Below are 57,521 nucleotides of genomic sequence, written 5' to 3' on the forward strand. Positions count from 1 at the left end.
CCCCTTTGTACCTGCAGAGTTCCTTTATGATTTCCTTAAGGTCTTTTCGATATTGACCATATATTTCTTTTCGTCTATACTTTGGTGTGAATACGATATGGTATGTGCAATACCATTTTGTATGCGATAGCGAATTGGCTTTATGAGCCATGAGACATCACCGTTCCTTTCTTTTTTAGCGGTAACTTGAACACTTACCATTATAGAAGGAACGGTGATGTTTTTGTATAACTGTCTTGCCATCCACCTGCATAGCAGGTGGTTTATTGTTTCACGTCCTACGTACGCTCAACTGTCTAAAGACTAGATACAAGCTTCGCTTGTACTACAATCAAAAAAAGAACAAGCTACTGCCTGTTCTTCAGTTCCTCTATTTTTTTAACTATCTCTTCACGACTTGTCAGGCCAATGAATTGATAAAGCGCATTACCATGATGAAAGAGAATGATGGCTGGTAAGCTCATCACCCCATAGGCCATTGCCAGTCTTCTTTCTTTGTCGACATCTATCTTGATCAGGCTAAGATCATCAAATTGTGAGATCACTTCATCAAGTACATTATCCATCGTCTTGCAAGGCCCACACCATGAAGCATAGAAATCAACAAGCACATAACCTTGATTTGCTAGACTTTTCTTGAATGCTTCTTTGTTCATGAAATATCCACCTTCGTATCTTTGATATGGACATCAAGTTGTGGATAGGGAATTTCAATCCCTTTTTCATCCAAGGCTTTCTTGATTGCCTCAAGCATCGAGAATTTACACTTCTCCCAGTTTTCCGGTGTGGCCCAAGCTCTTAAGAGAAAAGTCACTGAGCTTTCCTTATATTCCTTCACCACAACCATTGGCTTAATATCCAGGGTTAATGGGTGATTCTTTGCCACCATATAAATAATACTTTTCACTTCATCAATATCACTCTCATAAGCTACATCAAAATCTAAATCAATACGACGAGCATCGGATGAAGAGTAGTTGATGATGATATTGCGGGCAACTGTTGAGTTAGGAATAATGATTTTCTCATTCTCCACTGTCAGCATGTATGTATAGAATAATGATATTTCCTGTACTTTTCCAACCGTCCCACTGACTTCAATTAGATCACCTTTACTAAAAGGTTTCGCAAATAAAATCATAATTCCATCAATCAGTTCACTTAATGTCTCTTTAACAGCTAAAGCAATAGCAGCAGCTGCAGCTGTAAACATGGCAACGAGTGATGTCATATCGACGCCAAGGGTTGATAGGGCTGTTAAGATAATAATAATTGTAAAGACAACTTTAATAATGGTATGAAAGAAATTTAAGACGATTTCATCGTGATTGCTTCTTTCAATATAAGCCATGATGATTTTACGGATGGCTTTAGAGACCCAGTATCCAATTAATAATATCAAAAGGGCTGAGACTAAACGCTCTAAATTATCGCCATAACGATCCAAGAATTTTTCTAATATTTCCATAACTCCTCCTTGTGCGACATATTATATAGGAAAGATGAGGAGACTTAAAGAGTTAGTCACGTAGAAAAAAGGTTGAATTATTCGCTAATTACGATAAAATGAAATCAGCGACAAAGGAGGCAACACTATGAAAGTAGCAGTCATGACCGACAGCAATTCTGGTATTACACAAAGAGAAGCCAAGGATTTAGGTGTCTATGTCATTCCTATGCCCTTCACAATTAATGGTGAAGAATTTGAAGAAGACATAAATCTTTCTCAGGAAGATTTCTATAAAAAACTTATTCATGAACAGGCTGATATTTTTACCAGCCAGCCTGCTGTAGGCGACATTACAAAATATTGGAATCAGGCCTTAGAAGACCATGATCAAATCGTCCATATTCCTATGTCATCAGGTCTTTCAGGAAGCTGTCAGACAGCCTTGATGCTTGCCGAAGATGAGAAATATGCCGGGAAGGTCTTTGTAGTAGATTCACAACGTATCTCTGTCACTCAGAAATGGGATGTCTTTGATGCCCTCTATTTAGCTAAGGAAGGTAAGAGCGGTCAAGAGATTCGTGATTTATTACTTGAAAATAAGCTGAATGCGACAATCTATATTACTGTACCTACCCTTGATTATTTAAAGAAAGGTGGACGTGTAACACCAGCAGCGGCAGCACTTGGTGGTTTACTCAAGATTAAGCCGATTCTTTCTATTCAAGGAGAAAAGCTTGATAAGTTTGCGACAGCTCGAACAATGAAAAAAGCCCGCAAAATGATGATTGATCAGGTGAAGGCTGATATTGTCAATCGTCATTTTGGTGATTATCGTATCGCTGGGGCATATACATATGATAAAGAAGATGCCCTTGACTTTAAAGCACAGGTTGAGGAAGCTTTCCCAGGACATAAGATGATGATGGATCCACTCTCATTATCCGTTGCCTGTCATATCGGTCCTGGTTCACTTGCCTTGGCTGCTTGTAAAAAGCTAACAGATAGTATTGGAGAAGGTGAATACTAATTCACCTTTTTATTTGTATAAAGACGTAAAATATTATAGAATGCATATAGAAAAAACATTTTCCAAAATTAAATATGAAAGGTTGTGAAATAATGGCTGAAGATAATAAGAAAGCCACAAGAAGTCACTCCCATAAGAGAAGAACTTCAAAGAAAAGACCACCTAGAAAACAAATAGATACACGTATTTTTGCCTTAGGTGGGTTAAATGAAATCGGAAAAAACATGTATGTAGTAGAACATGGTGATGAATTAATAATTATAGATGCAGGGGTAAAGTTCGCTTCAGAAGGTTTACCCGGTGTAGATTATGTCATTCCAGACTACACATATCTCAAACAGAACAGTAAAAAAATCAAGGGTTTATTTATTACCCATGGGCATGAAGACCATATCGGGGGGATTCCCTTCTTGCTTCAATTAGTCCCTATCCCATTTATTTATGCTACGCCACTAGCCTGTGCAATGCTTCGCAGAAAGCTTGAAGAGCATCGTCTTTTAAATGCGACTAAGCTTATTCAGATTGATATCGCTGATCCAGGCTGGTCATTACGTACAAAATATTTTAATGTTGGTTATTTCAATACAAACCACTCTATTCCTGAATCCATTGGGATTGTCGTGAATACACCAAATGGACGTATTATTGAATCTGGTGACTTCAAATTTGATTTAACACCAGTTGGAAGAGCTGCTGATTTCCAGAAGATGAGCTTCTTAGGGGAAACAGGTGTTGATTTATTAATGGCTGATAGCACGAATGCCGAAGTACCTGCCTTCTCTATTTCTGAAAAGAAAGTATCAGCAACCATCCAACAAGAGTTCCGTAAAGCTGATGGTCGTATTATCGTTGCGACATTCGCTTCAAACGTGCATCGTGTTGCTCAGATTGTAGATGCGGCTGTACGTTTTAACAGAAAGATTCTTGTTTATGGTCGTTCAATGGAAAACAACATCATGATTTCAAGAAAGCTTGGTTATATTAAATGTCCAGATCGTTTCTTTATTTCCAATGAAGAAGCCAAGCATTTACCTGATAACGAAATCATGATTATCTGTACTGGTTCACAGGGTGAAGCTTTAGCTGCTTTAAGTAGAATTGCGAATGGCACACATCGTCAAGTGAAGATCAAACCAGGCGATACAGTCATCTTCTCATCCAATCCTATTCCAGGCAACCAGGCTTCTGTTAGCCGTGTCATCAACAAGCTTTATCGTGCCGGTGCCCGCGTGCTTGAAAATTCTGCCATCAGTGACTTGCATACATCCGGACATGCATCACAAGAAGAAATGAAACTGATGTTCTTACTCACAAAACCACGTTATTTCTTCCCAATTCATGGGGAATATCGTATGCTTGTGATCCATAAAAATCTTTATGAACAAGTTGGTGGGGAAAAAGATCATGCCTTCATTCTTTCTAATGGTGATAGCTTGATTTTACGTAATCATGAAGTCTTCCCAGGTCCACGTGTCCATGCCGATGATATCTATGTTGATGGCAATGACTTAACTGGTCTTTCAACAGCTGTTCTTCATGATCGTCAGATTCTTTCTGAAGATGGTATGGTAGCAGTCTTAATTGCCATGGATAGTCATGAAGGCAAACTCCTCAATCGCCCTATTATTATGAGTCGTGGCTTTGTCTATATGAAAGATTCCACAGAGATGATCCGTGAAGCAGAACGTATTGTACAAGGCAAACTCAATGCAGAGCTCAAAGGCAAGACAACCTTTGCTTCTATCAAGAATATCGTTCGTGATAGTCTTACATCCTACTTCCATCAAAAGACAAGAAGACATCCAATGATTATTCCTGTCATCATGAATAAGAAAGTCTAATGAAAACTCGTCGTCATATTGGTATTGCTCTGCTTACTTTACTTGTTCTAGCCATCACAATCACTATCGTACATACTATCGTCATCTCACCAAAAACCTATCGTATTCAAGATGTTCAAGTGACAAATAAGACTATTCCACAGCAATTCCAGAACTTCAAAATCGCCTATCTTTCCGATATACATTTAAGAAGCAAAAAAGATATCACCCGTCTAGAAAGTATCGTCAAAGATCTTAATGAACAAAGTTATCAAATGGTGCTATTTGGTGGTGATCTCTATGAAGGAAAAGTCTTCGAAGATAAAAAAGTGACTCAGATTCTCAACAGTATTCATTCAAGTCATGGCAAATTTGCAGTGCTTGGTGAAGAAGATAATAGTAATAGCAGTCAGGTTGTTCAGATTCTTAATGAAGCTGGCTTTGAAACACTTAATAATGAAGCCCGCACAATTTACTATAATGAAGCAAGAATCAGGCTTATTGGCTATAACATTGAGGCAGCAGCAGCGCTTGAAAAAAGCGATCTCTATACACTCAGCTTCTCCCACTATCCTGATCAGTTTGCCTTCATCAGCGATACATCACAATATCATTTAGCTGGTCATTCAGGAGGGGGATTCATCTATCTTCCACTTCTTGGCGCAACCACAAAGCTTACTCATGCCAAGACTTATAACCACGGGCGTTATACAAAAAAGAATGCAATACTCTATGTCAGCAATGGTCTTTCGACAATGGCAGATCACCCTTATAAGTTTCTAGCAAAGAATGAAATCGTGATGCTTACCCTCACCAAATCATAGGAGCAAAATGGCTCCTATTCGCATCAACGAAAGGAGATGTTTGGTTTGAAAGGTAAAAAATCTTACATTATCGATATAGCTGTCATGTTGGTGATTGGTTATATCTCATTACGCCTATCCGTTGGTGGCGAAGTGAAGAGCGTTCTCCATACCTTAACAAGTGCAAGTCCTATCTGGCTCGTTGTATTAATAGGCATTATGGTCGGATACTATCTTGTGGATGGACTAGCATTATGGCTATTAGCTCACAACTACAAGAAAGACTTCACTTTTAAACAAGCTTTTATTAATGCCTTAACTGGTACCCTCTTTAATGGACTTACCCCAAGTTCCTCAGGAGGTCAGTTCGCCCAGGTCTTTGTCTTCAATAACCAAGGCATTCCCCCGACGATTGCTTCTGGCATTCTCATGATGTGTTTTATTAGCTATCAGATAGCTCTCATGGCCATCTCAGCCATCCTCATGCTTGGCAACCTCCCCTATTATATTAGCGAAGGTGCAGCCGTAACTGGCATGGCGACAACTGGCTTTCTCATTAATGTCAGTGTAACAGCTGCCTTTATTCTCGGTGGGCTCTCAAAAAGTTTTCAGAACTTCATCATTCATACCATCATCAACTTTCTCGCAAAAATTCATATTGTAAAGAACTATGAAGCAACAAGTGCTAAAATCGAAAACTACTTTTCAGAATTCAGACATGAAATGGTTGTATTATTAAAAAATCAAAAAGTCTTCTGGCAAGTCAATGCCTGTAACTTTTTAAAGCTCTTCTTAATCTACGCAACACCCTTCTATGCATGTCTCGCCCTGCATATTCATGTCGCACCTAGCCAGTTCTTCACCTTCCTTGGCCTTGCCTCAATTATCAATCTGATCAACACCTTCTTGCCTATCCCTGGCGCAAGTGGTGGCAGTGAAGGATGTTATATGATCTTATTTGGCTTCTTAGGCCAGGTCAATGCCTCAAGCTCCATGTTTATCTGGCGTTTCTTCTCATTCTATTTTGGCATGATTATTGGTATGGCAAACTTTATGATTGCGAAGGACACAAAACGGAAATAATCAAAAAAAGCAAGACGTCGCTCTTGCTTTTTTATACACACTAGGTATGTGTTAAGTCTTATTTGACACCTTTTATTGTATAATTAATGTATGAATATTATTTGAAAATATGTAGAAGAAGAACACAAGAAAAGTGATGAATAATGGATATCTTTTTCATTAATGGAAATGAAGTATATCTTTTAAGAATATAGCTATTGCTTTATCGCGAAAAGCTTCAATTTCTTCATTCGTCTGACCAAGCTCACGAGGACGATGGACTTTCTCTAAAGCAATCCCTTCTACAAGGTCATCAAGAAGAGATGGATCAATGCCCATTGCACTCTTGAGCGAATCACCATATTTTTGTGCCATAGCACCATAACCACCTTTTGCCCCTAAATCAAGAGCGAGAAGCTGTCCAAGAATAGCTGCACGCATGCCTGGACCATATGCAAAGGCTGTGTCAATATCTTCAACCGAAGCAACACCATCTTCAACAGCTGAAAGCAAGCTTTTAAACATCGCCCAGTTAGCACGCTGAACAATATAGCCATTGACTTCTTTCTGACAGACAATGGGCTTTTTACCCATCGCTGTATAGATTGCTTTCGCTTTATCAATTGTTTCCTCACTTACAGCCTCCCCGCCTACTATTTCGATCAAAGGAATCATGTATGATGGGTGGAATGGATGACCAACTAAGATATGTTCTGGATGGGGCATATCTTTTTGTAGCTTTGAAGGAAACAAGGCTGATGTTGATGAGAAAATGAGAATATCCGGTTCTATGCTTTGGGCACGTTTGTAGAATTCTTGTTTGATATCAAGTCTTTCTGGCAAGCATTCCAAAACAGCATCCTTACCTTCTAGCACTGCTTCCAGGTTGTGCGTAATGTGTGCTTTCTCTAATAAAACATGACTTTCTTCTTCCTCAATCACACCTGCTACAACAAGCTTATTGATAACATCTTTCAGGTTGTCTTTAACTTCATCAGCATCCCTTATATCATAAAGTGTGACGTCCTGATGATGACTCAGGGCATTAGCTGCTAACCCACAGCCTATAAGACCACTGCCCGCAAATAATAAATGATACATAATATACACCTCCATATCCTTATTATAGAACGAATGAATGGGTTGTTAAGGAAGATGGAAAAGAAGGAAAACTTTTAGCACTCTTATTGACATTGTGCCAAAGATAGTTATAATGATACTTGGCATTTGAAATAAGAGAGTGCTAAGAAGGAGTGAGAATATGCTTAAACCATTATCAAAAAATATAGTACTCAAGAAAGAGGAAGCTGAGCAGAAAACTGCTAGCGGTATTATTCTAACAACTGAATCAAAAGAAGTTCCAAGTCAGGCAACTGTTGTAGCCGTTGGTCCTAAATGTGAAAGTGGTCTTAAAGAAGGCGACAAAGTCGTTTATAAGAACTATTCAGGCACTAAAGTAACAATTAATGATGAAGATTTCATTGTAATTGATGAAGAAGATATTCTTGCATCAATTCAGTAGGAGGCATAATTATGGCAAAAGAAGTACGTTATGGCAATGATGCTAGAAAAGCAATGTTGAAAGGTGTAAATACATTGGCTGATGCAGTCAGTGTCACTTTAGGTCCTAAAGGACGTAATGTAGTATTGGAAAAATCATATGGTTCTCCATTGATCACTAATGATGGTGTTTCCATTGCGAAAGAAATTGAACTTGAAGATAAGTTTGAAAATATGGGTGCTAAGCTTGTTTATGAAGCTGCCAATAAGACAAACGATGTAGCTGGTGATGGTACAACAACTGCTACTATTCTTACAAGAGATATGATTAATAATGGCTTGAAGGCTGTTGATAAAGGCAGCAACCCAGTATTGCTTAGAGAAGGTATTGAAAAAGCTGGTAAAGCTGTTGCAAAAGTCTTAGTTGACAATAGTCATAAGGTTGAAACAAGTGATGATATCGCTGCTGTTGCATCTATTTCTAGTGGTGATGAACATATTGGTCAGCTTATCAGCAATGCCATGGAAAAAGTTGGCAGAGATGGTGTTATTAATGTTGATAACTCTAACTCATTTGATGATGAATTAGAAGTCAATGAAGGTATGCAGTATGACAAGGGTTATGTATCACCTTATATGGTCAGTGATACAGACAAGATGGAAGTAGAAATGGATAATCCATTAATCTTAGTCACAAACCAGAAAATCACTAACCTTCAGGAAATCCTGCCTGTATTGGAACAAGTTGTTCAGGCTAACAAACCATTATTATTGATTGCTGAAGACTATGAAAATGAAGTCATTTCAACATTAGTATTGAATAAATTAAGAGGTACTTTCAATGTTGTTGCGACTAAGGCTCCAGGATTTGGTGATAGCCAGAAGGATAATCTTGAAGATATCGCTGTCTTGACTGGTGCTAAGTTCTATAATAAGGACTTAAATATGAAATTATCTGACTTAACTCTTGAAGATCTCGGTACAATCAAGAAAGTCATTGTGAAGAAAGATAATACAACATTAGTTGGTCATTCTACAAGCGATGCTGTTAAGGCTAGAATTACTGAAATCAAGAATCAGCTTGCTTCAGCTAAGAGTGATTATGATAAGAAGAAATTATCTGAAAGAATTGGTAAATTATCTAACGGTGTTGCTACAATTAAAGTTGGTGCAATGACTGAAAGTGAATTAAAAGAAAAGAAATTAAGAATTGAAGATGCCTTGAATGCCACAAAGGCTGCCGTAGAAGAAGGTATCGTCATTGGTGGTGGTGCTGCCTTAGTTGAAGCCTACAAGCAGTTGAAGGGTGAATTAAAGGATGAAAATGTTGATGTACAGAAAGGTATCAACATTGTCTTAGATGCATTATTTGCTCCATTAGCACAGATTGCAGAAAATGCTGGTTACAATGAGGAAGATATCATTGATGAACAGAAGAAAGCTGATAAGAATGTTGGCTTTGATGCAAAGCATGGTACGTGGGTTAATATGTTTGAAGCAGGTATCATCGATCCAACTAAGGTTACAAGAAGTGCCTTATTGAACGCTTCATCTATCTCTGCCCTCTTCATCACAACTGAAGCTGGTGTAGCTGAACTTCCTAAGAAGGATGAACCAGTACCTGCAATGCCTGCACCAGGTGGCATGTACTAAAAAATAACACATAACTAAAGAGAGAATCTCAATAGAGATTCTCCTTTTTATTTTCTATAAATATGTAAACGCTCTTCTTCCTCTTGAACACGTTTTTCAATAGCTTCCTGCTGGCCTTCACGATAAGGAATGACAATTTCCTCCCCTGTTGTCAGGCAAAGACAATTGAGCTGTCCTTTATCGGCTACAGCGAGTCCTCCATCAATGCCAATCTTATTGCCATAATCCGGATCATGCCAGATATTAAAGGAACCATCCATATTGATAAAACATAATGGTGTATGACCAAAAATATAAGTATAATCAGGATTACATGGGGACATATAGAAATATTCCCTAATCCAGGCTAATAATTCTGGATCCGTATCTTTGACCAAGGGTTTGTCTGGATCGACTCCGGCATGTACAAGGACATAGTGTTTGCCCTGATAGTCCATCTCAATATAATCCGGTAAGCTATCAATAAATCCTATCAATTCTTTAATGAATTGTTTACGATGATCATAATATTCTGAATAGGTAATACAGTCTTTTTGCAGATATTCACGAATACTATCAACAGTACGATATCCCCCATTTTGTTTCCATAGACGGTAAGCATTATTACGCTCATCATCTAAGTCATTATATTTAAGTGACTGCATGAGGGATGTACGCATCATGATTTCATGATTTCCCTTAATCATATGTATATTATCCATACTCTTAATAAAATAATAAATATCGATACTATTAGGACCACGATCCATGATATCCCCTAATACATATAATTCATCACTATCATCAAAATTTATTTTTTCTAAAAGAAGCTGCAGTAACACAAACTGACCATGTAAATCTGAAATGACATATTTCTTGTTCATGCCTACTTCGCCTCCATTCCTTTTCATTCTAACATATTCCCTCTCTCTATCGAAAATGAAATAACACTTTTCCTAAAATTCGTTTGATGCCTATGCAATGTAAGCTCTTTCACAAAATAACCAAATTATGTTACAATGAATATAAGGCGGGTGAGGTTATGGATGAATTTTATCGAAATCTTTATCTTGATTTTATCTTTATCTATCTGCAATCGCAGTTTAGTCATGAACAAGTCAAGATCTCTACGTCTTGTAAGACATATTGTCGAAGAGTCATTTATGAAATTGATGATTTAAAAGGATGTATTACATTATGGCATAATCATATTATTGAAGAACAGATTACAAGAAATGACAAGACACTCTTCTACCTTCATTACCGTTTTAATAACCTCGCTCAGTTTACATCACTCTTTCGTGACTTTCGTTATGCCTTCATGAATATGTTCACTTCACAGAATATTCATATTGGCATAGTCTCTCAAGATGGTCTTTCTGCCGCACCTTTTGTCCAGATCTTGCAAGAAGTCTTAAAATATGAAGAGAGTCCCATTGTCATCGAAGCTCTCGATCTTGAACAGGCGCGTCAGAATACCAAGCGCTATACAGCTCTCTATCTCGCTCCTCAGCTCAAAGAGGACTATCCAGCCTTCCTGAATACTTCAACACCTACTTATATGATATCACCTCTCATTTATGCCACCCATGATTCTCTTTCCATGTTAACACAAATCAAAGAAAAAATAAGACACCAGAGCTAATTTTCTGGCATCTTAATATACTTGGCATATTTATTCTTATAATAGCTTGTCACTTCAACAATCAAGTGAATACCATCTTCAGGAAAGCTTTCTTCAATAATATGAACACGTTGTTTAAGGGTGTTGTAGACTTCTCCTTCATTATAAGGAATGACCATGGCGACACGTTCTTCATCTTGGGCAAGTAAGCGTAAGATTTCTTCTTCCATCTCTTCAATATGCGTTTCATTTTTTACAGAAATAAAGACATGGGGATCACGTGTTACCAGCAAATCATCATGGGGTAAATCTTCTTTATTATAGACATAGAGAATAGGTGTACGATCGACACCAAGCTGTTGTAATGTATCAAGAGTAACATCAATTTGTTTTTGGACATATTTTGCACTACAGTCAATAACCATCAAGATAAGATCCGCTTCTTTCACTTCTTCAAGCGTAGAAAGAAAGGCTTCAATTAGATGATGAGGCAAATGAGAACTAAAGCCAACTGTATCCGACAAGAGAATATATTTCTTATCAGCTAAACGTATTCTTCTTGTCGAAGTTTCAAGAGTCGCAAAAAGCATATCCTGAGCACTGACTTTCTTTTGCGTATAGAGATTCATCAAAGATGATTTCCCAGAGTTTGTATAACCAACAAGACATACAACCTCTTCCTGATTACGCATACGTCTTTGTCTTTGAATTTGTCTTTCTTTCTTGAGTCGAGCAAGTTCCTTTTTTGCAGTGGCAATCTGGTGATGAATACGGCGGCGGTCAATTTCGAGCTGTGTTTCCCCTGCTCCTCTAAAGCCACTACCACCCTGCTGGCTATAAATGCCTTCATGCATGCCTGCTAGGCGAGGAAGCTCATAATTCAAACGCGCAATCTCGACCTGTAATTTGGCTTCTTTTGTCTTCGCTCTTGAAGCGAAGATACGAAGAATAAGATCAGTTCGATCTGTCACTTCAAGACCGAATTCTTCAGTAAGATTACGTACTTGTAGCGGGGTCAGTTCTTCGCCGACAATAACCATTTCTTCGTCATCAATCATGCGCTTCACTTCATTGACTTTCCCCTTTCCCATATAATAGGGCTTAGTCGGTGTAATGCTTTGGACAATGACTTTCGTATATTCAATATCACAAGCTTTACATAAGCCTTTCAGTTCACTAAGGCTCATTGCAAAGTCATCTTCATCTTTATAATCTAAGGCAACCAATATCGCTTTTTTCATAAAATCCTCATTTCTCTTTCACTCCTATTATTTTACTTGATTTTGAAGAAGATGAAAAGATTATGATATTTATTAGGAATAATTCTCAATAGTATTGACTTTTCAGGAAATAAGAGCTATACTTTATTCGTAATCATTACTAATAAGGAGAAAGAACATGAGCTTAGTAAGAAGACGTATGACGAAACAGCGTACTGTCATCTATGACATACTGTGTGCTGATCATACACATCCAACTGCTGAAGTGATTTATGGCAAAACCCAAGAAGTTTTACCTAATATTTCACTAGGAACTGTTTATCGTAACTTAAATCTTCTTGCGGAAGATGGCATGATCAAGAAGCTTGATTTAGGTGACGATAAAGTTCATTTTGATGGTGATATCACCCCTCATTCGCACTTTATCTGTGAAAGCTGTGGCAAGATTATTGATATCAACGTAGATACAAATGACCTTAAACAACTCGAAAATGATCTTGCGACAAAAAACAAGCTTATTGTTCATTCTGCAGAGCTTGTCTTTCGAGGTATTTGTGATGAGTGTGTGTGTAAATCATAAGAGGAGGAAAACATTATGGATTTAAAAGGAACAAAAACAGCTGGTAATTTAATGCATGCATTTGCAGGTGAGTCTCAGGCAAGAATGAGATATACTTACTTTGCATCTCAGGCTAAGAAGGATGGTTTCGTAGAAGTACAGAAAATCTTCGAAGAAACTGCTAACCAGGAAAAAGAACATGCTAAAAGATTAATGAAGTTATTAGTTGCTGGTGGTTTCAAAGGCGAAACAATCGCTGTTGAAGGTAGCTTCCCTGTTATGCTTGGTACAACAACTGAAAACTTAAAATCAGCAGCAGCTGGTGAAAATGAAGAATGGTCTGATATGTATCCTAGCTATGCTAAGATTGCTGAAGAAGAAGGATTCCCTGAAATTGCAGCTATCTTACGTGCAATCGCTCGTGCTGAAAAGATGCATGAAGATCGTTATTTAAAGTTATTAGCTAGAATTGAAGACGGTACTGTATTCAAGAAAGATCATAAAGTATTATGGAAATGTAATAACTGCGGTTATGTTGTTGAAGCTGAAGAAGCTCCAAAGGCATGTCCTGCATGTGCACATCCACAGGCTTACTTCGAAGAATACAAGTTCTTTGACTAATCCAACAGACGGGAATTTCCCGTCTTTTTTATTGCAATTTTTGAACACATGCATTATTATCTAGAAAAGACAAATGCAGAGTAGACAAAGAGGCGTTAAGTGCTCGATGAACGGGGAGTTGTCATCGGGACGAAAAGTTGTTCTTGCGGTTTCTTTGTCGCATCCCGCTGCTACACACGTGAGATGACCTCCGATGTAGTAAAAAGGAAGATACTGCAAAGGAGGTATATTTATGTCTAAATTAAAGAACACTAGAATTTTAGCCATAACAGCAATGTTGGCAGCCGTATCCATTATTCTATCTTATTTTAAGATTCCACTCTCTCCACTTATTGAAATCAGATTTACAACATTACCATTAGCCATTGCTGGTTATCTTTTTGGTCCTGCTATCGGTGGGATGGTTGGCTTGTTGGCTGATGTAGGTGGTTATATCATTGCTCCAACAGGACCTTTCTTCCCAGGCTTTACGATTTCAGCTATTATTAGCGGTGTGATTTATGGTTTGATCTTACATCATCATGAATTCAGCATTAAACGTGTCTTTATTGCACAGTTAATTATTGTACTTGTTGTCAACTTGTTGTTGAACTCATTATGGTTATCAATGCTTTATGGCAAAGCCTTCATGGTTGCTGTGAGCGCAAGACTTTTCAAAGAAATCATCATGTTACCAATCAATACAGCTTTAGTGAGCTTAGTTCTTAAAGCAATTGGTGAACGTTCACTGATCAAGAAAGTCAGAGCCTAAAATGTATTTTGTATTCGATATTGGCAATGTACTCTTTTCATGGAATCCAGATTGCTTTCTAGCCAAATACTTTCCTGACGATGTCATGAGATTGAAGCATATGATTTTCTTGGGTGAAGAATGGAAACGTCTAGATTTAGGGGAATTAAGTTTACAAGAAGTGGAAATATTACTGAGTGAACGATATGTTCAAGATCAAGAAGCTATCCACTTTATCTTTGATCATTTTCAAGAAGAAATGATGCAACCCATCGATGATTCCATCAAAACTGTCAAAGCTCTAAAAAAGAAAGGCTATAAGCTCTATCTCCTTTCCAATCTCAATCAAGAGCGTTATCACAAAAGATATCAACAACATCCTGATATCTTTTCACTCTTTGATGGTGTCACTTTATCAGGTGGTGTTCATGAACTTAAGCCAGATCAATCAATCTATTTGAAGTTCTTTCATCAGTTTCACCTAGAACCATCAAATGGTCTTCTTATTGATGATAACTTAGCCAATATCCAAACTGCACAAAGACTTGGTATGCAGACTTTACTGAGTCTTCCCCAACAAAATTTAACACAAATATTAAAGGCTATGGGCATTGACCTATAGCCATTTGTGTTATACTTATAAAAAGGAGTTTAGACTATGAAAGAAATCATATTTGATATTGGTGGTGTCCTCTTAAATTGGAATCCAGATGTCTTTTTAAAGAAATATTTTGCAGGAAATGAAGAGAGATTAAAGAAGATTGTCTTTTTAAGTGATGAATGGAAAATGTTGGATTTGGGAAATGCAAATGTCAATGAAGTACGAGCTCTCATACTTAAGCATCACCCCAATGACATCAAAGCCATTAATTTCATCTTTGATCACTTTGAAGAAGAAATGCTTCAACCTATAGATGATACAGTTAAGGCAATTAAAGCCTTAAAAAAAGCAGGCTATAAATTCTATATTCTTTCCAATATTCACCAGGACCTCTTCCACAAAAGAACTCATGATTACCACGAGATATTTTCCCTCTTTTCAGGAGCTGTTCTCTCTGGAGAAGAACACTGCCTCAAGCCCGATCCTGCCATCTATCATATTCTTTTCAAGCGCTATAACCTCACCCCTTCCAATTGTCTCTTTATCGATGACAGTCCTGCTAATATTGAAACTGCAAGAAAACTTGGGATGGAAGGTATTGTAAGAAAAGAGCAGCAAAACTTAATTGCCGTACTTAAGACTATGGGTATTTTCCTATAGTCTTTTTATTGACAAATATCATTTGCATATTGACAAAGATAGTTGTCAATGATATGATCATTTTGACAAAGATAGTTGTCAAAATGCAATAGAAAGTTGTCAGGAGGTGGAATAGTGGTACTCAGGAATCGTCTCAAAGAATATCGTGCCATCCTTTCCTGTAATCAGCAGGAAATGGGAAAAAAGTGCGGTGTATCAAGACAAACAATCAGTCTTATTGAACGTGGGGATTATTCTCCATCCGTAACTCTTGCCCTTACAATTGCCAAAATTTGTGACGCTAAGGTCGAGGATATCTTTTATTTGGAGGAAGAAGGAAATGAAAAGAAGTGAAAACAGAAAAGCTTTACCAAAATTCTTATTAACATTACTTATTGCTGGTGTCATTGGTGGTTTTATTGGTGCCCTAATTGGGCAGCTTGATAGACAAATATTTATGAAAGCATCGGCAAATGCAGCTTATGTATTTGGTTATTATATTGTTCCTTGGTTAATGATCATTGATGCTATTGTCATTCTTGTTTTTTGTCTTACATTATATAAACAAGCGAAAGCCCTTTATGATTCCTGGGATCAAGAAGATGATGAAATCATAAATCGTGCTGAAGCAAAAATAAACAGTATTCTCTTATGCACACAAATCGGTATCATCCTCAGCGTTGTATTTCTCGCATGTCTTTATGCATATCATTTTCAACTAGATCGCATTCTTACTATTGTGGCAGAAGTATTCTTCTTTTTCATCTTATTTGAAACAATTCTTTTCCAACAAAAAGCTATTGATCTTTCAAAGATTGGCGCAAGCGAGAAAACAGTATCTGTCTTTGATTTAAACTTCCAGAAGAAATGGCTAGAAGAAAGTGATGAGGCGGAGAAGATTCTTATAGGCAAATGTGCCTACAAAGCTTATATTTCTACTAACTTCGCATGTGTTATTCTCTTAATTGCTTCTACTCTGCTTTGTCTTCTCACATCAGCAGGTTTATTGCCTACTCTCTTTATTGCCATAATCATCCTTGTAAACATGAGTACCTACGCTCTTGAAGGAAGAAAGTATAATCAGACAGGGAGAAAACTAGATTAAACTTATCCCATCAAAGCAAAAAGGAATGTCCTCAGACATTCCCTTTTTTATCCTAGTTTCCACTTGATTTATCCGGTAAAAATGGGCTTAAAGCTTCCGCAAGGCTATGAAGATTACGGGTTTGAATCAATACTTTTCCATTGCCATGGAATGTATTCACCAAGCCTTCTCCCGTTGTAAAGCCAAAAGTACCAGACGCAATTTCAATATTGTAATCTAGATTTGCATCCCAGGCAACAACATGTTCATTATCAACAGTAAGCGGTGTATCAGGCGTTACTGCGAGTTCAACCAAAGCACCAAAGGCATTGACTAAGATATCGCCATATCCTTCTGTTTCCATGACATAAAGACCACCGGTTCCACCAAAGAAAGCCTTGCCCAAATTCTGGCTCTTCATGACATAATTCACACTGTCATCGGATGCTAGAAAGGCACCGGTATTCAAGCGATACTGCTTCGTTCCAACTTCCAGCTTACAGATTGCACCTGGTATTGCTGGAGCAATACCAATACTGCTGCCATCAGTTAAGCCCTGTGCCTGAGTGATAAACATACTTTCGCCACTTGTCAGGCTGCGACCAATGGCACTGAGAACGCCACCAAGACCTTTTCTGTTCGCATTCATTTTCCCAACGATTTCGACATTGGACATATAGGCCATTGCCCCACGTTCGATTTTTATCTTTTCCCCTTTTGCGAGTGTCACTTCTGCCAAGGGGCAATCTGAATCGCCATTTATTCTATATTTCATATCTGCCTCCTATAAGCCAATGGCTTTACGTGCAACTTCAATAGGCATTTCTTTGCCTGTCCAGAGCTTAAAGCTTTCTGCTCCCTGATAAAGAAGCATATAGACACCACTAACTGGAATAGCACCTACCTTCTTAGCACGTTGTAATAATAATGTATCTTTAGGATTATAGACACAATCAAAGACATAAAGTCCTTCATGTAAGTCTGATTCTTCAACAAGACAGCTATCTTGATGTGGAACCATGCCCACACTTGTTGCATTCGCAAGAACATCAGCACTATCAATTTCTTGTTTTAATAATGCTTTGTCATCAATATCATAGAGATGCATTTCTACACCCGTCTTTTCTTCGATCAGTTTTAAGCGTTCCTGTGCTTTCGCATAGAAACTGTCTTTCTTGTTGAAAACGACAATTTCTTTTGCCCCATCAATAGCACACTGAGCCATGATGGCAGCAGCAGCACCTCCTGCACCAAGCAAGACAAGCTTCTTACCTTTGATATCTAAGCCGTTTTCGCTTAAAGCACAAACGAATCCTGTGCCATCTGTTGATGTTCCTGTGAGGACACCATTATCATTGACAACCGTATTAATAGCTCCACATAATTCTGAAACAAGGGAGACATGATCTAAGTACTGACCAATATCACCTTTATTAGGCATGGAAACATTCCAGCCTCTTACTTTCATAGCTCTTAAGCCAGCTACAGTATCTTTCAATTCTTCTTTGCCGACTTCAAAGACCAAATAAACATAATCCAATCCCAATGCATCAAAAGCCGCATTATGCATTTGTGGTGACATGGAATGTCTAATTGGGGTAGCCACTAAACCAATAAGTTCAGTATGCCCCGTAATTGCTAGTTCTCTACCCATAGTTTTTCTCCTTTTTATTCAGTATAGCTTATTTTTCTTTTTCAAGATAATATTTCTTCAAATATTTATCCAACACGATCATCAAAACAATCATTAATGCAATCAACCCTAATAGAATAATACCAAGTTCTAAAAAGAATGTTTCAGGAAATATAGAAATAATAGGATCAATACGTGGATCAATCAGCCAGTAGTTATTACGAAATATCAGCTGATGCATAAGTGTAAATGCCCCATCAAAGTTAATCGCCATAAAACTTCCCACAATACCAATAATCACAATCAAGACAATCGGTGTTGTTTTTAGAAACATATGCCTTTTCTCTTTAAGAGTTGTATGAATAAGAGGAATTAATAGAAGTGTGGAGAGAAGAAAATAGATCTGAATGACTCCTAGAACTTTCTTTACATCCGCAAAATGAATACGCGTTGCCTCGCTTGTAATGAGTTTGCTGGAAACTTGCATTGATGTATGGGTCAATAGTGATAAATAGTGAATGATATTGGTATAATTCTCTTTAATCTGTGTTGATGACATATTGACAAGCTCTGGTAAATGAAAGGAATTGACTTGTTGGTTATAGAGGATGGGGGATAGGAAGGTGGTAAGAATGATTGCTAAGGCAATTATCCAGAATGCTAAGAGAAGGGTGATGAGTTTTTCTTTTTTGGTACTAAGTTGAAAAAACATATAAGTCTCCAAAAAAAGCATGGAAAATCCATGCTTAATAACGCTTTGTATCACTTTCTTCAGTTAAGAAATGTTCACCCTTCTGGACTTCATGACGTACTAAGTCAGGGAAATCCTGCTGTCTTAAGCATTCATAAATACCAATAGCGACGGTATTTGAGAGATTGAGTGAACGGCTATCTGCATACATTGGAATACGTACACATTCCTCTAAGTGCGCACGAAGAATATCATGAGGAATGCCATCATGTTCATGACCAAACAAGAGATAATGATCTCCTTCTTCTGTATAGTTAGCTTCTGAATAGGTTTGATTGGAATAACGTGTATAGAAATGATAATGTCCTGGATTCTTAAATTCAAAGTCTTCCCAATCTTCATAAATTGTAAGTTTTAAGTCCTTGATATAATCTAGGCCAGCTCTTTTCATATGTTTATCATCCAATGAGAATCCCATTGGCTTAATAATATGTAGATGTGTGTTGGTTGCCACACAAGTACGCATGATATTACCAGTATTCTGAGGAATAGCTGGATGGATTAATACGATATGATTCATTACTTATTCTCCTCCAAATAACGATAAAGATCTCTTAGTGCTTTGGCACGATGAGAATACTGATTCTTCTCTTCCATTGTCATTTCAGCACTTGTTTTCTTTAATGGTGGGAAATAGAAGATAGGATCATAGCCAAAACCATTCTCTCCGGCAATATGATCATTGACAAGACCTTCAAATGTTTCTTTAAAGACTTTTGTCTCTTGATCAGGTATAGCTAATGCCATGGCACAAACGAAACGACAGCTACGTTTTTCCCCTTCAACTCCCGCTAGCTTATCAATAATTGCCTGATTCTTTATATCATAGCTTGTATCATGCCCCATCCATCTTGCACTATAGATGCCTGGTTCTTTATTTAAATAATCAACTTCTAAACCTGAGTCATCGGCTAAAACAGGACGTTGCACTTGTTTCATAATGCTTTCAGCTTTAATAATGGCATTCTCTTCAAATGTTGTACCATTTTCTTCAATATCTACATCATCCCCTAAGACATCCTTCATGCTTAAGACATGGATATCTAAAGGTTCAAGCATGGCTTTAATTTCTTTGATTTTTCCTTGATTACCACTTGCGACAATAATCTCTTTCATATCTTTTTTTCCTCAACTTTGCATCTATTATACAATAATATTCACGAAAAGAAAGAATCTTTAGTATAATGGTGGTGGTGATAAAATGAAAAAGTTAATTATTAATGCGGATGATTTTGGTTTAACACATGGATGTAATCAAGGCATCCTGGAAGGTCATAAAAAAGGCCTTATTTCTTCAACAACAGTCATGATGACATGTCCTGATATCGAGAAAAGCTTAGCTCTACTTGAAGGCGTAGATGATTTAGGGATTGGTGTTCATCTTTGTATCACATCCGGTCATCCATTAACTGCTGGACAAAGCTTTAGAGACAGGGATGGGAGTTTTAGAAAACGTAACACCTATCTTCATGGCATTGATTGTGATATTGACGAAGTCTATCAGGAATGGAAAGCACAGATTGATACTTTTATCAAACTCACAGGTCGCAAGCCCGATCATTTCGATAGCCATCATCATATTCATCTCATGCCTCGTTTCCTTGATGTCACAAGAAAGCTATCTCAAGAATACAACTTACCAATAAGGCAGGACAAAAGAACCTTGACAGATCAGCCCTTTGTGCAATGTTTTACTGACTTCCATGCTTCCAATGCCAACATCGAGACATTAAAAAAGATTATCACTATGCCTGAAGAAAACATTGAAATCATGACCCATCCTGCTTTTGTAGATGAAGAACTTTGTAGGATTTCTTCTTATAGTGTGGAAAGAAAAGTGGAACTTGATTTCTGGATGGATTCAGAAACAAAAGCCTTTCTCAATGAACATCATATAGCCATTACAAACTATACAAAAATAGCGAAGCACTAAGCTTCGCATTTTTATTCAAATAAACCAGAATAATAAACCTTTTGACACCAGCGATGATCCAAATGACTCATCACATAATGCTTGAGTAAGATTGTGAGTGAATAACCAACTATTGCTGAGAAAAAGCCAACAAGCATACCACCAATAACATCACTAGGATAATGAACCATAAGATAATTACGAGACATACCCATAACAATGACAAAGATAAATCCTAGCCAGCTATATTTTTTATTACAAGTCAAAAAGATAGCTGTCATTGCAGCCATGGTAGCTGTTGCATGTCCACTAGGGAACGAATACTCGCCAACATGTACACTTCCAACATACTTCCACCAGCTTATATATTCAGGATGACCTGATTGAAATGGTCTATATCTACCAATATAGTTCTTTAAAAATACATTTCCAACAATAAAACCAATAGCCATCGAAACAACCATCACAAGCCCCACTTTTCTTGTCTTCTTAAAGAATAATAATATGATTGCGATAGCGAGAAGTGGCAAGCCTTTCTCAACATCAAAGAAATAACTCACTAATCTAAAGAATGGTGTTACGGCATTATTTGTAGAAACAGCTAAGTTGTGATAAAACTGCAACAAAGAATAATCAAATGCATGTATAAAATTCATCATTTTTCATTTCTCCTGACATCTTTTGCTTCAATAGCCCTGATGATCTTACAAGGATTTCCTCCGGCAATAACATAGGGAGGAATATCATTAGTGACAACTGATCCTGGAATAATGTAAGCACCTTGATTTATTCTGACATTAGGACAGATGACACTGCCACCACCAATATACACATGATCATGAATAAAGACTGGCATGCTTCTTTCATAACCAAGACTACGATCTTGTTCATTATAAGGGGTTATACTTGTGAGAATCGTGACATTGGCACCAATAGTCACCTGATTACCAATAATAACTTTATTTGTATCTTCAATAGAAAGATTCTTTTTCGCATAGAAGTTATAACCCACTTCAATATTATAGCCATAAACACATTGAAAAGGCTGCTCGATCATCAACTCCCCTGAGGCATGAATAAGACTCTTGATTTTTTCATCAAGATAAGCACGATCACGGGGACTTGTACTATTATACGCAATAAGTGCTGTTGTGCAATCATCTCTTTCATCTATGAGTTCTTCATTCCAGGGTTGATAGACTTCCCCCTTCAACATTTTTTCTTTTTCCGTCATATTATTTGTCCTTATTATAGAGATCTTGAATACGATTATAGAGCTTAGCACAGTCATATGTCGCAAAGATATCCGTTGGAATGGTATCAATAGGTACATCCTTTATTGTTTCTCTAAGCTTGTCTGTGGCATAGCGTATTTGTGGGGCAACAAGAATAAGATCATAATTATGGGCAATGGCCGGTACATCACATAGTGCTGCAGCATCAATGGAATAAGGTGCATGGGATAAAGCCAGATAGTTATTCATCTTCATCTTGAAATAACTCGTTGTCATGCCGCCACTGCAACAAAGCAAAACTCTCTCTTTATGTACAGTCCCCTTTCTTGTCAATTCCTTCATCATGGCACGATAAAAGGAGACGGCAAGAGGATAGTGCTTAAATTCATAATGAAGATAGAAATGCATATCCCCATAACGATCATTCACCCATTCTTCATGCATGCCATTTTCCCGCATAATAAGTGTCGCTGACTTATCTTCATACATGAAGATCAATGTTTCATGATCCTTTTGTTTTACTGTTACACCTTCATAATCACTTGCATGCATACTCGCCCACAAGTGAAATACCGCCCTATTTTCCTTAAATAAATCCATATTCTTACCCTCTTATCTCTATCTTAAGATGATTTTAACATTTTTTCAACACACAGATCATAAGAGGAAATTGCTTTAAAGCCTTAATCCTTTTATATCCTTAATGCGTGTTAGAATGACATTTGTCGTCATATGTTTAATGCCAGGAAGTTGATCCATCACATTATGTAAGAAGCTATCCATTTCATCCTGACTGCTTAATAAGGCATGAACATGAAGATGATAGTCTCCCGTTGTACGATAAAGCTGTGTGATATGATCCTGACTATTCAATATCTCAACAACCTCCCTAAAAGACTCGGGTCTTGTCTCAATATCAAAATAAAGCGAAATCGCATCACTCATCTTTTGAGGATTAAGTATAGTTGTATAACCTTCAATAACTCCTTTTTTCTCTAATTCATCAATATGATTCTTAATTGCGACTCTTGAAAGACCTAGCTTTTCTGCAATTTGTGAATAAGTATAGCGCGCATTCTCAATTAATAATGCGATAATCTTTTGATCAATGTCATTTAAGCCTTCTAAAAACATCATTTCATCACCCCATATAATGTATCATCACTCACTTGACATGACAATATGAAACTACTAGATTATAATTTGTAACATTATTAAGTTATATATTTCATATATTAATCATGATATAACAAGGTGAATGATTATGTATTATAAACTGACTGAAGGATCCATCCCAAAGAATCTCATTTTATTTGCCCTGCCAATGATTGCCGGCAACCTCCTCCAACAAATCTATAACATCACCGATACACTTATTGTTGGACAGTTTATTGGTGTTCATGCCCTTGGTGCAGTTGGTTCGGCTTATGCCCTGATGGTCTTCTTGACTTCTATTTTTATTGGTTTATCAATGGGCATTGGATCATTGTTTTCCATCTATTATGGAGCCAAAAATGATCATGCTCTTAAAACAGCAATTGTGCATGCCTTCTTCTTAGTGATTGGTGTGGCTTTGACTTTGACAGTCCTCTCATATCTATTGATCCATCCCATTCTCACTTTCCTCAATGTCCCTACAGTCATCGTGCCGGATTTGAAAACATACTTAATGTGGATTTTAAGTGGAATGGTTGCTGTGGCCTTTTATAATTTCTTTGCCTCTCTTTTACGTGCTGTTGGCAATTCAACCATCCCGCTCTACTTCTTAGCTTTTTCCGCCATCACCAACATCCTTCTTGATAGCCTATTTGTGATTGTCTTTCAAATGGGTATTGCAGGAGCAGCGATTGCGACAGTCATTGCCCAATATCTCAGTGCGATAGGCATTACATTTTATGTACTGACAAAATGCAAGTCACTCTTGCCGACAAGAGAACATTTTTATTATGACAAGGCCATCCTAAAAAGCATCACCAAATTCTCTCTTCTTACCTGCCTCCAACAATCTTGTATGAATTTTGGCATTCTTCTCATTCAACGTCTTGTCAATAGCTTTGGGGCTGTGACGATGGCTGGATTTGGGGCCGGTGTTAAGATTGATACTTTTGCCTATTTACCCGTCCAGGATTTTGGCAATGCCTTTTCAACCTTCGTTGCCCAAAACTATGGAGCAGGAAAGAAAGAGCGCTTAAGAGACGGCATAAAAATAGCTTGTCTTTTAAGTACCGCCTTTTCTCTTGTGGCTTCTCTTTTTGTTTGCCTTTTTGCGAAGCATCTGATGATGGTATTTGTCAAGAGTGAGGAGATAGAAGTCATCCTCTCAGGCGTCCATTATTTACGTATTGAAGGTGCTTTTTATGTTAGCATTGGGATTCTCTTCTTACTTTATGGGCTATATCGTTCCATGAATCAGCCCCTCATGTCCCTAGTTTTAACTATTATTTCCCTAGGCTTACGTGTTGTCCTTGCTTACAGCCTTGCACCTTTCTTTCATGAAACAGGTGTTTGGATTTCTATTCCAATTGGCTGGTTTATCGCTGATGCATTTGGATTCTACTATTACTTTAAGCATCGCTCAGTTCTCATGAAAGAATAGCCTGCTTTTTTAGCGTTTTTAAAGATACCTTATGTCATTTGTGCTATACTTAGCGCTAGGTGATGAATATGAAAGAATTACAGAAATTATTAAAAGAAAACAACATTGATTATTACATTGTTCCTACTGATGATGATCATCAGTCAGAATATGTAGGAAATTACTATCGTGTAAGAGAATTTCTCTCTGGTTTTACTGGTTCTGCTGGTACTTTGGTTATCGGACAGGATGATGCCTATTTATGGACTGATGGCCGTTATTTCATTCAGGCCGCTAAACAGCTTAAAGACGGTATTCAGCTCATGAAAATGGCTGAGCCTGGTGTTCCTACAATTGAAGAATTCCTTGTTGAACACTTAAATGAAAATAGTGTTCTTGCCTTTGATCCAAAGGTCATGACAGCCCGTTTTGTGATTGATCTAGAAAATGCCATGGATGATAGCTTAGAACTTGATCCTATTGATTTCACTGATCAAGTATGGCATGATCGCCCAGAAAAATCTCATGAAAAAGCTTTTATCTATGATACAAAGTATCATGGTGTGGATGCATCTATTAAGCTTGAAGATATTCGTTCCTATATGGATATGAATGGCTGTGATGCCCATCTTGTCTCTTCCTTAGATGATATTGCTTGGATCTTTAATATTCGTGGTAATGATATTGAATATTCTCCAACAGTATTAGCTTTTGCCCTTATTGAAAAAGACAAAGCTGCTCTCTATCTACAAAATGGTGTCTATGATGATGAAATGAAGGATTATTATGCTTCTATTGGTGTGACGATTAAGGACTATGATGCCATTTATGAAGATGTAAGCAAGCTTGAAGGCACATTGCTTGTAGACTTAAATGCGATTAACTATGCACTTTATGAATCCATCAATTGTGAGATTGCCGATGGCATCAATCCATCACAATACTTCAAGAGCACAAAGAACGAAGTGGAAATTGCCAATACAAAAAATGCCCATCTCAAAGATGGTGTGGCCGTAACACGTTTTATGTACTGGCTCAAGCACAATGTTGGTCATGTACCAATGAGTGAAATAAGCGTTGCTGATAAGCTTGAAGATTATCGTCGTGAACAGGACCTCTTCTTAGAACCTTCATTTGCGACAATCTGTGCCTATGGTTCCAATGGTGCCATCATTCACTACCAGGCTACAAAAGAAAGCAATGCCACAATCAGCAATAAGGGCATGTTGATGATTGATAGTGGTGGACAGTACTTAGATGGTACAACAGATATTACACGTACATTTGTCCTAGGTGATCTTTCAAACGAAGAACGTCATGACTTTACACTTGTCGCAAAGAGCTGGCTCCATCTCATGTATGCACGTTTCCCTCATGGCATGACAGGTATTAACCTAGATACCTATGCTCGTGCACCAATGTGGGCAGAAGGCAAGGATTTCAAACATGGCACTGGTCATGGTGTTGGTCATTTACTCAATGTCCATGAAGGTCCACAAGGCATTCGTCCAAAACAACGTACTGGTGAAAATGCTGTCTTTGAAGCTGGCATGATTACAAGTGATGAACCAGGTTACTATCGTGAAGGCCATTATGGTATTCGCCACGAAAACGAACTTCTCTGTGTAGAAGATGGTGAAACAGAATATGGCACATTCTTAAGATTTGAACCACTTACATATGTCCCACTAGACTTAGATGGTATTGATACAAACATGTTGACGGATGAAGAAAAGGCTATGTTGAATGATTACCATCAATTCGTTTACGAAAAGATTGCCCCATTACTCAACGATGAAGAAAGAGAATGGTTAAGCATTTATACAAGAGAGATTTAAAATGAATACACTTTATGACCGTTATCCCAATCTCGAACAACATCCAACCGCAGGATTAATCGTTTTGATTCTGACAGTTATTGCCATGTGGAAGATTTTCAACAAAGCTGGTCGTTCTGGCATTCTGTCACTCATTCCTGTTGTCAATACATGGGTACTCTTTGAAATTGCTGGTTTTCCTGGCATCGTTTCCTTATTTGGCTGGATTGGCTTGTTGTGCTTAGGCTTAGTAGCTATTCCTGCTCTTGGGGCTTTATTGATGTTTGTAGGACTAGCACTTATCCTGATTTTCTTAGTAGCTTGCCTGATCTTCAATTTCCGTCTTTCAAGTGCCTTTGGTCATGGTTTTCTCTTTGGCCTAGGCTTATGCTTCTTTAATACGATTTTCTTGTTGATTCTTGGATTTGGTTCTTCAGAATATCAAGGTTAATCCTAGAACTTGAGGTCTCTTAGCAGACCTCTTTTTCTTCAATGACATATTATGTTTTACAATATTTTTTATTACAGTTTCATAAATAAAAAAAGCGGCATCAAGTGTCGCTTTTGGTTTATGCTTCTAATAAGTTTTCTACTTGTTTATTCTTCTCTAATATCCCAAATACAAATGCACCAATAACTAAAATGACAAGTTCACCAATAAAGACATAACCTGCATTTAAGCCATAGTTCACAAACATGTTTTTCCCTAATGGGAAGTTAATCGCAAGTTCCAATCCAACAATTAAGCCATTCGCAATAGCACCAGCCAATGCACCTAAATAGCGGTTTGGTAACTTATTAATTGCAATGACGGCAACGAGTGTCGCAAAAGTTCCAAAACAAATATCCCATAAACCTAATGGACTAGGAATATTCGCAATCAAACAACCTAAGACAAGACCAGGAATATATTTCTTATTGTAGAATGCGAGAAATACCATGATTTCTGAAATTCTCATCTGAATGCTTCCATAAGAAATAGGTGCAAGCAAGATTGTGAGTGCGGCATAGACTGCGGCAATGATTGCATTGAATGCAATCGTCTTTGTGTCAATTTTCATAAAACATCTCCTTCTTCTAAATAACAGTTAGAAGCCAAACAATGAAAAAAACGACAAAGCATGAGCCTTGTCGCGTAAAAAACTTTTCATGTTCTTAGTTTTTTATACTGGGTTTGGCTCTCGAACCAGTGCGTGTACACTATACCATAGTTACACAAACTATGCAATATATTCACTTAAGAATTCTGGTAAGACTTTCGCATAAGGATCATCAAGATTCATATCATAGAAATGATCTTCTCTGACGACAAAGAGTTCTTTTGGTGAAGTGTTATTGTTGTAAAGGGCATAGACATTTTTGACATCTACATCCTGATTATGACGTGAATGAATGAAAATTGTTGGAATGCTGTTCTTAGCGACATACTTGATTGTATCCATGTCCTTAAGATCACGGCCTGTTTCATTCATAACAATTGTACGCATGATTGGTTTTGTAATAAATGAAGGTAATTTGATGGCTTTTTGGGCTTTGGCCGCAAGATAGCTTAAGACATCGCTATAAGCACCATCACTAATAATACAATCCACATTCTTTAGCTTATTAAGACCTGCTGTATTTAAAATTGTATTGGCACCCATACCCTTACCATACATGATAATATGATGCTTTTCTCCATATCTCTTCAATAAATACTTATTCCAAAGCATTAAGTCAAAGACATCATCATAACCAAACTGACGGATATAGCCATCACTCATCCCGTGTGCACTTGCATCCAACAACAACATATTACAATTCAACATGCTCTCAAAATAATGCATTGCTTCAATAAGATCACTCGCATCTTCCTCTAAGCCATGTAACATCACTAAGGTTGCTTTGGTATTTTCCTTTTCAAAGAAATGCCCACATAATTCTAAGCCCTTATGATTCTTTAAGCGAATCGTCTTGGCACCCACATCACTTAAGTCATCTCTCACGACAACATTACGATAAAGCATTTTGTGCGTAAAGTCAGCTGTCAATTTATAAGCTGAAGCTGTTGATAAAAGACTAATTGAAGTTGCTGTTAATAGTTTTTTCATTCGTACCACTCCCTAAAATTATCTAATAATAATCGATTAATATTTAATACCTGCTCTAATGATGACATACGATATTGATCATTGTCCATTCTACCTGCAAAGAAACGTATTGCCCTCGCTAATTCATCACGGATGGTATTCTTGAGTTCATCAGGAAAGCTTTCAATTGGGAAGACTGTGAAGATCATTGTATTGTAGTCTGTATGGAAGATTTCTACGATTGTCTCATAGCCCTCACTCTTAATAAAGGCATTACCTAGAGCTAAATCTAAATCATGATTGACATATGTCAAATAATAATTAACGACAATACGAATAACATCTTCGACAATTTTATGATAATTCTCATGATCATCATGATAGAGATAATAGAGATAGGAATAAACAATATTATAATCTTTAAAATGCTTTGTCTCTTCACTAAAGAGAATATAATCCTGATCTAAACGTTCAAAAAGCTTATCCTGGGTGCTTGATGGTGCAATAATACGCTTCATATAATCAACCATAATCATCATCGCAAATCGATAATGATCACACAACAATTTAATAATACGATAGGTTTTATCTGGTTGCATGTTATAGAATTCATCAAAATTCTCATAAAGTGATTTGAGTATTTCTCTTAAATAGAAGAGGTGGTATTGGTATTCTGTATCGAGATAGATGGAATTCCCACTTCCCCATTCATATTGATAATCTACATTTTCAAAAAAGGCATAGATGGCATCAAGATATTCTTCATAATGCTTACTTTCTCTTAGATTAGCCATTGCTGGTCTAAAGAGACGATTGAAACGATCACTTGTTTCCTGGTTGACGCCATAATGATATTTCATGAAGTTTAGGACATCAATCCAGTCTCTTGGTGATATTGTTGTAATTTCTGTTGGCTGTTTCTCATCGATAAAGCGTTCATAAAGACTATAGTGAAGATAGTTTTTGTCTTGTAGGCGATTAATGATTTTTTCGATCAGGTCATTGGTAATGTATTGTTTTTCTTGTTCATTGAGCTTCTCGGAAAATGTCACATTAACTTCTTCATCAATAACTGTCAGTTCGACAAAGATCTCAATCGTACGAAAAGAGTTATCCATGATATAGTAAATGCCTTTAACGACAAAATCACCACTACGGTAGGCTGCACGGAAACGATATTTGCCAATATGCTTACTCTCATGGGCTTTGAGGTATTCTTTGAGTACTTCTGTTACGCTCTTTGCCATAATGACCTCCTGCTAGTAATTTGTATCATGCATGCGTTTAAAACGTGATAAGAAATTATGTTTTTTATATTCATCACAATAGAAACGGATATTGCCTTCAGAGAAGTCTCCCCCAGCACTTTGTGCTGTCAGCATGATTTCTCTTGTCAGGATAGGATATTCATCTTCATCAAGATAATAATCCTGCATTTCTTCTTTCACAATTTCCATACATTCTTCTAAATGTTCTTCAATTAAAGCATTTGTTAAAAAATCCATAGTCATAACCTCACGTTTTCATTATACCATGTTTAAAGAAAAATCCCTAACGTAAGAAAGATATTTCATCCGTTAGTATGAACCCTTCTTTCTTTAAACGTTCAATCACAGTCCTCATCTTATTGGCATCAATCGCACTTGCCTCATGAGCATCACAGCCGACAATCATTTTATTGCCAATATCCCTAACCATTTTAAGATAAGGTGCACTTGGATAATGACGATTATGCAAGTATCCAAGCATATTGAATTCAAGAGGGATGTCAAGCTCTTTGGCTTTAAGGCATAGTCTTTCTAGTTCGTTAAGATGTCTTTGATCATGCTGATCATAATAGATGACATCAGGATGAGCAACATAGCTAAAAAGTCCTGTTTCCATGCCCTTAATCACCTGATCACAATAGCGTGTGACAGACTCGAGAGTTTGTGGTGGCATGCCATAATAGCTCCCATCTTCATCACTGCCATCATAATGATTACCTAGAATCAGATAATCAATATCATAGCGTTTAATCGTTTCTTTCATCCAAGCCATCTTATCTTCAAAATACTCAGCTTCAAACCCAATCTTAATATCTATACGATTCTGATATTCTTCACGCAGTTTTCTAAGGGTTAAAACATAATCTTCAATTTCGGTCTCTTGCATGCGCATAAAAGGTTTAAAGGATGAATCATAATGCCATGGGGCATGATCAGAAAATCCCAGTGTTGTAAAGCCTTGATCAATAGCTTGTTCAATATAGTCTCTTTCAAAGCCGATGGCATGATGGCATCGGTATGTATGTGTATGATAATTCTTCATATTAATATAATGGCAATCCTCCTGTTAATTCATCGGCAACTTCTTTTTCAAGGGGTTCAAAGGCAAGACATGTATAGGTGGGCTGGTTGTGGAATTCCGTATGACCAGCATCTTGAATCAGGCAGGAAATGATGCCCTTTTCTTTTGCCTTTTTGTCGAGAGCTAAAAGTTCCTCTTCACTATCGACATAGACACATATCTTCGCTACTCCATTATTGAACCAGTCTGTTAAGGGGGTATGAACATTGGTATCTAAATAGACATAATTGTTGTGTTCTTTTATTTCATTAAAGCGCTGTTCTTTCTTTAATGCCAACAAAACAGCTTCAACACAGGCATGTCCAGCCTGGGCAGCTATTTTACCTTTTCGCATTTTCAAGTCGCGGCGCATGACAATCATTTGTTTTGATGTATACATAAAGCCTCCCAATAATAAAAAAAGTAGAACTTCTTCAGTCCTACTTATTATACGTTGATTAGAGGAAATCGCAAACATAACCACGGGTATCTAATTCAAGTTTTTCAACTTTCCAGCCCTCAATCAGTTCACCAAGTTCTTCCTTTATTCTTACAACACCCTTATCATCTTCTGCTTTAATCATAGCCATGATTGTTGGTCCAGCACCTGATAAATAAACGCCAAGAATCTTATCATCTTTTTCTAATATATCCATAATTGGGAAATAATTCTTTATCAGTTTCCCACGATAGGGCTGATGTAAACGGTCTTTAAAGCCGAGCTTTAAGCCCTGATCATAACCATTGATCAGTGATGCAACCATCAAGGCAAGATGTGAGACATTCTTGATGGCATCAGCACGTTCTAATGTATTTGGTAATACGGCACGTGCTTTAGCTGTTGAAAGTGTAAAAGGTGGAATAAGAGCGACAAAGCGATAATCATTCTTTATTGGTAAAGAGAGTGTTGTGACTTTGTGATCTTCCATAACTGAGACCGTCATGCCACCAAAGATGGCTGGGGCAACATTGTCAGGGTGTCCTTCAATCTTTGTCGCAAGTTCCAAGATATCCTGACGGTCTTCATAGCGATCTTTAAAGGCATAGGCTGCAACAATTCCGGCAACAATACATGTTGAAGAAGAGCCAAGTCCTCTTGTATAAGGCACATCCCCACTTGTGACAATCCGCACACCTTTATAGTCAAGTCCAACTTCCTTAGCTGCTTCATCAAAGGCCTGATAAGTCATGTTGTCTTTATTCGCAAACTGCTCAGGACAGCCAAGTATCTGTAAGCCTTCATCCAGTAATTCAAAAGTGAAAGTATTATAGAGAGTAACGGCTAGACCAGCAACGTCAAAGCCTGGTCCCAGGTTGGCACTTGTCGCAGGCACTCTTACACGTACATACATCTTAGAGTTCCTCGATTCTCTTAGCGACAAAATCTAAGATTTCTTCTTTATCAATAACCCCTTTATGAAGCACCTTGCGATCCTTAATACCCTTTAATGGATATGGGATTTCAACGGCTGTTAACTTATGTAAGTCATCAATAGCCTGATAAACATCTTCCTTTTTACCAGTTAATGCTTCATAAACAGATTCTGGGAATTTATATGGTGAAGCTGTGGAGAGAAGAACTGTAGGTGTTGTATCCCCTGTATTTCTAAAGTATTCTTCATAGACACCATATCCTACTGCTGTATGTGTATCGAGAAGATAGCCATGATCGACATAGACGGTCTTAATTGTTTCAAGAACTTCTTCTTCAGATAAGAAACCAGCGCTGAACTGATCCTGAATAGTCTTGAGTGTTTCTTCATCAATACGGTAAATACCATCTTTATTGAGCTCATCCATAAAGCTCTTCACCTTAGCTGTATCACCATTAACCATGAAATATACAAGTCTTTCCAGGTTGCTTGAGACAAGGATATCCATGGCTGGCGCATTTGTCTTATAGAACTCTCTGCGGGCATCATATTCCCCTGTCTTAAAGAAGTCAGTTAAGATATTATTTTTATTAGAAGCAACAATGAAACGATGAACTGGTAAACCCATCTGCTTCGCAATCCAGCCTGCTAGACAGTTTCCGAAGTTACCTGAAGGCACGGTGAAATTCACTTGATGACCTAATTCAATTGTTCCATCTCTTACTAATGTCAGATAGCTATGAAAATAATAAACAATCTGTGGAATAAGACGGCCAATATTAATAGAATTGGCTGAAGAAAGGAAGACATTATGTTCTTCACATAAAGCCTTAAGCTTGGCGGACGCAAAAGCTTCCTTGACAGCTCTTTGGGCATCATCAAAATTACCATGAATACCAACAACTTCTACATTGTTACCTGTTGTAGTTACCATTTGCTGTTTCTGGATATTCGAAACACCATCAATTGGATAGAAGACTTTAATTGTTGTGCCAGGAACATCCTTGAAGCCTTCAAGAGCTGCTTTACCTGTATCTCCTGAAGTTGCTGCTAAAATCATGACTTCACGGTTTTCACCCTTTTTCTTTAATGAATATGTCATGAAATGTGGCAAGAGTGATAAAGCCATATCTTTAAAGGCTGCTGTCTGACCATGGAATAGCTCTGCCACATAGAGACCGCCGGCCTTCTTGAGAGGTACAACGCCTTCATCAAATAAGCCACTCGCATAAGCCTCTTTTGCTAAAGCACGAATTTCTTCCTTTGTCCCATCCGGTGTAAATGCAGAAATCACTTCTGTCGCTAAATCAACATAATCAAGCTTTAATAATGCATGTAAATCTTTCTTTTCAAACGCAAAATCAGGCACCAATAGGCCTCCATCACTGGCAATTCCCTGCAAGATTGCATTATAGAAATCTATTGGTGTCTGCCCACCACGTGTGCTTTTGTAGAGTTTATCCATAACCATCCTCCTGTAACGTTTAAAACATTGTATATAATTGTCTATCTCAAGTCAATTCTAACTCTAATATTTCTATTTTTTATAAATTCATACATTCAAATTTTGATTCTCAATACATACCTCATTATTTTATTGCATATTCCTTTTAATCATTATATTATGGAGGCATTAAAAGACAGGAGATTATTTATGAGTAAGATTAGAATTCCTGAGGATTATAAGCCTCAGTTAAACCTCATCGAAACAGAAGTTGCTGTTAAGATGATCAAAGATACTTTTGAAAGAAGACTTGCTGAACAGTTAAGATTAACACGTGTATCAGCCCCATTATTCCTTTTAAAGAATACTGGTCTCAACGATAACTTAAATGGTGTAGAACAGCCAGTACACTTCCAAAGCATTGAACTTCATGATGAAGATATTGAAATCATTCATTCCCTTGCGAAATGGAAAAGAGATGCTTTACATCGTTATGGCTTTAAGCCTCATACAGGTTTATATACAGATATGAATGCGATTAGAAAAGACGAGGAATTGGATAATCTGCATTCTATGTATGTTGACCAGTGGGACTGGGAAGCTGTTATTAACCCTGAAGATCGCACAAGAAAATTCTTTGAACGTACAGTCAAACGTATTTATTATGCTTTGCTTGATGTTGAATTCACTATGGTCCAGCATTATCCACAGTTAGGAGAACCTCTTCTTCCTGAAGAAATCACTTTTATCACAACCCAGGAACTTGAAGACCTCTATCCAGATTTAACACCAAAGGAAAGAGAAAATGCGATTGTCAAAGAAAAGAAAGCAGTTTGTCTTGAACAGATTGGTGATGTCCTGAAATCTGGCAAGAAGCATGATGGTCGTGCACCTGACTATGATGACTGGAAACTCAATGGTGACATTCTTGTCTACAACCCTGTTCTTGATGAAGCCTTAGAATTATCATCAATGGGTATTCGTGTAGACGAAAAAGCACTTCGTGAACAGCTTGCCAAGACACATGAAGAAGCAAGACTCTCATTACCTTATCATCAGAATATTCTTAACCATGTTCTCCCACTTTCCATTGGTGGTGGTATTGGCCAAAGCCGCATCTGTATGTACTTCTTGAGAAAATGCCATATTGGTGAAGTTCAGGCTTCATTATGGGATGATGATACATACAAGACATGCAGCGAACACAACATTCCACTTCTATAATCTAAAAGAAGACCCAATAGAACATTCTATTGGGTTTTTTTGTTCATGTTGATAGGTTCTTCTACTTTCGCATGCTTATAGATACGCTGAAGCTTAGCTTGGCTATTACCAGCCAAAGATCCACCACTTGTATAGAAGGGAATAATTGTTCCCGTATAAAGATCACTAAGCTTCGCAAAGCTAATAATAATTTGAGGACAACGCCCACACCAGATAGGAAAGCCAAGATAGACTTTGTCATAATCCTTAATATGCGGTATTTCACTTAAGGCTGGCAAGCTACCTGAAAGACGATCCAGAATAGCTCTTATAACCATCATTCTCTGACTTGATCGATAAGGTCGACGTTTTCTTATTTCTATCAAGTCTCCGCCTACTTCTCTTTGTAATTTCTTAGCAGCCTGCTTTGTATTTCCAGTATGGGAAAAATACGCAATCGCAATCTTCTCATTCATCTTTTTCACCTTCTTTCATAGTTTTATGGATTTCTAATCACATTCTACCAATATCTGATAGTGAGTTCTACCCTGTTAACGTCTCAGTTCATTGTGAAATAAAAATTTTTGAACTTTTTAAATATAATCCCTATATTGGGATTATATCGACCCTTTTTTATGCGAACACTTTTAAAAACTGCTAGAATAGAGGTTAGGAGGAATAGCTATGCAGATTATTGAAGGCTTTGATCTCTATCACAAGCTTGACACACTTGCTAAAGAGATTGCCAATACATCAACACCTACAGTTATCATCACAGAACATCCTGAATATGTCGAAGACATATTCTTACATCATACTGATGTTCTTTTCAATATTGAAATCAAGTCACTCATTAATTATGAAAGAGACTTACTCGTCAGAAAACATATCTTTAATACAAAGATATACAATACCCCAACACTTGTCTACAACATCAGACACATCTTACTCACAAATACATTTCAGTTTTTCAAGCTCTCAACCAATCCATATAATTTAATTGATGAAATTATTAAGGCTTTAAAACTCTTACACGAAAACAAAATACCATATGAAGATGTTGATAACGATCTTACTGCTGAAAAGCTTGCTGAACTTCAAGCTATTGATCGTTTACTTGATCTTGATGATACGTATTATTCTTTAGATGAGATTGCTCTTGATCTTATTGATGAAAGTATCAGCGAAGATATCTATGTCATTGGGGATGACTATGTTAGCTTAAGTCAACGCGCTCTCTTTACAAAGCTTGATCAATATACGCATGTCACAATGCTTTTAAGCTGTGATAAAGAAGAGCGTCTAGAGTGTGTTCTTCATCACTTCTATGAAGGGACTTACATCAACTATCATACCGATCAAGATATCATTGCCAAGCATCTCTTTGATATTGTCCCTGTTAATAAGATTGGTGAAGCTCATGTGATTAGAGGTGGGAATTATCGCCAGGAAGTATTAAAAGTTACAGCTGATATTAAAGAAAAGATTGTGAAAGAGAAAGCCCATTTTTCTGATTTCATGGTTATTACCAAGGATGATTTGTATCAGGATTATTTAAAGACGATCTTTGATCAATGGCATTATAGCCATACGATTGAAGATACCACACTCTTCTATTATGATCCTTCATTCATCAAAATCAAAAACGCCCTCCCTACTATGCAGGCACAGACATTCCATGATATCAGTCATGAACTCCTTCAGCTTGATCTCAATAATGACTATAAAGATTTACTTATGCAATTTGATAGTGATGATCCTATTACCCCCTATGAATTCTTCTACTTCCTTGTACATATCTTAAGCAGTCATCAAGCGAGTGAGCCTATTCATGATGCCATTATCGTAACTGACTTCAAACACGCCTTAAGTGCATCACCTAAGCATCTCTATATTCTTGGCTTAAATGAAGGCAGTGTTCCTGAAATCATTAGTGATGAAGGTATTCTTCTTGAAGAAGATTTCAATCATATGACAGTTCGCCCTCTTTCTTTAATTGAACGTCAGGGGCTGATCTATATGCAGATTATTCGTACACTTCACAATCCTTTACGCTCTCTTACCCTTTCTTACAGCAATGCTGATATGGATGGCAAGGAGGTTATGAAGTCTACCCTTATGACTCGTTTTGAAGATCTTTATGAACTCACTGAACCTTCTATTAATATGATGATACATCATGAACAGCTCTATTTAAGGGGTTCAAGACTGCCTGATCATCCTATTAATGAAGCTATTGATGACTATATTGCTTCTAAGAATAACGCTAAAATCATTGATGAAGTTTATCGTGATCGTCTTGGTAAGGGTATGAGTGTAAGTCGCATGGAAACTTACAACAAGTGCCCATTCCAGTATTATCTTAAATATGGCTTACGTATTTATCCACGTATTGATGATAGTCTTAAGCCTACTGAATTAGGTTCACTTGCCCATTATATTATGGAAAAATGTCTGGATGATCCTGAACATGTTCATGAACATGCCTTTGATTATATTCATGATCATCTTGAAAAGAAATATCAAGCGAATATGATCAATAAATTCTTTATTGATCACTTAGTTGAAGATATGAAGGTGAATGTTAGGGTTGTAAGAAATCAGTTGGATCATGATGCCTTTACTGTGACAGGATACGAACAGCCTATTCAGGGATTGTTTGGCGATATTCCTGTTGGTGGGATTATTGATCGTGTTGATTGTTTTGAGCACTATATGCGTATTATTGATTATAAGAGCGGGGATAAGGATCTTAATCTTGACTTTGCGGCTCAGGGCTTCAATATCCAGATGCTTGTCTATCTCGACTTGTTGAAGAAAGAGACAAAACTAGATCCTGGAGCTATTCTTTATTATTCAATGAAACGCCGTATTCTAACGCATGCGATTGATAAGAAATATACCCTTCACTCGGCCTTTGACCTGAATAAATATCATGCCCAGTTTACAATGAAAGGCTATGTCATTGATGATGAGAAGTATACAGTCACAAATGCTTGTGATATAGCTTCCATTCCTGTTAATTTAAAAAAAGATGGTACACCTGATAAACACAGTCATATTATTTCCCAGGAGAAATTGGATTTTATCATGAAACTCATTACAGACTATATTACTGAACTCTATGAAAAACTAAGAGCGGGCAATATTCCTATTCTTCCAACTCAGTCTGACAACAATAATCCATCCATCTATCCATGTACATTCTGTGATTATAAGAGCGTTTGTCTTTTTGATGTCTTCTACAATGAAAACAGGCTCATCAAAAGCAAATATCTCAGCACTTTAAAGGAGGAGGAAGCAAATGAGCAGCTTTAATAAAGAACAAGAACAAGCGATTATGACAAGGGGCAAGACGATTCTTGTCAGTGCGCCAGCTGGTTCAGGTAAGACAAGAATTCTTGTTGAAAGAATGCGTCGTTTAATTGAAGAAGACCGTTATGAAATAGATAACTTTCTTGTCTTAACTTTCACTGATGCCGCTGGTAAGGAAATGAAGCAACGCTTAAGCTTGCAGCTTCATGAAGACTTAGCTGATTCATCTATTGACGATGATACAAAAACTCATATTGAACGCCAGCTTCTCAAGCTTCCCCAGTCCTATATGACAACCTTCGACTCTTTCTGTAAGGCATTACTTGAGAAATATGGCTATCTTGTTGGAGTTATGCCTGGCTTTGAAGTCAATGCTTCACCTGAGCTTATTCAAAGTACTGTTCTTGATCAATGTTTTGATAAATGGATAGTTAATCCCAAGTTTCAGGATTATATCCGCCGTCATAACTTAAAAAATAACTTTGATGACTTAAAAAAAACGCTCATTAACTACAATGCTTCCACAGGTTCCTATGTCAACTTTCAGGAAACTTTACAAGAATTCTATAATACTTACTATCACATCGATGATTTCTCATCTTCACCCATCTTTGACTTACTTGTAAGAAGCTATAAGGATGCTTTTGAAGATGCCCTTTCTAACTACAATACGCTAGAGAACTATTGTTCTAAAGAGAATTTTGAATGCTTCTTTACTGGCAATGAAAAGAAAGTATCGATTGCCGAATCGCTTAGTACATATCTTATGAGTCATGTTGATGCCTTTAAGCACAGATTAACTTATGATACGTTCTTATCCTTACTCAAAGACAAGCCTGCACCTTCTGCCAATATGGCCTGGAAGGATATGGGTCTAGAAAGTGGTGATGAAAAACGTAAACGTTATGATGATTTGAAGAAGAGAGTTATGGCTCCAATCAATGACCTGAAGGATATCATCTGGATTAAGGATCTTAATGAATTTGAAGAGCTTTTAAACTTAAGCTTTCAAGATATTCAGTTCTTGCTTGGAAAAGATGGCTTGCTGGAATCCTTCCAGGCTGCCTATCTTGAGGAAAAGAAGCGCCTCAATCAGCTTGACTTCCATGATTTAGAAGAATATGCCACAAGACTGCTTTCAGATAATCTTCCTGTACTTAAAACAATCAATGCCTCACTTAAGGAAATCATGCTTGATGAATATCAGGATACAAACCAGATACAGGAAAACCTTGTCTTGAAGCTGGCTGGACAAGCTCATGATTGTCAAGGTTTACAGGTTGTACCAATGTTTATGGTTGGTGATATGAAACAATCCATCTATCGTTTCCGTCAGGCAGATCCAAGAATCTTTAAAGAAAAGTTTGATACCTATGTGCCTTATGAAAATGCAACTGAGCAAGATAAGTTTATTCGTATTGATTTAAAACATAACTATCGTAGTGAGAAGGCTGTTCTTGATAGTATTAATTATATTTTTGATTGTATTATGGATAATGAAATTGGTGGACTTGAATATTTCAATGATCCTAATGCCCTTTTAAGATATGATTATGTCGTTAAAAAGAAGAGCTTAGAAGAATTAAGCCAGATTCATGACTATGATAGCGAAGTGATGATTGGATTTAGCGAGAAAACAAAAGAGTATACAAAATCTGAACTTGAAGCCCACATGATTGCTTCTAAGATCATCAAGATGCACGAAGAAGAAGGCTATGAATTCAAAGACTTTGCCATCTTAATGCGTAATACAACAGATTTTATTACCTACAAGAAAATCTTTGAAAGCTATGGCATTCCTGCCAACATTACACTTTCCAAAGGTCTCTTTGATTCCAATGAAGCCATTTCTCTTATCGCCTTAATGAAGGCACTTATTAATCCCAATGATGATATTGCCATGGCTAGTGTACTGCACAATAACTTTGTCTTTTCACACTTTGATGAAAATGAACTTCTTGCCATGCGTGATCAAAGCGAACAGCCAGAAAGCCTCTATGAAGATGTGAAGAAGGCAGGTACATACAAAAGTGAATGTTTTATCGATACCTTTGAAAACTTACGTAAAATAGCCTTAACATCATCGCCATATGAAACCCTCATTGCGATTCTAGAAGCAAGTCGCTATCAGGACTTTGTTGCTTCACTCATCAATGGTGAACAGCGTTCTAGTAATATCGATACTTTGGTTGAGCTTGCCCGTTCAAGTGATGAATATCGTTATCTCGAAGATTTTGTGGACTTTGTAGACTCAGGTGTTCAGAAGTCACCAGGTAAGATTGCCAGTGATGAAAGTAATGCTGTTGAATTTATGACGATACATAAATCAAAAGGTCTACAGTTTAAGGTTGTCTTCCTCTCAAATATGCAACATAAATTTAATACAGCTGATGAAACTTCCTATATCTTAATGGATCAGGCTAATGGTATTGCTTCCAAGTATCGTCAATTCAGAGAGACGGATGAGTTTGGAAATGTTCTTGTTGAATATGAAAACCCTTATCGTAATCTCATTGGCATGGCAATTCATAAAGAAGCTATTGATGAAGAAATGCGTATTCTCTATGTTGCTTTAACCCGTGCTGAAAAGAAACTAGTAATGACTGCTGTGATCGATGATGAAACACGTCTTATCGATCTTGCAGCTAAAGTACAAGCTAACGAGAGTGACCCTAATCGTGCTTCCAACAATACCGTCATTTTCAACAATCATTTAAGAAAAGTGAATTGTTTCTTTGACTGGATCATGATGGCTTTAATGCGTCATCCTGATATAGAAAATGACCTAAAGTCCTACATTCCTGCAATTACTCCAAATCTTGATTTAAGACGTACTGGCTTTAAAAAGCTCAATAATGAAGAAACAGCCTTGGCACGTTTCCATCTTGAGATTAAAAGCTTAACTGAGATTACAAGCACAATATCGCAAAAACAAACACTTGATGCCATTGACCAATACCACCAGGTTCAAGATTATTACAACTATGTCTACCCCTATCAAGACAAAGAACGCTCTATCGCCGTTACAAAACTACAGGCGCTAGCTGATGAAGCAGGCTTTGAACATCTCGAGAGTCAGTCATCAAGACGTGAAGATGCTTTAAGTCTTGGTACACTTGTTCATAATGTCCTTTATTATTGTCCATTTGATGAAACAGACTTTACAACACTTATTACACGTCTCAAAGATGAAGGGATGTTTACTGATGATGAATATCAGCTTATTCATCAATACCAGCATCATCTTGATGACTTTAGAGAAAGCGATGTCTATAAGATTATTGCGAAGAGTACATTCTATAAGGAAAAGCCGTTTCGATATTTTAATGGAGAACAAGTCATCAATGGTATCTTTGATATTGTCTTTATTCATGGAGATGATGTCTATGTCCTAGACTACAAGACTGACCACATCACATCTTCAAATTCCTATAAGACACTACAAGATAAGCATCGCATTCAGCTAGAAACATATAAAGAAATACTGACTAAGCAATTTCATAAACCTGTAAAAGGTTATGTATACTATTTAGAAACAAATCAAATGATTGAAGTATAGGGGAAATTATTGCTTATTTCCCTTACTTTTTGTAGAATTAAAGAGACAGGATAGTTAGGAAAAGGAAGAGGTTAGAATATGAGATTTGTAGAATATGGCAATCCAAAATTACCAACGATTATGTTGGTGCATGATATTGGATTATCTTATTGGGCTTATGCGGATATCAAGGAAGAGCTTGCGAAAGAATACCATGTTGTCTTACCGATACTTGATGGCATTGATGAAGAGTTTCAGTCAATTGAAGATGAAGCAAATAAGATCATGATGTTTATTCATAATAAATGTGATGGTCATGTCTATGCATTAGGTGGTTTGGCTTTTGGCGCCAAGATTGTCCTTGAAGTCCTCAGCAAGAATTCTAATATCGCAAGTTATGCGATTATTGAGAGTGTTGACCTCTATCCTACAAAAGGCCTTTCTTCCCTTGCCCCTAAGGTAGCTTTATCGATTTCCAATCTCACAAAATATCGCTGGTTTACATCTCGTCAGGCTGCTGCTACTGGTCTTCCAAAGGAACTTAATACACGTTATCATGAAACGCTTAAGAGTATTTCAAGTGTTTCTTTTGAACACTATATTGAAGAAGAGTATAAATTTACTTTACCTCCTACATTAAAGAATACTTCGGCAAGAACATTGATTATCTTTGGTGAAAAGGAGCCACATAATACACGTCTATCAGCACGTCTGATTAATGAGACGATTCCATATAGTCAAATGTATCAGATTCTTGGTATGACACATGGGCAGTTCTCTTTGCAGCATCCTCATCACTATGTCCGTTTATTAAAACGTTTATTTAGAAACTAAGGCTGGTTATCCAGTCTTTTCTTTTCGCAAAAAAACAGCTAGCATGACGCTAACTGTTTGTAGAAGTATCGAATTGTGAATAATAAAGCTTATGATAGAAGCCATGCTGGGCAAGCAATTCCTGATGTGTGCCCTGTTCAAGAATATGGCCATCATTCATGACAATAATCTTATCTGCCTTTTCAATTGTCGAAAGACGATGGGCAACAATGAAAGTTGTTCTGCCCTTCATCATTTCATCAAAGGCTGACTGAATCTGACGTTCTGTTCTTGTATCAATCGATGATGTTGCTTCATCCAATATCAACATTGGTGGATCAGCCAACATGATACGGGCAATACATAATAACTGACGCTGGCCCTGGGAGAGGTTGCTGCCTTCTTCTTGAAGCAAAGCATCGTAACCATCTTTAAGCTGCATAATGAATTTATGGGCATGGGCATTCTTGGCTGCCTGAATGATTTGTTCATCCGTTGGATTTGTAGAACCATAGGCAATATTGTCCTTAATTGAGCCCTTGAAAAGCCATGTATCCTGTAAAACCATGCCATAGAGGGAACGCATATAATGGCGGTCCATATCTTGGATATTGACGCCATCAATAGTAATGGTTCCCTTTAATGGCTCATAGAAACGCATCAACAAGTTAATCAATGTTGTTTTACCACATCCTGTTGGACCAACAATTGCGATTGTCTGACCTGCCTTAACATCAAGATGAAAGTCTTCAATAAGTGGTTTTTCAGGTACATAGGAGAATTGAAGTGAATCAATCTTAATATCACCTTGTGGATGTTCTATTGTACTAGCATTTCTTGGTTCAACAATTTCATCCTCATCAATAATCTTAAAGACACGATCAGCACAGGCTAAGGCTGTCTCTAGTTCAGTAAAGACATTGGAGATATCATTGAATGGCTTTGTATACTGGTTGGCATAAGTTAAGAATGAAGAAAGTGCACCAACTGTAATACCACCATTTAGTACTGTGAAAGCACCAAAGATTGTCACAGCTGCATAGACAATGGCATTCACGAAACGTGTTGAAGGGTTGACAAGTGCACCTAAGAACTGACTCTTGACACCACTGACAAATAGACGCTGATTGATTTCATCAAAAGCTGCTTTATTGACTTCCTCATGTGAGAAAGCCTTAACAACCTTCTGATTACCAATCATCTCTTCTACATAACCAGAAAGCTCACCACGTATAGCTAACTGTTCCTGGAAATATTTATAGACTCTTGTGGCTATCTGGCTTGAGACGATTAAGGAAATAGGTGTTAATATGATTACAATTAATGCAATCTTGATATTAATGGCCAGCATGAAGCCTATTGTCCCAATGATGGTTGCTACTCCGGCAAAGAGATTTGTAAAGCCCTGCAGCAAGCCATCAGAAATTAAATCAATATCTGCAATCATACGGCTCATAAGATCACCATGAGAATGAGAATCGATATATTTAAGGGGTAAAGCATGATATTTCGCAAATAACTGATCACGTAAATCTTTCGTAATTTCGAATGTCATCTTTGAAGAAAAACGACCAACAAGATAATTAGTGATAGCAGCTAGAATAACAGTAATAATAATCTGTACAATACGAATAGAAAGATAAGAGAAATTGACTTTTCCTTTACCAATCATTGTATCAATAGCACGACCAATGAGCACTGGTGTCATCAAAGTAAAAACGATATTGATAGCAGAGAAGATTAAGGCAAAGATAAGATAGGATTTATAAGGAGAGATAAAACGCATTAGGCGTATGAGTGTATTTTTATTTTTCATTGTTCTCTCCTTCCATCTGTGATTTCACAATTTCTTGATAGAGCGTACATGTCTGTAAGAGTTCATCATGTGTACCCATTGCCGCAAGCTTACCATGATCTAGGACAAGAATCTTGTCCGAATTCATAATGGCAGAGACACGCTGGGAAACGATGATGGATGTTGCATGCATTTTCTTGATATCTCGACGAAGTTTTGCATCGGTCGCAAAATCAAGGGCACTTGCTGAATCATCAAGAATGAGAATTTCTGGCTTTCTGACAAGAGCTCTCGCAATTGTCAGGCGCTGACGCTGTCCACCAGAGACATTCTTTCCGCCTGCTTCTATCTTTGTTTTTAAGCCATCAGGTAACTTGTCGATAAATTCCTTTGCCTGGGATATCTTGATGGCATTATTGAGATCTTCATCACTTGCACTGCTATTGCCCCAAAGCAAGTTCTCTTTAATTGTGCCACTAAAGAGTGTTGCTGACTGGGGAACAATACCAATCATATGTCGCAATGTATCGTAATGGTAATCTTCGATAGGTTGATCCTTAATGAGAATACGACCTTCTGTGGCATCATAGAAACGAGGAATCAAATTAACGAGCGTACTCTTGCCTGAACCAGTACCGCCAATAATACCCACTGTTTCTCCTTCATTAATAGTAAATGAAAGATGCTCAAGAGCCTGACCTTCTTTATAGCTGAAGCTTACATCGTCAAATGTAATGAGGTGGTTGTAGCTATCAGGCATATCTTGACTTCCTTCAACCATATTTGGCTTAAGACTTAAAACTTCCTGAACACGCTGTGAAGCTGCTGTCGCCTTGACATAAATAAGAATAACATTCGCAAAGGCATACATAGAAAGCATAATTGCGTTCATATAGTTAATTAAGGCAATAACTTCCCCCTGTGTTAATGTCCCTAAGTTGACTTTAATTGCACTGACATAAAGAATCAAAATAATACCTGTATTAACAATAACAGTTGTAGCCGGATTCATCAGTGATGATAAATAGCCAGCATGAACTTGTTCATCTTTTTGTGTCTTCGTCGTTTCGATAAAACGCTTCTTTTCATTTTCTTGCTTATTAAATGCACGGATAACACGTACACCGGATAAGTTTTCTCGCGTAATCAAGCTAATCTTATCCATTAACTTATTAATACGATGATAAATAGGCTGTGTGCGGCTCATGACAAAGTATATAGCGAGGGCAATCAGTGGTGAGATGACTAAGAAAACTAAGCCAACCTGCCAGTTAAGAATAAAGGCCATTACAAGTGAACCTATAATGATAAATGGTGAACGTGACAGTAAGCGAATTGTCATGGCAATCGCTAATTGAAGCTGATTGACATCATTAGTGATTCTTGTAATAAGTGTAGGTGTACCTAAAGTATCCAAATCTTCATAATCATAGTTATTGATGGCTTCAAACATATCTCTACGCATCAACGTTCCCATTCCCTGGGATGTCAAAGAGGCAAAGTATTGACAGATGATGGCTGACCCATAGCCAGCCAAAGCTAAAACAAACATCACAATGCCCATATGAATAATATATGTCGTATTGCCTTTCGCAATACCCTGATCAATAATCTTGGCAACTACAACGGGCACCATCAATTCAAAAAAAGCTTCAACAAGCTTAAAGAAAAAACCGAGAATGCCTTGCCATTTATAAGGCTTAAAATATTTTTTCCAGAACATTTTCCTTCTCCTTCTTGTCAAATTATAAGTTTTTTAGTATTATATTACAAATATATGTTAGATATTAATATTATACGTAGGAGATATGCTTATGGATATTAAACAGATGCTCTATTTTAAGACTATTGTCGATGAAGGAACGATCTCTAAAGCTGCTATTAAATTACATATGGCCCAGCCACCTCTATCAATGCAACTTAAGAGCCTGGAAGAAGAGCTAGGCACTGGTTTGTTGATTCGTGGACGCCGTCATGTCACACTTACAAGTGCTGGACGTTTATTTTATCGCCGTGCTTGTCAGATGCTTGCGCTTGAAGAACTCACTCTCCATGAGATGAAGAATGTGTCGAAGGAGACATTACGTATAGGTGTCACTTCTTCCAATAGTCCTTTGCTTCATGAAAATGCTGTCATTAATTATATTAAAGATAATCCAACCCTTCATCTTCGTATTAAAGAAGGTACAACAAGAGAAATTATTGATAATCTTCTTGCCCACGATATTGATATCGGTTTTATTAGAACACCCTTTGATGGATTAAACATTAAAGCATACTTCTTTGAAAAAGAACCAATGGTAGCCATTGGTCCTCAGGAAATTATTGATGAAAAGAAGAATCATCTTATTGACTATAAAGATTATCCTTTAATCGTACATCGCAGATATCATTCCGTAATAACAGAATATGCCATCAATACGCTTTCTTTCAACCCCAACATTCATATTCAGGCTGATGATTGTCGTACATCCATCTTCTGGAGCCATGTCCTTTCTCAGATTGCCATTATTCCTAAGACAGCATTACCCCTCATTGAAAATATGAATTTAAAAGCTGTTGAGCTTGAAGATGAAGCCCTTTATACAGCGGTATCGATTGCCATGCGTAAAGATGATGAAATATCTCAACGAGCGAAAGAATTTATAAGACTCTTTGGCACACAAGGCTTAAAGAGCCCGCATTAATTTCAAAATGGTAATGGTGACTCAATATCTCTTCACCATCAAAATTACCTGAACAATGACAATAGACATCACAGGCCTGCACCTTAAAGGTGTGGGTCTTTTTGATATTGGAAAGCGTTCTTGTAAGAATATGCCGAATGTAATAAGGAGCGTTGAACTTATGGATTTTCTCTAAAACTACAAGATCAAGATAACCATCAGTTAATGACGCTTGTGGGGTGATTTCAAAACCACCACCATAATAATGTCCATTGTTGATGGCACATAATGTCACCTGTCCTTCATATAAAACCTGTTGGTTACTTTTAATCGTGACATAGTTAAAATCGTAGCTCTTGATATTTCTTAGAATAGAAAGAATATAACTCTTTGACTCTGGAATAAAGGGTACATTGACAACATCATGAACATGATTGGCAATGGCAGCATCAATTCCAAAACAGCCAGAATTGATATAATAGAGGTCATTCATTTTCACAGTATCAATTCTTTGTGCATGCCATTGCAAGGATTCTCTAAGGACGTCTTCGGCTTTCTTCACGCCATTATTGACATAGCGAGAAAAGTCATTGCCTGTACCATAAGGAATGACAACCATTTCATGCTTCGTATGAACAAGTGCCTGAACAACCTGATTCATAAAGCCATCTCCACCAACTGCATATACACGTACCGGTGTTCTATATTCCTTCATGATACTTATGACATGGTTTGGATACTGTGAGATATGAATATCATAATCATATCCTTTCATGATTTTATGAATCGTTGGCAAGAAGGAATGTGTTGTTCCTTCAGATTTTAATAAGAATACATGTTTCATACATTCTTCCTTTCGAGTACATAGAAATAGCGATAGAAGTTCCCTTTTCTTAAATAGCACTTATGATGATAATTTAACTGCATGGCTTTAAACTCCTCATCATACTCAACATGTGTGATGGCCACACACTTAGACGCAATATGACATGCTTCATTGATCAAATCAAGCTGTTGTTCTTTTGAAATATGGGAATATACACCATAGGGTACATCAATAATGGATAGATCATAATGTTCAGTTATATCATGAATATCACGTTTTGTAATAAGCAATGGATCATAGCCAAAGTATTCAACATTTAAACGCCCCTTATAGCTTACATCGCGATTGATATCACTGCCCCTGATATCCAATCCCATAGCTAAACCTTCTAATACAACCGTCCCAACTCCACAGCATGGATCAATAATTTTTAAATCATTATGTATTCCATTTCCAAGATTAATGGCACAGCGTGCTGCCTTAATAGATAAGGAATGGGAATAGGAATATGGCTTATGTTCATAATGATGCCATTCTCTATTCTTTTCAAGCTGACCAAAGTAATAAACACCTTCAATATAAGTCAAGGCAAAGATATCTTTAGGATGAACAAGATCAGTATCACCACCAATAACCTCAGATAGCTTAGAACAATAGCTTAAAGAAGTACGATAGTCTAAATGTGTTAAAGCATTCTTATAATAGATAACTTTAAAACAATCAGAATACAGTTTTAATTTCTCTACTTCTTTTAAAAGTAGCGATATTGAAGTAGAAGAAGCAAGAATAGTGAGTCGATCTTTAATAAAGACTGAACGGGTAAAAGGAATATCCAATTGTGAGAAGTGATAACGAGATGTAAAAGGTTGTTGAAAAAAGACTTGAAATTCTTCCTGACAAATATTCTCTTCATCAGGTTCAAAGTAATTTAATATATATAAATAGTTCATGTACTCAGTATATCTTTTTTAGAAGTCATTGTCATGAATATTGATAAATAGTAAAATATTCTCGAAATCTAGGGGGTGTTATTATTAACCAGTATATAAGTAGGCTCAAAGAGAAATTAGATACACCACAGCTTTTCCTCTTTATTGCCTTTGGCGCTTTGTTTTTACCTTTTTATATAACGCTTATTGTACACGCTATTGAACTGATTATTTTATTAAAGAGAGGAGAGCTTGTTGAAGCATATAAGAATACGAAAGCTAGTTATTTCATATTGTTTTTCTGTGCTTTACTTGCAATTGTCTCGCTCTTTTATCAGAACTATCTTGGTATCTTAGTAACAGTAGGAATCTTGATGCTCGGCAGTTTTGCCGTATACTACCGCCAGCATATCAGTGCTGAGAGCTTTGAATTCTTTATGGATACAACACTCATTCTTTCGCTTGTAGCCGCACTTGTTGCCATCATTCAGTACTTTATTATTCTTCATCGATTTAATATTGATGGCTTTGAACTTATTATTTTCAATACTCCAAAGAACAGAGTGGATTCATTCTATTTTAATGCGAATTATTATGCCATGATGATTGAATTCTGGGTAGGTATTGCCTTCTATAAGATATTGCGATTAACTCAAGAAGAACATGTAAACTTTAAGAAGATTGGTGGTTATTGCATTATTATTCTCATCAACCTCTTCACATTAGTCCTTTCAGGCTGTCGTACAGCTTGGCCAGCCATGCTTGCCGGACTTGCCATCATGTTGTTGTTTGCGCATTTCTATAAGCTTTTTGGCCTTATTGTGGCAGGTGGGATGGCCTCAGCAGGCTTCCTCTTCACCCATAAGAGCTATATTCCACGTGCAAGCAATATTACGAAATATCTTGGAGTAAGACAAAAAATATGGCGTGCCGCCATAGCATCCATCAAAGATCATCCGCTCTTTGGTGAAGGTCCATTGACTTATATGCATATCTGGAAGCAATACAACGGTCATAATACTCAGCATGCCCATAACATCTTCCTCGATCCCCCTCTCTCATTTGGGATTGTCGGTATTCTTATGATATTACCTTATTTTATCAGCTGTATCAAAAGAACATATATCACTTATAAGCTTCATAAAAACGATACCCTTGTAGCATTAATCATTGGATTGATTGTCATGACATATATTCATGGCTTACTTGATTATACAATCTTTTTCATTCAGACAAGCTTTACGCTCTTTATGGTCATCAGTAGTTTTGATATTTATCGTGAAGAGATTGATATGTATAAAAAATAGCTTTAATAGCTATTTTTTATTATTACAATACATACTATAGTTTGTCTTTTTATACAAACTATAGTGAATTGAAGAAAGGATTGATGTGAAGTAAACTATAGTTATGTCTAAAAATGTAAACTATAATTTGGGTGGTCGTGTTAAGACACTACGTGAAAACAGAGGCTGGAGTCAAGAGAAATTAGCGACAAAGGTGGGTGTTACGACGGCTTATTTAGGAGATATAGAACGCAATACAAAGAATCCAACATTTCATGTCATTACACACATTGCCCAAGCCTTTTGTATGTCATTAACAGAGTTCTTTGATGAACAAATTCTTCCATCATCAGATGATTTAGAATTCATAGATAGAGAAATCATACAAGAGCTTTCAACCTTTACTGATCCAATGGATAAAAAATCTATTCTTAAAATAATTCTTCTCATTAAAAGTCTACAATCAACTCCTGATAAAAAAGAGCTTGAATAATTCAAGCTCTTTTTATCACAGTTCTAAATATATAAACAGTTTCAGTACAAAATAAAAAAATGCGAACCCATCCTCATAGGTCCAGATGTAGGTGATGTCGGCGCACCACACGGCATCTAGACCTACAATCCAGAAACAGGAACTTTTAGTGAGAATTTTTAAAAAACCCTCTGAAAGCAGAGCTTTTGCATACTCTCCTGTCTGTCAATCACACCCACAGAATACCACAAAACCGGGCCCACTGACATAGGCCCGATTAAATTCATTCCGAATTCATTCGATGATTACGCGACTAAACAGGAACTTTCAATGAGAATTGAGCGATGATAAATATCTCTTTTCACATACCAGCTATAGTCTAATATAAAGACACCTATTCTGAAGTAAATCCCAAAAGTTGTACAAATTGAAAATTCACAAGTGTTTTTTCAGTTAATTCACTATAGAAAATACTTTCAGTGTTAGGAACACAGTTGTAAAAAATTATAATCATCACTTAGATGTGAATAGTCTTAAAAATATCTGCATAAAAGTAAACCAATACATAGCATGAGAATGTTAACCCATTCTGTCCTATATTTGATCAAGGAAATTTAATCCACTCCATCGAGCAAAGAAGCCTACATTTTAGTAGTCCATTATAATCTCAACATTCTTAAGTTTCTGTTCATCTATATTGTCTTTCTTTTTAAGGCAATCCGCTATATAGTCAATCGACTCACTTTCTTTCACAAATCCCATCAGCTTTGTAGATATGCATCCTTTGCCCTCATTAACCACAAAACTATGTGTAGCTCTTAGATAGCCATAGGGCGCAGAGAGTTCCAATTCATCATTGATGATCAGGCCCCCACCTTCAAAAGCTTGCCGAAACATTTCCTCATAGCTATCGCAGATAACATCTTCATAGTGACGTGTATAGCGTTTGAAGCTATCGATGGAAACTGAACGTAGATGGATAAGCCTATTAGGGATTGTCTGCATACCTATATAGTCATAGATAGAGCAGACAGCCGAATCCTTCTTTACAAGTTCATTAGATAGGAATACCTCAGTATAGCGATTGATGAATTCAATACATTCTGCAAAGTAGTACTTGAAACCTGCAGTCTTCATGTTACGCAGCAGCCGCTTCGCTACATTATAGACAATGAAGTCCTTATACTCTGTTTCCGCTTGCATGAGTTTCTCATAGGCTATAAAGATATCAAAGAGCCGCGGGTTCTTATAACTAGATGTTGTTGTATGACTATGCTTGAAATAATTGTAGAGACTTTCCTGCACATAGGAAATCTTCTGACAGTGACATATGATGATAGGAATTAAGGCAAGATCTTCATAGACCATCTTCTCATAATGATATTCTTGCCATAATTCACGTCTATAGATCTTATTCCAGGAATAGGCATTATTCTCCCCATAAGCAAGATATGTGCCAATGTCTATGCTAGATGCTGGCTCAGGTAGACTGATGACATCTTCTTCACGCTGCTCATCATCAAAGATCTTATGCACATCACAAACCACCATATCGCTATCATGAATGACAGCTTCTTCATAGAGGTGCTCGAACATATCTATTTCAACCCAGTCATCAGCATCCACAAAGCCAATATAGTCACCCGTAGCTTCTTCAATCCCACGATTTCTGGCCATGCCTTGCCCATTATTGGTTGTATGCAGAACTTTCAGGAAGTCATATTCCTCAGCATACTTGTCACATATCTCAGCTGTTTTATCAATACTGCCATCATTCACAACAATGATTTCTAAACCATCTCTCATTGTCTGATGGACAAGAGAATCGAGACATCGATGAATATTTTTCTCTTCATTATAGGCAGCCACAATTACAGATAGTTTCATAAGGCGCTCTCCTCTTCCAAACGAATTATATTAAAAATATTATTCTTCATGTCAACATCCATTATAAAAGGCCCTTCATTCTCTTCAAAGGTTAGGTATTTGATCACCTCTAAACATTGCAGGCAACTTATCAATCCTACTCCAGCACCAAATGATGCTTTTTGTCTACAATCTGGATGGTTTGCAGGCTTAAAAATATCTGAATAAGGTGGATAGTTACTTTTCTTTCTACTATAGACAAATCCTTTAAATCCTTCTACAGCACTAAAAAACACCGGTGTACTTCTTTTGGAACATAAGTCATCTAGTAAATATCTTGTTGCAAGGTTATCAACACAATCGAGAATAATATCAGCATCTTGCAAAAGAACATCAGCATTACTTTTATCTAAATACTTTTTATACTTTTTCACTTTAGCATATTGATTAATTTCCTTCACTTTTTCTTCAGCAGAATCCACTTTATATCTTCCTATATCTTTCTCTAAATGTATTATTTGCCTATTTAAATTAGTAGTATCAACCTTATCACCATCTATCAAAATCAGCTTTTTAACTCCTAAGGCAACTAAATAAAGAATATTAAGAGATCCTAATCCACCACACCCCACAATTGCCACTGTGACATTTTGTACATTGCTCATACCATTTCGAATTTCTGGTATCAATAGTTGTCTTGAATATCTATTATCTTCCATATTATCCACCAGCTAATTGCAAAAGTACATATACTTTCTTTGTCATAGGTTCTAAAGCATCAAACACTTCCATAGCATTATAGAATTGATTATTAATCATAAACGAGCAATTCCATTTTATTTCATCATTTTCAAACAGTTCAGGAAGAATTTGCTTTAGTTCTTTAATAAACTGCTCTTTCGTTGTGAATTTCGAAATCAAATAGTTCTTACCAGCAAAACATATATCCATTTAATTCTTCTCCCTTTCGTTAAAAATAGCTAAATAGTTACAATATCAATATCATCTCTATGATTATATTATAGCAACGCATCAGGTTGTAACAGATGTTTAACCTGTTCAATATTTATACTATCATCAAACGCATACAACGTGAAGACAATGACCAGCTCTCCTGTCCTTACTGCCGAGGGCGGCTCATCAATGAGACGAATTGTCTGAAAAACACGCATCCTGAGTTGATGAAAGAGTGGGCTGCTAATGAGAATGCTCTTATTGAGGTATCGGCCACTGAAATAAGCGACAAGTATAATGGAAAGGCCTGGTGGATATGTCCTGTGTGCGACTACAAATACACAATGTCTGTGCAGGCTAGATGCCTGAAAGAAAAACGTCACCAGAACGCACGTCCAAGATGCAATGGTAGACTACAGAAAAGACTTCATTTCCTCTGATTGTCATGAAACGCCCATAATAGATGTTGTAGGGCGTTTTAAATTTCAATAAACCAAGTGAACAAAAAATAAAGTTCATTTTTATAAATTCAAGGAAAATACATTTTTTAAGATAATATCGTGAATTAATATGCCGTAACTATAAAATCAATGGCACAGCGTAAATAAAAAAGCGAGTTGTTCGGATAACCCGGACTTCTCGCTCTCACAATCAACATTATAGCAATATGCTTTTTGTATCATATAAATTGACACTATCAATATGTAATATAATGAATCAATCGAAATTCTTATAGAAATGTTCTGGCTTCTATCATGTCAATAAATTATTCTCAAAAGTTCATTTTTCTGAAAATATCTCCAAAATTTTTTCAGAAAATCCAATTTTTTCAGAAAAGATTTTAAAAGGAATGGTGCCGGAGATGGGATTCGAACCCACGACCTACTGGTTACGAGTCAGTTGCTCTACCAATTGGAGCTACTCCGGCAAGTACTTAGTTATTATATCATGAAATGTGTGAAAGTATAGTGAAAATTGACAAGTCATAAGATTGATTATTATAATGGAAATACAAGGAGTGGATATTATGGCGATTAAATATAAGGCAAAAGATACTGATGATTTAGAAAAAGAATTAGAAGAATGGTCAATGAATATGAATCTTTTCCAGACTGTGGCAACAAGTGATGAGAAAGAGAAAGTTGTAAAAGTAGAGTCTGATGAACTAGCTGATGACCACAGTAAACGTTCTACCTATGAGAATGAAGAACTCAAGAATTCTGATCTATAATACAAAACCTCATCTATTTAGATGAGGCTTTTTTCTTAGGCATTCTTTTTCAGTAAATCTCTAATTTCTTCAAGCAATACAACTTCATCGCTCTTTGCAGGTGCAGCTTCTTCAACAGCTTCTTCCTTCTTAAAACGATCCTTAGCAGTATTAAGTGCCTTAATAATTGCGAAGACACAGAGTGCTAAAAGAATAAAGTTAATGAATGATGAAACAAATGCACCATAAGCAATATGAACAGGTCCAACCTGTGCTGTTGCTTTATCTAGTGATGCTGGTATTTTGATGATGGCTGAAACAACACCCATAAACATATTGACTAAGGCTGTTACAACGTCCTTTAAAGCACCACCTAAAATAACACCGACTGCCATATCAATGACATTACCAGTAAATGCGAATTCTTTAAATTCATTCCATAAATTTTTCATATTATCTTTCCCCCAATGTCATTATTATACATTGTGATATCAGGATTATGCAATAGTTCAAACTTGTTTTTCTTTACTTCATGAGAAAGAAAAAAACAATCTATATAATATAGATTGCTTTAACCAAGGGCAACATCAAGTACCATCATAACCGCAAACCCAACCGCAAAACCAATTGTTGCGATATTGGAATGTTTTCCCACGCTTGCTTCAGGAATCATTTCTTCAACAATGACATAAATCATAGCACCTGCGGCAAATGATAATAAATATGGGAGAATAGGAATCATAATACTTGATAATAACACAGTAATCAGACCAGCAATAGGTTCAACAATACCAGAAAGTGTTCCCATCATAAATGCCTTTTTCTTACCGCTGCCTTCAGCAGCTAATGGCATTGAGATAATGGCACCTTCAGGGAAGTTCTGAATGGCAATACCAATTGATAAAGCCAACGCTCCCGCAAGTGTAATCGTTGCATTATTTGCAGCACTGCCAGCTAAGACAACACCAACGGCCATTCCTTCTGGAATGTTGTGGATGGTAACAGCTAAGACCATCATTGTTGTTTTCTTGAGATGGGCATGTAAGCCTTCAGGTTCTGTTTCATTTATGTGGAGATGTGGTGTCAATGCATCAATAGCCAACAAGAAGAAAATTCCAAGCAATAAACCAATTAATGCTGGTATGAAGGCAAGTTTTCCCATCTTGCTTGACATATTCATTGCCGGTATAAGCAAGCTCCAGACTGAAGCTGCCATCATGACACCCCCGGCAAATCCGAGTAATATTTTTTGTAAGAGCTGATTCATTTCCTTCTTCATTAGAAAGACCATGGCACTGCCTAAAGTCGTTCCTACAAAAGGAATAAGCAACCCAATTAATATATTCTTATTCATAACTTTTCCTTTCTTTTTTCTCACGTTATCATTCCCGCTTCCATTAGTCAACGAAGATGATAGAGAAAAGAAAAAAAGCCCTAGATTGGGAAGTGTCTAGGACTAAGTAGTCTTTTGGGAATTGTAAGGAAAGTTTATGAAGTTTTTTGACTACACTTATAGAATAGACAAAGATGTTGTTAGAATTATCATTGTATTGTGTGAGATTATGGTTTTGGCTTGACAATCAGGCCTTTCAAGAAATGATGACCTTTACCTTCATTTCTGAGATAGAAATAGCCAATAACACTAAAGACAATCGCACCAATAAAATTGACAAGTAAGTCCTTCATTGTATCAAGAAGCCCAATGTCAAGATAGCCATTAGGTATGACAACCTGTGTACCACCCTTTGTATAGATGACTGTTTTAATGATATCTTTGACTTGATAAGGTATCTGGGAATGGGTTGGATCTAGTGTTACTGAACCAATATTCTTAATAATGAAGTCCTTCTGCATATCTAAGTAAAATAGCTGATCAGCCGTAAATTCAATGAACTCCCATAATACACCTATTGTCATCGAAAAACAGAAAGAGACAAGAATAAGATAGAATGGCGATAAGTTGATATTCTTTGAATTACGATTAAGAATATAGACAAGTGAGAAGCCAATTGCTGCACATAAGAAGCCATTGATCGTATGCAACATCGTATCCCAGCCCAATATAGCAGTATAGTAGTGATTAACTTCTCCTAGTATCTCTGCCGCAAAGATAAAGAGATAAATGATGCCTTGAAATAATCCAGGTATATCCACTCTTAATTTCTCTTCAAAGATGGATGGTAGAAGAAACAGTAATAAAGATAATATACATAAAGCGACACTTTCATAGCTGCCTCTTAAAAAAGATAATACTGCTGTGACAATCACAAGGAATCTCAGGACTTTATAGAGTTTATATGTTCCTTTATGTTCTTTAATCAGTTCCTTTTGTCTTTTAATATATTGACGAATTTTCATATTTGTTACTCCTTTGCCTCAGTCTAACATATTTCATGACAATATAGGAACAAATATTGTTTACGGATGAGTAGATCGTATGATGTCTTGTTTTCTAGAAATGACATGAAAAAAGATTGATAGAAGTTCTTCAAGATATTTGTATTAATGCAACTTGTGAAATGTTTATTTTGTATATTATACAAATATTAACATAATATTCCCTTTCATCTTCCTTATATCCTAAATATACCCTTTTCAAAACTCTTATAAAGTCCTATAATGATATATATGAAATCGTTTACATATTCAAGGAGGTATATTATGAAAGAGACCTATATGAAAGAGTGTGGTACTTCTTTCAACGCTTTAACAGTGAACGAAGAAGCATCACGCTGTTTACTTTGTTATGACGCACCTTGTTCCAAGGCATGTCCGGCAAACACAGATCCCGCACGCTTTATTCGTTCTGTGCGTTTTAAGAACTATAAAGGAGCAGCTGAAATCATTAGAGAGAATAATGGCTTAGGTGATATATGTGCACGTGTCTGCCCTACTGAGAAATATTGTCAGCTAGGCTGCTCACGTAGCGGCATTGATCGCCCTATTGATATTGGTGGCATTCAGAAGTTTGTGACAGACTTTGAGAAAGCAAGTCATATGCATATTCTTGAAAAAGGCACACCTAATGGCAAGAAGGTCGGTATTATCGGAACAGGTCCTGCTGCCTTAGAAGCTGGCTTAAGACTTCTGATTATGGGTTATCAGGTTGACTTCTATGAGAAAGAAGGTTTAGCAGGAG

At 36.9% G+C, this 57,521-nt stretch carries 62 protein-coding genes, 1 tRNA gene and 2 riboswitches (1 of these 65 running past the window's edge); of the genes, 28 read left to right on the forward strand and 35 right to left on the reverse strand.

Translation table 11 applies throughout. From position 1 onward, the window contains the following. From T529_RS12710 to T529_RS0102435, 3 genes are all read right to left on the reverse strand, one after another. The coding region (locus T529_RS12710; protein ID WP_202962259.1) for a transposase at positions 1-151 on the reverse strand (151 nt) is incomplete at its 3' end. Between the two features lie 196 nt (positions 152-347). Beyond that, positions 348-656, reverse strand: a complete 309-nt coding sequence (locus T529_RS0102430) for a thioredoxin family protein (RefSeq protein WP_033162034.1) — start codon at positions 654-656, stop codon at positions 348-350. Then, on the reverse strand, positions 653-1,468 hold the full coding sequence (locus T529_RS0102435) for a mechanosensitive ion channel family protein (protein WP_033162035.1): 816 nt from the start codon (positions 1,466-1,468) through the stop codon (positions 653-655). Before T529_RS0102435 ends, T529_RS0102430 begins: the two co-directional genes overlap by 4 nt. Positions 1,469-1,595: 127 nt before the next feature. On the opposite strand from T529_RS0102435, the gene T529_RS0102440 reads away from it, so the two are divergent. From T529_RS0102440 to T529_RS0102455, 4 genes are all read left to right on the forward strand, one after another. Then, positions 1,596-2,477 carry a DegV family protein gene (locus T529_RS0102440; protein ID WP_033162036.1) on the forward strand — a complete coding sequence of 294 codons (882 nt, stop codon included), beginning with the start codon at positions 1,596-1,598 and terminating at the stop codon, positions 2,475-2,477. A 92-nt stretch (positions 2,478-2,569) separates the two neighbouring features. Next, a complete protein-coding gene (gene rnjA / locus T529_RS0102445; protein WP_081823039.1) occupies positions 2,570-4,318 on the forward strand; it encodes a ribonuclease J1 in 1,749 nt (582 codons plus the stop codon). Next, the gene (locus tag T529_RS0102450; protein WP_033162038.1) at positions 4,318-5,121 is read left to right on the forward strand and encodes a metallophosphoesterase; all 804 of its coding nucleotides are present in this window, start codon (positions 4,318-4,320) and stop codon (positions 5,119-5,121) included. Before rnjA ends, T529_RS0102450 begins: the two co-directional genes overlap by 1 nt. Positions 5,122-5,166: 45 nt before the next feature. After that, positions 5,167-6,183, forward strand: coding sequence for a lysylphosphatidylglycerol synthase transmembrane domain-containing protein (locus T529_RS0102455; RefSeq protein WP_033162039.1), 1,017 nt, complete (start codon positions 5,167-5,169; stop codon positions 6,181-6,183). 159 nt (positions 6,184-6,342) lie between these two features. On the opposite strand, the gene T529_RS0102460 is transcribed toward T529_RS0102455, so the two are convergent. After that, positions 6,343-7,263: a 3-hydroxyacyl-CoA dehydrogenase family protein gene (locus T529_RS0102460; protein ID WP_033162040.1), complete on the reverse strand. Its 921-nt coding sequence runs from the start codon at positions 7,261-7,263 to the stop codon at positions 6,343-6,345. Between the two features lie 160 nt (positions 7,264-7,423). Here T529_RS0102460 and T529_RS0102465 point away from each other — a divergent pair, with 160 nt between their 5' ends. Further along, positions 7,424-7,684, forward strand: a complete 261-nt coding sequence (locus T529_RS0102465; RefSeq protein WP_033162041.1) for a co-chaperone GroES — start codon at positions 7,424-7,426, stop codon at positions 7,682-7,684. 11 nt (positions 7,685-7,695) lie between these two features. Then, the gene (groL, locus tag T529_RS0102470) at positions 7,696-9,315 is read left to right on the forward strand and encodes a chaperonin GroEL (RefSeq protein ID WP_033162042.1); all 1,620 of its coding nucleotides are present in this window, start codon (positions 7,696-7,698) and stop codon (positions 9,313-9,315) included. 47 nt (positions 9,316-9,362) lie between these two features. Here the strand turns inward: groL and T529_RS0102475 are convergent, their stop codons facing one another. Beyond that, positions 9,363-10,178: a metallophosphoesterase gene (locus T529_RS0102475; protein WP_033162043.1), complete on the reverse strand. Its 816-nt coding sequence runs from the start codon at positions 10,176-10,178 to the stop codon at positions 9,363-9,365. A 158-nt stretch (positions 10,179-10,336) separates the two neighbouring features. Between T529_RS0102475 and T529_RS0102480 the strand changes: the two genes are divergently transcribed. Next, complete coding sequence (locus T529_RS0102480; protein WP_033162044.1) at positions 10,337-10,939, forward strand: hypothetical protein; 603 nt, start codon at positions 10,337-10,339, stop codon at positions 10,937-10,939. Here T529_RS0102480 and hflX read toward each other — a convergent pair. Beyond that, positions 10,936-12,159, reverse strand: coding sequence for a GTPase HflX (hflX, locus tag T529_RS0102485; RefSeq protein WP_033162045.1), 1,224 nt, complete (start codon positions 12,157-12,159; stop codon positions 10,936-10,938). The two genes, T529_RS0102480 and hflX, sit on opposite strands and share 4 nt — an antisense overlap. Positions 12,160-12,316: 157 nt before the next feature. Here hflX and T529_RS0102490 point away from each other — a divergent pair, with 157 nt between their 5' ends. The 7 genes from T529_RS0102490 to T529_RS0102520 all read left to right on the forward strand — a co-directional run bounded on the left by T529_RS0102490 (position 12,317) and on the right by T529_RS0102520 (position 16,393). Continuing rightward, positions 12,317-12,718, forward strand: coding sequence for a Fur family transcriptional regulator (locus tag T529_RS0102490; protein WP_033162046.1), 402 nt, complete (start codon positions 12,317-12,319; stop codon positions 12,716-12,718). 15 nt (positions 12,719-12,733) lie between these two features. After that, positions 12,734-13,318 (forward strand): rubrerythrin, encoded by a 585-nt coding sequence (gene rbr / locus T529_RS0102495; protein ID WP_033162047.1) that lies wholly within the window; start codon positions 12,734-12,736, stop codon positions 13,316-13,318. Positions 13,319-13,392: 74 nt separating this feature from the next. Further along, a riboswitch (THF riboswitch) is annotated at positions 13,393-13,490 on the forward strand. Between the two features lie 60 nt (positions 13,491-13,550). Then, a complete protein-coding gene (locus tag T529_RS0102500; RefSeq protein WP_033162048.1) occupies positions 13,551-14,069 on the forward strand; it encodes a folate family ECF transporter S component in 519 nt (172 codons plus the stop codon). A gap of 1 nt (position 14,070) precedes the next feature. Then, the gene (locus tag T529_RS0102505; RefSeq protein ID WP_033162049.1) at positions 14,071-14,670 is read left to right on the forward strand and encodes an HAD family hydrolase; all 600 of its coding nucleotides are present in this window, start codon (positions 14,071-14,073) and stop codon (positions 14,668-14,670) included. A gap of 36 nt (positions 14,671-14,706) precedes the next feature. Beyond that, positions 14,707-15,309 carry an HAD family hydrolase gene (locus tag T529_RS0102510; protein WP_033162050.1) on the forward strand — a complete coding sequence of 201 codons (603 nt, stop codon included), beginning with the start codon at positions 14,707-14,709 and terminating at the stop codon, positions 15,307-15,309. 114 nt (positions 15,310-15,423) lie between these two features. Beyond that, positions 15,424-15,642, forward strand: coding sequence for a helix-turn-helix transcriptional regulator (locus T529_RS0102515; protein ID WP_033162051.1), 219 nt, complete (start codon positions 15,424-15,426; stop codon positions 15,640-15,642). Next, on the forward strand, positions 15,629-16,393 hold the full coding sequence (locus T529_RS0102520) for a DUF3169 family protein (RefSeq protein WP_033162052.1): 765 nt from the start codon (positions 15,629-15,631) through the stop codon (positions 16,391-16,393). The genes T529_RS0102515 and T529_RS0102520 overlap by 14 nt, the downstream gene beginning before the upstream one ends. Before the next feature lie 52 nt (positions 16,394-16,445). Here T529_RS0102520 and T529_RS13025 read toward each other — a convergent pair whose 3' ends face one another. The 5 genes from T529_RS13025 to T529_RS0102545 are packed head-to-tail and all read right to left on the reverse strand — an operon-like array spanning position 16,446 to position 19,872. Next, positions 16,446-17,147, reverse strand: coding sequence for a TIGR00266 family protein (locus T529_RS13025; protein ID WP_033162053.1), 702 nt, complete (start codon positions 17,145-17,147; stop codon positions 16,446-16,448). Positions 17,148-17,156: 9 nt separating this feature from the next. Continuing rightward, a complete protein-coding gene (gene aroE / locus T529_RS13030; protein ID WP_033162054.1) occupies positions 17,157-18,026 on the reverse strand; it encodes a shikimate dehydrogenase in 870 nt (289 codons plus the stop codon). A 28-nt stretch (positions 18,027-18,054) separates the two neighbouring features. Then, positions 18,055-18,717, reverse strand: coding sequence for a TIGR01906 family membrane protein (locus tag T529_RS0102535; protein WP_033162055.1), 663 nt, complete (start codon positions 18,715-18,717; stop codon positions 18,055-18,057). Between the two features lie 34 nt (positions 18,718-18,751). Further along, a complete protein-coding gene (locus tag T529_RS0102540) occupies positions 18,752-19,276 on the reverse strand; it encodes a tRNA (cytidine(34)-2'-O)-methyltransferase (protein ID WP_033162056.1) in 525 nt (174 codons plus the stop codon). Then, a complete protein-coding gene (locus T529_RS0102545) occupies positions 19,276-19,872 on the reverse strand; it encodes an XTP/dITP diphosphatase (RefSeq protein ID WP_033162057.1) in 597 nt (198 codons plus the stop codon). Before T529_RS0102545 ends, T529_RS0102540 begins: the two co-directional genes overlap by 1 nt. Positions 19,873-19,957: 85 nt before the next feature. Here T529_RS0102545 and chbG point away from each other — a divergent pair, with 85 nt between their 5' ends. After that, complete coding sequence (gene chbG, locus T529_RS0102550; RefSeq protein WP_033162058.1) at positions 19,958-20,689, forward strand: chitin disaccharide deacetylase; 732 nt, start codon at positions 19,958-19,960, stop codon at positions 20,687-20,689. A gap of 11 nt (positions 20,690-20,700) precedes the next feature. Here chbG and T529_RS0102555 read toward each other — a convergent pair whose 3' ends face one another. The 4 genes from T529_RS0102555 to T529_RS0102570 form a co-directional block, all read right to left on the reverse strand. Continuing rightward, positions 20,701-21,327 (reverse strand): phosphatase PAP2 family protein, encoded by a 627-nt coding sequence (locus T529_RS0102555; RefSeq protein WP_051646808.1) that lies wholly within the window; start codon positions 21,325-21,327, stop codon positions 20,701-20,703. Then, positions 21,324-21,902: a maltose acetyltransferase domain-containing protein gene (locus T529_RS0102560; protein ID WP_033162059.1), complete on the reverse strand. Its 579-nt coding sequence runs from the start codon at positions 21,900-21,902 to the stop codon at positions 21,324-21,326. Before T529_RS0102560 ends, T529_RS0102555 begins: the two co-directional genes overlap by 4 nt. A gap of 1 nt (position 21,903) precedes the next feature. Continuing rightward, positions 21,904-22,503, reverse strand: a complete 600-nt coding sequence (locus T529_RS0102565) for a PTS sugar transporter subunit IIB (RefSeq protein WP_033162060.1) — start codon at positions 22,501-22,503, stop codon at positions 21,904-21,906. A 75-nt stretch (positions 22,504-22,578) separates the two neighbouring features. Further along, positions 22,579-23,040: an Lrp/AsnC family transcriptional regulator gene (locus tag T529_RS0102570; RefSeq protein ID WP_238560772.1), complete on the reverse strand. Its 462-nt coding sequence runs from the start codon at positions 23,038-23,040 to the stop codon at positions 22,579-22,581. A 127-nt stretch (positions 23,041-23,167) separates the two neighbouring features. Here T529_RS0102570 and T529_RS0102575 point away from each other — a divergent pair, with 127 nt between their 5' ends. The 3 genes from T529_RS0102575 to T529_RS0102585 all read left to right on the forward strand — a co-directional run bounded on the left by T529_RS0102575 (position 23,168) and on the right by T529_RS0102585 (position 26,746). Next, entirely contained in the window at positions 23,168-24,499 is a 1,332-nt protein-coding gene (locus T529_RS0102575; protein WP_033162061.1) for an MATE family efflux transporter, read from the forward strand. A gap of 68 nt (positions 24,500-24,567) precedes the next feature. Further along, positions 24,568-26,316: an aminopeptidase P family protein gene (locus tag T529_RS0102580; RefSeq protein ID WP_338010835.1), complete on the forward strand. Its 1,749-nt coding sequence runs from the start codon at positions 24,568-24,570 to the stop codon at positions 26,314-26,316. A gap of 1 nt (position 26,317) precedes the next feature. Next, positions 26,318-26,746, forward strand: coding sequence for a DUF5684 domain-containing protein (locus T529_RS0102585; protein ID WP_033162063.1), 429 nt, complete (start codon positions 26,318-26,320; stop codon positions 26,744-26,746). Positions 26,747-26,864: 118 nt separating this feature from the next. On the opposite strand, the gene T529_RS0102590 is transcribed toward T529_RS0102585, so the two are convergent. From T529_RS0102590 to thrC, 8 genes are all read right to left on the reverse strand, one after another. Continuing rightward, a complete protein-coding gene (locus T529_RS0102590) occupies positions 26,865-27,356 on the reverse strand; it encodes a QueT transporter family protein (RefSeq protein ID WP_033162064.1) in 492 nt (163 codons plus the stop codon). An 88-nt stretch (positions 27,357-27,444) separates the two neighbouring features. Further along, a riboswitch (PreQ1 riboswitch) is annotated at positions 27,445-27,491 on the reverse strand. 24 nt (positions 27,492-27,515) lie between these two features. Next, the gene (locus T529_RS0102595; RefSeq protein ID WP_033162065.1) at positions 27,516-28,385 is read right to left on the reverse strand and encodes an alpha/beta hydrolase; all 870 of its coding nucleotides are present in this window, start codon (positions 28,383-28,385) and stop codon (positions 27,516-27,518) included. After that, the gene (locus tag T529_RS0102600) at positions 28,382-29,611 is read right to left on the reverse strand and encodes a hypothetical protein (RefSeq protein ID WP_033162066.1); all 1,230 of its coding nucleotides are present in this window, start codon (positions 29,609-29,611) and stop codon (positions 28,382-28,384) included. Before T529_RS0102600 ends, T529_RS0102595 begins: the two co-directional genes overlap by 4 nt. Before the next feature lie 12 nt (positions 29,612-29,623). Next, positions 29,624-29,869 carry a hypothetical protein gene (locus tag T529_RS0102605; protein WP_033162067.1) on the reverse strand — a complete coding sequence of 82 codons (246 nt, stop codon included), beginning with the start codon at positions 29,867-29,869 and terminating at the stop codon, positions 29,624-29,626. A 46-nt stretch (positions 29,870-29,915) separates the two neighbouring features. Next, a complete protein-coding gene (locus T529_RS0102610) occupies positions 29,916-30,674 on the reverse strand; it encodes a histidinol-phosphatase (RefSeq protein ID WP_033162068.1) in 759 nt (252 codons plus the stop codon). Between the two features lies 1 nt (position 30,675). Continuing rightward, on the reverse strand, positions 30,676-31,092 hold the full coding sequence (pth2, locus tag T529_RS0102615) for an aminoacyl-tRNA hydrolase (RefSeq protein ID WP_173320779.1): 417 nt from the start codon (positions 31,090-31,092) through the stop codon (positions 30,676-30,678). A 58-nt stretch (positions 31,093-31,150) separates the two neighbouring features. Continuing rightward, positions 31,151-32,044 (reverse strand): homoserine kinase, encoded by an 894-nt coding sequence (gene thrB / locus T529_RS0102620; RefSeq protein ID WP_033162070.1) that lies wholly within the window; start codon positions 32,042-32,044, stop codon positions 31,151-31,153. A 1-nt stretch (position 32,045) separates the two neighbouring features. Continuing rightward, positions 32,046-33,530, reverse strand: coding sequence for a threonine synthase (gene thrC, locus T529_RS0102625; protein WP_033162071.1), 1,485 nt, complete (start codon positions 33,528-33,530; stop codon positions 32,046-32,048). A 189-nt stretch (positions 33,531-33,719) separates the two neighbouring features. On the opposite strand from thrC, the gene asnA reads away from it, so the two are divergent. Next, complete coding sequence (asnA, locus tag T529_RS0102630) at positions 33,720-34,733, forward strand: aspartate--ammonia ligase (RefSeq protein WP_033162072.1); 1,014 nt, start codon at positions 33,720-33,722, stop codon at positions 34,731-34,733. A 26-nt stretch (positions 34,734-34,759) separates the two neighbouring features. On the opposite strand, the gene T529_RS0102635 is transcribed toward asnA, so the two are convergent. After that, the gene (locus T529_RS0102635) at positions 34,760-35,188 is read right to left on the reverse strand and encodes a flavodoxin (RefSeq protein ID WP_051646809.1); all 429 of its coding nucleotides are present in this window, start codon (positions 35,186-35,188) and stop codon (positions 34,760-34,762) included. A 208-nt stretch (positions 35,189-35,396) separates the two neighbouring features. Between T529_RS0102635 and T529_RS0102640 the strand changes: the two genes are divergently transcribed. The 3 genes from T529_RS0102640 (at position 35,397) to T529_RS0102650 (ending at position 42,399) form a co-directional block, all read left to right on the forward strand. After that, entirely contained in the window at positions 35,397-38,030 is a 2,634-nt protein-coding gene (locus tag T529_RS0102640) for a PD-(D/E)XK nuclease family protein (protein WP_033162073.1), read from the forward strand. Next, positions 38,017-41,586 carry a UvrD-helicase domain-containing protein gene (locus tag T529_RS0102645; protein WP_033162074.1) on the forward strand — a complete coding sequence of 1,190 codons (3,570 nt, stop codon included), beginning with the start codon at positions 38,017-38,019 and terminating at the stop codon, positions 41,584-41,586. Before T529_RS0102640 ends, T529_RS0102645 begins: the two co-directional genes overlap by 14 nt. A gap of 78 nt (positions 41,587-41,664) precedes the next feature. Then, entirely contained in the window at positions 41,665-42,399 is a 735-nt protein-coding gene (locus T529_RS0102650; RefSeq protein WP_033162075.1) for an alpha/beta fold hydrolase, read from the forward strand. Positions 42,400-42,448: 49 nt separating this feature from the next. Here T529_RS0102650 and T529_RS0102655 read toward each other — a convergent pair whose 3' ends face one another. After that, the gene (locus T529_RS0102655; RefSeq protein WP_033162076.1) at positions 42,449-44,194 is read right to left on the reverse strand and encodes an ABC transporter ATP-binding protein; all 1,746 of its coding nucleotides are present in this window, start codon (positions 44,192-44,194) and stop codon (positions 42,449-42,451) included. Then, complete coding sequence (locus tag T529_RS0102660; RefSeq protein WP_033162077.1) at positions 44,184-45,896, reverse strand: ABC transporter ATP-binding protein; 1,713 nt, start codon at positions 45,894-45,896, stop codon at positions 44,184-44,186. The genes T529_RS0102655 and T529_RS0102660 overlap by 11 nt, the downstream gene beginning before the upstream one ends. Positions 45,897-45,987: 91 nt before the next feature. Here T529_RS0102660 and T529_RS0102665 point away from each other — a divergent pair, with 91 nt between their 5' ends. Further along, positions 45,988-46,860: a LysR family transcriptional regulator gene (locus T529_RS0102665; protein ID WP_033162078.1), complete on the forward strand. Its 873-nt coding sequence runs from the start codon at positions 45,988-45,990 to the stop codon at positions 46,858-46,860. On the opposite strand, the gene T529_RS0102670 is transcribed toward T529_RS0102665, so the two are convergent. Together T529_RS0102670 and T529_RS0102675 are read right to left on the reverse strand one after the other, a co-directional pair. Continuing rightward, positions 46,817-47,683 (reverse strand): diacylglycerol/lipid kinase family protein, encoded by an 867-nt coding sequence (locus tag T529_RS0102670; RefSeq protein ID WP_033162079.1) that lies wholly within the window; start codon positions 47,681-47,683, stop codon positions 46,817-46,819. The genes T529_RS0102665 and T529_RS0102670 overlap by 44 nt on opposite strands. Further along, positions 47,680-48,615, reverse strand: coding sequence for a TRM11 family SAM-dependent methyltransferase (locus T529_RS0102675; protein ID WP_033162080.1), 936 nt, complete (start codon positions 48,613-48,615; stop codon positions 47,680-47,682). The genes T529_RS0102670 and T529_RS0102675 overlap by 4 nt, the downstream gene beginning before the upstream one ends. Before the next feature lie 158 nt (positions 48,616-48,773). Here T529_RS0102675 and T529_RS0102680 point away from each other — a divergent pair, with 158 nt between their 5' ends. Then, positions 48,774-49,901, forward strand: a complete 1,128-nt coding sequence (locus tag T529_RS0102680; RefSeq protein ID WP_238560773.1) for an O-antigen ligase family protein — start codon at positions 48,774-48,776, stop codon at positions 49,899-49,901. Between the two features lie 103 nt (positions 49,902-50,004). Continuing rightward, on the forward strand, positions 50,005-50,373 hold the full coding sequence (locus tag T529_RS12445) for a helix-turn-helix domain-containing protein (protein ID WP_051646811.1): 369 nt from the start codon (positions 50,005-50,007) through the stop codon (positions 50,371-50,373). 627 nt (positions 50,374-51,000) lie between these two features. Here T529_RS12445 and T529_RS0102690 read toward each other — a convergent pair. From T529_RS0102690 to T529_RS0102700, 3 genes are read right to left on the reverse strand one after another with little or no spacing between them, the layout of a single operon-like run. After that, positions 51,001-52,239 carry a glycosyltransferase family 2 protein gene (locus tag T529_RS0102690; protein ID WP_051646812.1) on the reverse strand — a complete coding sequence of 413 codons (1,239 nt, stop codon included), beginning with the start codon at positions 52,237-52,239 and terminating at the stop codon, positions 51,001-51,003. Then, complete coding sequence (locus tag T529_RS0102695) at positions 52,236-52,937, reverse strand: HesA/MoeB/ThiF family protein (RefSeq protein WP_051646813.1); 702 nt, start codon at positions 52,935-52,937, stop codon at positions 52,236-52,238. Before T529_RS0102695 ends, T529_RS0102690 begins: the two co-directional genes overlap by 4 nt. Before the next feature lies 1 nt (position 52,938). Beyond that, positions 52,939-53,169, reverse strand: a complete 231-nt coding sequence (locus T529_RS0102700; protein WP_033162082.1) for a hypothetical protein — start codon at positions 53,167-53,169, stop codon at positions 52,939-52,941. A gap of 230 nt (positions 53,170-53,399) precedes the next feature. Here T529_RS0102700 and T529_RS13715 point away from each other — a divergent pair, with 230 nt between their 5' ends. Beyond that, positions 53,400-53,612: a zinc-ribbon domain-containing protein gene (locus T529_RS13715; RefSeq protein ID WP_033162083.1), complete on the forward strand. Its 213-nt coding sequence runs from the start codon at positions 53,400-53,402 to the stop codon at positions 53,610-53,612. A 411-nt stretch (positions 53,613-54,023) separates the two neighbouring features. On the opposite strand, the gene T529_RS0102710 is transcribed toward T529_RS13715, so the two are convergent. Beyond that, a tRNA-Thr gene (locus T529_RS0102710) sits at positions 54,024-54,100 on the reverse strand. Between the two features lie 99 nt (positions 54,101-54,199). Between T529_RS0102710 and T529_RS0102715 the strand changes: the two genes are divergently transcribed. Continuing rightward, positions 54,200-54,403, forward strand: coding sequence for a hypothetical protein (locus T529_RS0102715; protein WP_033162084.1), 204 nt, complete (start codon positions 54,200-54,202; stop codon positions 54,401-54,403). Positions 54,404-54,438: 35 nt separating this feature from the next. Here T529_RS0102715 and mscL read toward each other — a convergent pair whose 3' ends face one another. The 3 genes from mscL to T529_RS0102730 all read right to left on the reverse strand — a co-directional run bounded on the left by mscL (position 54,439) and on the right by T529_RS0102730 (position 56,740). Further along, on the reverse strand, positions 54,439-54,834 hold the full coding sequence (gene mscL, locus T529_RS0102720) for a large conductance mechanosensitive channel protein MscL (protein ID WP_033162085.1): 396 nt from the start codon (positions 54,832-54,834) through the stop codon (positions 54,439-54,441). A gap of 119 nt (positions 54,835-54,953) precedes the next feature. Continuing rightward, positions 54,954-55,736: a ZIP family metal transporter gene (locus T529_RS0102725; protein ID WP_033162086.1), complete on the reverse strand. Its 783-nt coding sequence runs from the start codon at positions 55,734-55,736 to the stop codon at positions 54,954-54,956. A 206-nt stretch (positions 55,737-55,942) separates the two neighbouring features. Next, complete coding sequence (locus T529_RS0102730; RefSeq protein WP_051646814.1) at positions 55,943-56,740, reverse strand: DUF2238 domain-containing protein; 798 nt, start codon at positions 56,738-56,740, stop codon at positions 55,943-55,945. A 303-nt stretch (positions 56,741-57,043) separates the two neighbouring features. Between T529_RS0102730 and T529_RS0102735 the strand changes: the two genes are divergently transcribed. Continuing rightward, positions 57,044-57,521 carry the start of an FAD-dependent oxidoreductase gene (locus T529_RS0102735; protein WP_081823044.1) on the forward strand. Its footprint extends 752 nt past the window's final position, so only the first 478 of its 1,230 coding nucleotides appear in the window; it begins with the start codon at positions 57,044-57,046; its stop codon lies off the right edge, out of view.

It is taken from the genome of Sharpea azabuensis DSM 18934 (assembly GCF_000702165.1).
In the GTDB taxonomy this organism is placed as follows: domain Bacteria; phylum Bacillota_I; class Bacilli_A; order Erysipelotrichales; family Coprobacillaceae; genus Sharpea; species Sharpea azabuensis.

Excerpts from the sequence above, each read along its gene's own strand:
- T529_RS0102650 (WP_033162075.1), top strand. The coding sequence starts at position 41,665 with ATGAGATTTGTAGAATATGGCAATCCAAAATTACCAACGATTATGTTG.
- T529_RS0102575 (WP_033162061.1), top strand. The coding sequence starts at position 23,168 with ATGTATTATAAACTGACTGAAGGATCCATCCCAAAGAATCTCATTTTA.
- T529_RS0102670 (WP_033162079.1), bottom strand. The coding sequence starts at position 47,683 with ATGAAACATGTATTCTTATTAAAATCTGAAGGAACAACACATTCCTTC.
- thrC (WP_033162071.1), bottom strand. The coding sequence starts at position 33,530 with ATGGATAAACTCTACAAAAGCACACGTGGTGGGCAGACACCAATAGAT.
- rnjA (WP_081823039.1), top strand. The coding sequence starts at position 2,570 with ATGGCTGAAGATAATAAGAAAGCCACAAGAAGTCACTCCCATAAGAGA.
- T529_RS0102700 (WP_033162082.1), bottom strand. The coding sequence starts at position 53,169 with ATGGATATATGTTTTGCTGGTAAGAACTATTTGATTTCGAAATTCACA.
- T529_RS0102675 (WP_033162080.1), bottom strand. The coding sequence starts at position 48,615 with ATGAACTATTTATATATATTAAATTACTTTGAACCTGATGAAGAGAAT.
- asnA (WP_033162072.1), top strand. The coding sequence starts at position 33,720 with ATGAGTAAGATTAGAATTCCTGAGGATTATAAGCCTCAGTTAAACCTC.
- T529_RS0102595 (WP_033162065.1), bottom strand. The coding sequence starts at position 28,385 with ATGAAAAAACTATTAACAGCAACTTCAATTAGTCTTTTATCAACAGCT.
- T529_RS0102695 (WP_051646813.1), bottom strand. The coding sequence starts at position 52,937 with ATGGAAGATAATAGATATTCAAGACAACTATTGATACCAGAAATTCGA.
- T529_RS0102435 (WP_033162035.1), bottom strand. The coding sequence starts at position 1,468 with ATGGAAATATTAGAAAAATTCTTGGATCGTTATGGCGATAATTTAGAG.
- T529_RS0102590 (WP_033162064.1), bottom strand. The coding sequence starts at position 27,356 with ATGAAAATTGACACAAAGACGATTGCATTCAATGCAATCATTGCCGCA.
- rbr (WP_033162047.1), top strand. The coding sequence starts at position 12,734 with ATGGATTTAAAAGGAACAAAAACAGCTGGTAATTTAATGCATGCATTT.
- T529_RS0102475 (WP_033162043.1), bottom strand. The coding sequence starts at position 10,178 with ATGAACAAGAAATATGTCATTTCAGATTTACATGGTCAGTTTGTGTTA.
- T529_RS0102600 (WP_033162066.1), bottom strand. The coding sequence starts at position 29,611 with ATGGCAAAGAGCGTAACAGAAGTACTCAAAGAATACCTCAAAGCCCAT.
- T529_RS0102645 (WP_033162074.1), top strand. The coding sequence starts at position 38,017 with ATGAGCAGCTTTAATAAAGAACAAGAACAAGCGATTATGACAAGGGGC.
- T529_RS0102655 (WP_033162076.1), bottom strand. The coding sequence starts at position 44,194 with ATGAAAAATAAAAATACACTCATACGCCTAATGCGTTTTATCTCTCCT.
- T529_RS0102660 (WP_033162077.1), bottom strand. The coding sequence starts at position 45,896 with ATGTTCTGGAAAAAATATTTTAAGCCTTATAAATGGCAAGGCATTCTC.
- thrB (WP_033162070.1), bottom strand. The coding sequence starts at position 32,044 with ATGTATGTACGTGTAAGAGTGCCTGCGACAAGTGCCAACCTGGGACCA.
- T529_RS0102580 (WP_338010835.1), top strand. The coding sequence starts at position 24,568 with ATGAAAGAATTACAGAAATTATTAAAAGAAAACAACATTGATTATTAC.
- T529_RS0102635 (WP_051646809.1), bottom strand. The coding sequence starts at position 35,188 with ATGAATGAGAAGATTGCGATTGCGTATTTTTCCCATACTGGAAATACA.
- T529_RS0102480 (WP_033162044.1), top strand. The coding sequence starts at position 10,337 with ATGGATGAATTTTATCGAAATCTTTATCTTGATTTTATCTTTATCTAT.
- T529_RS0102730 (WP_051646814.1), bottom strand. The coding sequence starts at position 56,740 with ATGAAAATTCGTCAATATATTAAAAGACAAAAGGAACTGATTAAAGAA.
- mscL (WP_033162085.1), bottom strand. The coding sequence starts at position 54,834 with ATGAAAAATTTATGGAATGAATTTAAAGAATTCGCATTTACTGGTAAT.
- T529_RS0102725 (WP_033162086.1), bottom strand. The coding sequence starts at position 55,736 with ATGAATAAGAATATATTAATTGGGTTGCTTATTCCTTTTGTAGGAACG.
- T529_RS0102605 (WP_033162067.1), bottom strand. The coding sequence starts at position 29,869 with ATGGATTTTTTAACAAATGCTTTAATTGAAGAACATTTAGAAGAATGT.
- T529_RS0102690 (WP_051646812.1), bottom strand. The coding sequence starts at position 52,239 with ATGAAACTATCTGTAATTGTGGCTGCCTATAATGAAGAGAAAAATATT.
- T529_RS0102570 (WP_238560772.1), bottom strand. The coding sequence starts at position 23,040 with ATGATGTTTTTAGAAGGCTTAAATGACATTGATCAAAAGATTATCGCA.
- pth2 (WP_173320779.1), bottom strand. The coding sequence starts at position 31,092 with ATGTATACATCAAAACAAATGATTGTCATGCGCCGCGACTTGAAAATG.
- T529_RS0102505 (WP_033162049.1), top strand. The coding sequence starts at position 14,071 with ATGTATTTTGTATTCGATATTGGCAATGTACTCTTTTCATGGAATCCA.
- T529_RS12445 (WP_051646811.1), top strand. The coding sequence starts at position 50,005 with ATGTCTAAAAATGTAAACTATAATTTGGGTGGTCGTGTTAAGACACTA.
- T529_RS0102715 (WP_033162084.1), top strand. The coding sequence starts at position 54,200 with ATGGCGATTAAATATAAGGCAAAAGATACTGATGATTTAGAAAAAGAA.
- T529_RS0102665 (WP_033162078.1), top strand. The coding sequence starts at position 45,988 with ATGGATATTAAACAGATGCTCTATTTTAAGACTATTGTCGATGAAGGA.
- T529_RS0102555 (WP_051646808.1), bottom strand. The coding sequence starts at position 21,327 with ATGATGAATTTTATACATGCATTTGATTATTCTTTGTTGCAGTTTTAT.
- T529_RS0102430 (WP_033162034.1), bottom strand. The coding sequence starts at position 656 with ATGAACAAAGAAGCATTCAAGAAAAGTCTAGCAAATCAAGGTTATGTG.
- T529_RS0102500 (WP_033162048.1), top strand. The coding sequence starts at position 13,551 with ATGTCTAAATTAAAGAACACTAGAATTTTAGCCATAACAGCAATGTTG.
- T529_RS0102450 (WP_033162038.1), top strand. The coding sequence starts at position 4,318 with ATGAAAACTCGTCGTCATATTGGTATTGCTCTGCTTACTTTACTTGTT.
- T529_RS0102640 (WP_033162073.1), top strand. The coding sequence starts at position 35,397 with ATGCAGATTATTGAAGGCTTTGATCTCTATCACAAGCTTGACACACTT.
- T529_RS13025 (WP_033162053.1), bottom strand. The coding sequence starts at position 17,147 with ATGAAATATAGAATAAATGGCGATTCAGATTGCCCCTTGGCAGAAGTG.
- T529_RS0102510 (WP_033162050.1), top strand. The coding sequence starts at position 14,707 with ATGAAAGAAATCATATTTGATATTGGTGGTGTCCTCTTAAATTGGAAT.
- T529_RS0102610 (WP_033162068.1), bottom strand. The coding sequence starts at position 30,674 with ATGAAGAATTATCATACACATACATACCGATGCCATCATGCCATCGGC.
- T529_RS0102465 (WP_033162041.1), top strand. The coding sequence starts at position 7,424 with ATGCTTAAACCATTATCAAAAAATATAGTACTCAAGAAAGAGGAAGCT.
- T529_RS0102460 (WP_033162040.1), bottom strand. The coding sequence starts at position 7,263 with ATGTATCATTTATTATTTGCGGGCAGTGGTCTTATAGGCTGTGGGTTA.
- hflX (WP_033162045.1), bottom strand. The coding sequence starts at position 12,159 with ATGAAAAAAGCGATATTGGTTGCCTTAGATTATAAAGATGAAGATGAC.
- groL (WP_033162042.1), top strand. The coding sequence starts at position 7,696 with ATGGCAAAAGAAGTACGTTATGGCAATGATGCTAGAAAAGCAATGTTG.
- T529_RS0102585 (WP_033162063.1), top strand. The coding sequence starts at position 26,318 with ATGAATACACTTTATGACCGTTATCCCAATCTCGAACAACATCCAACC.
- T529_RS0102535 (WP_033162055.1), bottom strand. The coding sequence starts at position 18,717 with ATGTTTTTTCAACTTAGTACCAAAAAAGAAAAACTCATCACCCTTCTC.
- T529_RS0102565 (WP_033162060.1), bottom strand. The coding sequence starts at position 22,503 with ATGGATTTATTTAAGGAAAATAGGGCGGTATTTCACTTGTGGGCGAGT.
- T529_RS0102520 (WP_033162052.1), top strand. The coding sequence starts at position 15,629 with ATGAAAAGAAGTGAAAACAGAAAAGCTTTACCAAAATTCTTATTAACA.
- T529_RS0102540 (WP_033162056.1), bottom strand. The coding sequence starts at position 19,276 with ATGAATCATATCGTATTAATCCATCCAGCTATTCCTCAGAATACTGGT.
- T529_RS0102545 (WP_033162057.1), bottom strand. The coding sequence starts at position 19,872 with ATGAAAGAGATTATTGTCGCAAGTGGTAATCAAGGAAAAATCAAAGAA.
- chbG (WP_033162058.1), top strand. The coding sequence starts at position 19,958 with ATGAAAAAGTTAATTATTAATGCGGATGATTTTGGTTTAACACATGGA.
- T529_RS13715 (WP_033162083.1), top strand. The coding sequence starts at position 53,400 with ATGAAAGAGTGGGCTGCTAATGAGAATGCTCTTATTGAGGTATCGGCC.
- T529_RS0102440 (WP_033162036.1), top strand. The coding sequence starts at position 1,596 with ATGAAAGTAGCAGTCATGACCGACAGCAATTCTGGTATTACACAAAGA.
- T529_RS0102560 (WP_033162059.1), bottom strand. The coding sequence starts at position 21,902 with ATGACGGAAAAAGAAAAAATGTTGAAGGGGGAAGTCTATCAACCCTGG.
- T529_RS0102490 (WP_033162046.1), top strand. The coding sequence starts at position 12,317 with ATGAGCTTAGTAAGAAGACGTATGACGAAACAGCGTACTGTCATCTAT.
- aroE (WP_033162054.1), bottom strand. The coding sequence starts at position 18,026 with ATGGGTAGAGAACTAGCAATTACGGGGCATACTGAACTTATTGGTTTA.